Source organism: Streptomyces sp. NPDC051211 (assembly GCF_040689505.1).
Lineage (GTDB): Bacteria > Actinomycetota > Actinomycetes > Streptomycetales > Streptomycetaceae > Streptomyces.
Genome location: NZ_JBFBAV010000020.1, coordinates 1 through 56,200, shown reverse-complemented (window position 1 = coordinate 56,200; position 56,200 = coordinate 1). Strand labels below are relative to the sequence as shown.

General features: G+C 70.8%; 51 protein-coding genes, 1 tRNA gene and 3 pseudogenes (1 of these 55 cut by a window edge). 26 read left to right on the top strand and 29 right to left on the bottom strand.

Going from position 1 to position 56,200, the window contains the following annotated elements; all coding sequences use genetic code 11:
- The 4 genes from AB0447_RS20735 to AB0447_RS20720 all read right to left on the bottom strand — a co-directional run.
- Positions 1–106 carry the start of an acyl carrier protein gene (locus AB0447_RS20735; protein WP_366478150.1) on the bottom strand. The gene continues 143 nt to the left of window position 1, outside the view, so only the first 106 of its 249 coding nucleotides appear in the window; the start codon lies at positions 104–106; its stop codon lies beyond the left edge, outside the window.
- A 57-nt stretch (positions 107–163) separates the two neighbouring features.
- Complete coding sequence (locus tag AB0447_RS20730; protein WP_366478149.1) at positions 164–1,168, bottom strand: ketoacyl-ACP synthase III; 1,005 nt, start codon at positions 1,166–1,168, stop codon at positions 164–166.
- A gap of 19 nt (positions 1,169–1,187) precedes the next feature.
- The gene (locus AB0447_RS20725; RefSeq protein WP_366478148.1) at positions 1,188–2,117 is read right to left on the bottom strand and encodes an ACP S-malonyltransferase; all 930 of its coding nucleotides are present in this window, start codon (positions 2,115–2,117) and stop codon (positions 1,188–1,190) included.
- A gap of 89 nt (positions 2,118–2,206) precedes the next feature.
- The gene (locus AB0447_RS20720) at positions 2,207–3,382 is read right to left on the bottom strand and encodes a helix-turn-helix domain-containing protein (protein WP_366478208.1); all 1,176 of its coding nucleotides are present in this window, start codon (positions 3,380–3,382) and stop codon (positions 2,207–2,209) included.
- Between the two features lie 122 nt (positions 3,383–3,504).
- Here AB0447_RS20720 and AB0447_RS20715 point away from each other — a divergent pair, with 122 nt between their 5' ends.
- Entirely contained in the window at positions 3,505–4,197 is a 693-nt protein-coding gene (locus AB0447_RS20715) for a pirin family protein (RefSeq protein ID WP_366478147.1), read from the top strand.
- A 49-nt stretch (positions 4,198–4,246) separates the two neighbouring features.
- On the opposite strand, the gene AB0447_RS20710 is transcribed toward AB0447_RS20715, so the two are convergent.
- Together AB0447_RS20710 and AB0447_RS20705 are read right to left on the bottom strand one after the other, a co-directional pair.
- Positions 4,247–6,517: an N-acetylmuramoyl-L-alanine amidase gene (locus AB0447_RS20710; protein ID WP_366478146.1), complete on the bottom strand. Its 2,271-nt coding sequence runs from the start codon at positions 6,515–6,517 to the stop codon at positions 4,247–4,249.
- Between the two features lie 136 nt (positions 6,518–6,653).
- Positions 6,654–7,475: a serine hydrolase domain-containing protein gene (locus tag AB0447_RS20705; protein ID WP_366478207.1), complete on the bottom strand. Its 822-nt coding sequence runs from the start codon at positions 7,473–7,475 to the stop codon at positions 6,654–6,656.
- A 61-nt stretch (positions 7,476–7,536) separates the two neighbouring features.
- On the opposite strand from AB0447_RS20705, the gene AB0447_RS20700 reads away from it, so the two are divergent.
- Both AB0447_RS20700 and AB0447_RS20695 read left to right on the top strand, forming a co-directional pair.
- Complete coding sequence (locus AB0447_RS20700) at positions 7,537–7,920, top strand: MerR family transcriptional regulator (protein WP_366478145.1); 384 nt, start codon at positions 7,537–7,539, stop codon at positions 7,918–7,920.
- A gap of 52 nt (positions 7,921–7,972) precedes the next feature.
- On the top strand, positions 7,973–8,986 hold the full coding sequence (locus AB0447_RS20695) for an aldo/keto reductase (RefSeq protein WP_366478206.1): 1,014 nt from the start codon (positions 7,973–7,975) through the stop codon (positions 8,984–8,986).
- Between the two features lie 39 nt (positions 8,987–9,025).
- Here AB0447_RS20695 and AB0447_RS20690 read toward each other — a convergent pair whose 3' ends face one another.
- From AB0447_RS20690 to AB0447_RS20680, 3 genes are all read right to left on the bottom strand, one after another.
- Complete coding sequence (locus tag AB0447_RS20690; RefSeq protein ID WP_366478144.1) at positions 9,026–9,874, bottom strand: DUF4429 domain-containing protein; 849 nt, start codon at positions 9,872–9,874, stop codon at positions 9,026–9,028.
- 86 nt (positions 9,875–9,960) lie between these two features.
- Entirely contained in the window at positions 9,961–11,100 is a 1,140-nt protein-coding gene (locus AB0447_RS20685) for an alpha/beta hydrolase (protein ID WP_366478205.1), read from the bottom strand.
- Positions 11,101–11,263: 163 nt separating this feature from the next.
- A complete protein-coding gene (locus AB0447_RS20680; protein ID WP_366478204.1) occupies positions 11,264–12,034 on the bottom strand; it encodes a TetR family transcriptional regulator in 771 nt (256 codons plus the stop codon).
- Positions 12,035–12,493: 459 nt separating this feature from the next.
- Between AB0447_RS20680 and AB0447_RS20675 the strand changes: the two genes are divergently transcribed.
- Positions 12,494–12,904 (top strand): peptidase inhibitor family I36 protein, encoded by a 411-nt coding sequence (locus AB0447_RS20675; RefSeq protein ID WP_366478143.1) that lies wholly within the window; start codon positions 12,494–12,496, stop codon positions 12,902–12,904.
- Here the strand turns inward: AB0447_RS20675 and AB0447_RS20670 are convergent.
- Both AB0447_RS20670 and aceE read right to left on the bottom strand, forming a co-directional pair.
- Positions 12,901–13,749, bottom strand: a complete 849-nt coding sequence (locus AB0447_RS20670) for a potassium channel family protein (protein ID WP_366478141.1) — start codon at positions 13,747–13,749, stop codon at positions 12,901–12,903. The genes AB0447_RS20675 and AB0447_RS20670 overlap by 4 nt on opposite strands.
- A 77-nt stretch (positions 13,750–13,826) precedes the next feature.
- Positions 13,827–16,559 (bottom strand): pyruvate dehydrogenase (acetyl-transferring), homodimeric type, encoded by a 2,733-nt coding sequence (gene aceE / locus AB0447_RS20665; protein WP_366478140.1) that lies wholly within the window; start codon positions 16,557–16,559, stop codon positions 13,827–13,829.
- Positions 16,560–16,973: 414 nt separating this feature from the next.
- Here aceE and AB0447_RS20660 point away from each other — a divergent pair, with 414 nt between their 5' ends.
- The 6 genes from AB0447_RS20660 to AB0447_RS20635 all read left to right on the top strand — a co-directional run bounded on the left by AB0447_RS20660 (position 16,974) and on the right by AB0447_RS20635 (position 21,327).
- Positions 16,974–17,408, top strand: a complete 435-nt coding sequence (locus tag AB0447_RS20660; RefSeq protein WP_366478139.1) for a DUF3052 domain-containing protein — start codon at positions 16,974–16,976, stop codon at positions 17,406–17,408.
- Positions 17,409–17,539: 131 nt separating this feature from the next.
- A complete protein-coding gene (locus AB0447_RS20655) occupies positions 17,540–17,998 on the top strand; it encodes a peroxiredoxin (RefSeq protein ID WP_366478138.1) in 459 nt (152 codons plus the stop codon).
- 117 nt (positions 17,999–18,115) lie between these two features.
- Positions 18,116–18,691, top strand: a complete 576-nt coding sequence (locus AB0447_RS20650; protein WP_366478137.1) for a TerD family protein — start codon at positions 18,116–18,118, stop codon at positions 18,689–18,691.
- A gap of 95 nt (positions 18,692–18,786) precedes the next feature.
- Positions 18,787–19,362 carry a TerD family protein gene (locus AB0447_RS20645; protein ID WP_366478136.1) on the top strand — a complete coding sequence of 192 codons (576 nt, stop codon included), beginning with the start codon at positions 18,787–18,789 and terminating at the stop codon, positions 19,360–19,362.
- Between the two features lie 25 nt (positions 19,363–19,387).
- The gene (locus AB0447_RS20640) at positions 19,388–20,509 is read left to right on the top strand and encodes a DUF475 domain-containing protein (protein WP_366478135.1); all 1,122 of its coding nucleotides are present in this window, start codon (positions 19,388–19,390) and stop codon (positions 20,507–20,509) included.
- Between the two features lie 77 nt (positions 20,510–20,586).
- A complete protein-coding gene (locus AB0447_RS20635) occupies positions 20,587–21,327 on the top strand; it encodes a Tellurium resistance (RefSeq protein ID WP_366478134.1) in 741 nt (246 codons plus the stop codon).
- Between the two features lie 27 nt (positions 21,328–21,354).
- Here AB0447_RS20635 and AB0447_RS20630 read toward each other — a convergent pair whose 3' ends face one another.
- The gene (locus AB0447_RS20630) at positions 21,355–22,167 is read right to left on the bottom strand and encodes a TerD family protein (protein ID WP_366478133.1); all 813 of its coding nucleotides are present in this window, start codon (positions 22,165–22,167) and stop codon (positions 21,355–21,357) included.
- Positions 22,168–22,376: 209 nt separating this feature from the next.
- Here AB0447_RS20630 and AB0447_RS20625 point away from each other — a divergent pair, with 209 nt between their 5' ends.
- The 4 genes from AB0447_RS20625 to AB0447_RS20610 are packed head-to-tail and all read left to right on the top strand — an operon-like array spanning position 22,377 to position 27,728.
- Positions 22,377–23,552: an HpcH/HpaI aldolase/citrate lyase family protein gene (locus AB0447_RS20625; protein WP_366478132.1), complete on the top strand. Its 1,176-nt coding sequence runs from the start codon at positions 22,377–22,379 to the stop codon at positions 23,550–23,552.
- Positions 23,552–26,251, top strand: a complete 2,700-nt coding sequence (locus AB0447_RS20620) for a phosphoribosyltransferase (RefSeq protein ID WP_366478131.1) — start codon at positions 23,552–23,554, stop codon at positions 26,249–26,251. Before AB0447_RS20625 ends, AB0447_RS20620 begins: the two co-directional genes overlap by 1 nt.
- Positions 26,248–27,069, top strand: coding sequence for an HAD family hydrolase (locus AB0447_RS20615; RefSeq protein ID WP_366478130.1), 822 nt, complete (start codon positions 26,248–26,250; stop codon positions 27,067–27,069). The genes AB0447_RS20620 and AB0447_RS20615 overlap by 4 nt, the downstream gene beginning before the upstream one ends.
- Positions 27,066–27,728 (top strand): O-methyltransferase, encoded by a 663-nt coding sequence (locus AB0447_RS20610; protein WP_366478129.1) that lies wholly within the window; start codon positions 27,066–27,068, stop codon positions 27,726–27,728. Before AB0447_RS20615 ends, AB0447_RS20610 begins: the two co-directional genes overlap by 4 nt.
- A 122-nt stretch (positions 27,729–27,850) precedes the next feature.
- Here the strand turns inward: AB0447_RS20610 and AB0447_RS20605 are convergent, their stop codons facing one another.
- The 3 genes from AB0447_RS20605 to AB0447_RS20595 all read right to left on the bottom strand — a co-directional run bounded on the left by AB0447_RS20605 (position 27,851) and on the right by AB0447_RS20595 (position 30,248).
- Positions 27,851–28,078 carry a zinc ribbon domain-containing protein gene (locus AB0447_RS20605; protein WP_366478128.1) on the bottom strand — a complete coding sequence of 76 codons (228 nt, stop codon included), beginning with the start codon at positions 28,076–28,078 and terminating at the stop codon, positions 27,851–27,853.
- 70 nt (positions 28,079–28,148) lie between these two features.
- Positions 28,149–28,871, bottom strand: a complete 723-nt coding sequence (locus AB0447_RS20600) for a DUF4383 domain-containing protein (RefSeq protein WP_366478127.1) — start codon at positions 28,869–28,871, stop codon at positions 28,149–28,151.
- Between the two features lie 81 nt (positions 28,872–28,952).
- Positions 28,953–30,248: a hypothetical protein gene (locus AB0447_RS20595; protein ID WP_366478126.1), complete on the bottom strand. Its 1,296-nt coding sequence runs from the start codon at positions 30,246–30,248 to the stop codon at positions 28,953–28,955.
- A 65-nt stretch (positions 30,249–30,313) separates the two neighbouring features.
- Between AB0447_RS20595 and AB0447_RS20590 the strand changes: the two genes are divergently transcribed.
- Positions 30,314–30,388, top strand: a tRNA-Val gene (locus tag AB0447_RS20590).
- Between the two features lie 68 nt (positions 30,389–30,456).
- Here AB0447_RS20590 and AB0447_RS20585 read toward each other — a convergent pair.
- Positions 30,457–30,660: pseudogene (locus AB0447_RS20585) on the bottom strand (tyrosine-type recombinase/integrase); the annotation flags it as partial.
- An 11-nt stretch (positions 30,661–30,671) separates the two neighbouring features.
- Between AB0447_RS20585 and AB0447_RS20580 the strand changes: the two are divergent.
- A complete protein-coding gene (locus AB0447_RS20580) occupies positions 30,672–30,809 on the top strand; it encodes a hypothetical protein (RefSeq protein WP_366478125.1) in 138 nt (45 codons plus the stop codon).
- A 608-nt stretch (positions 30,810–31,417) separates the two neighbouring features.
- Here AB0447_RS20580 and AB0447_RS20575 read toward each other — a convergent pair.
- Positions 31,418–33,850, bottom strand: coding sequence for a restriction endonuclease (locus AB0447_RS20575; RefSeq protein WP_366478124.1), 2,433 nt, complete (start codon positions 33,848–33,850; stop codon positions 31,418–31,420).
- Between the two features lie 119 nt (positions 33,851–33,969).
- Between AB0447_RS20575 and AB0447_RS20570 the strand changes: the two genes are divergently transcribed.
- Positions 33,970–34,320, top strand: a complete 351-nt coding sequence (locus AB0447_RS20570) for an HGGxSTG domain-containing protein (protein WP_366478123.1) — start codon at positions 33,970–33,972, stop codon at positions 34,318–34,320.
- A 231-nt stretch (positions 34,321–34,551) separates the two neighbouring features.
- Here the strand turns inward: AB0447_RS20570 and AB0447_RS20565 are convergent.
- Positions 34,552–34,941, bottom strand: a pseudogene (locus tag AB0447_RS20565) (hypothetical protein); the annotation flags it as partial.
- Positions 34,942–35,213: 272 nt separating this feature from the next.
- Between AB0447_RS20565 and AB0447_RS20560 the strand changes: the two are divergent.
- The 3 genes from AB0447_RS20560 (at position 35,214) to AB0447_RS20550 (ending at position 37,335) form a co-directional block, all read left to right on the top strand.
- On the top strand, positions 35,214–35,675 hold the full coding sequence (locus AB0447_RS20560; RefSeq protein WP_366478122.1) for a hypothetical protein: 462 nt from the start codon (positions 35,214–35,216) through the stop codon (positions 35,673–35,675).
- A gap of 1,035 nt (positions 35,676–36,710) precedes the next feature.
- Positions 36,711–37,100, top strand: a complete 390-nt coding sequence (locus AB0447_RS20555) for a hypothetical protein (RefSeq protein WP_366478121.1) — start codon at positions 36,711–36,713, stop codon at positions 37,098–37,100.
- Between the two features lie 7 nt (positions 37,101–37,107).
- Positions 37,108–37,335 (top strand): DUF2277 domain-containing protein, encoded by a 228-nt coding sequence (locus AB0447_RS20550; protein ID WP_366478120.1) that lies wholly within the window; start codon positions 37,108–37,110, stop codon positions 37,333–37,335.
- Here the strand turns inward: AB0447_RS20550 and AB0447_RS20545 are convergent.
- The 4 genes from AB0447_RS20545 to AB0447_RS20530 form a co-directional block, all read right to left on the bottom strand.
- Positions 37,325–37,810 carry a hypothetical protein gene (locus tag AB0447_RS20545; protein ID WP_366478119.1) on the bottom strand — a complete coding sequence of 162 codons (486 nt, stop codon included), beginning with the start codon at positions 37,808–37,810 and terminating at the stop codon, positions 37,325–37,327. The two genes, AB0447_RS20550 and AB0447_RS20545, sit on opposite strands and share 11 nt — an antisense overlap.
- A gap of 128 nt (positions 37,811–37,938) precedes the next feature.
- Complete coding sequence (locus tag AB0447_RS20540; protein WP_366478118.1) at positions 37,939–38,568, bottom strand: VTT domain-containing protein; 630 nt, start codon at positions 38,566–38,568, stop codon at positions 37,939–37,941.
- Positions 38,569–38,752: 184 nt separating this feature from the next.
- Positions 38,753–40,408 carry an alkaline phosphatase D family protein gene (locus AB0447_RS20535; protein WP_366478117.1) on the bottom strand — a complete coding sequence of 552 codons (1,656 nt, stop codon included), beginning with the start codon at positions 40,406–40,408 and terminating at the stop codon, positions 38,753–38,755.
- A gap of 112 nt (positions 40,409–40,520) precedes the next feature.
- Positions 40,521–41,171, bottom strand: a complete 651-nt coding sequence (locus tag AB0447_RS20530) for an HNH endonuclease family protein (RefSeq protein ID WP_366478116.1) — start codon at positions 41,169–41,171, stop codon at positions 40,521–40,523.
- A 456-nt stretch (positions 41,172–41,627) separates the two neighbouring features.
- On the opposite strand from AB0447_RS20530, the gene AB0447_RS20525 reads away from it, so the two are divergent.
- Positions 41,628–42,209: a TMEM165/GDT1 family protein gene (locus AB0447_RS20525; protein WP_366478115.1), complete on the top strand. Its 582-nt coding sequence runs from the start codon at positions 41,628–41,630 to the stop codon at positions 42,207–42,209.
- A gap of 92 nt (positions 42,210–42,301) precedes the next feature.
- Here AB0447_RS20525 and AB0447_RS20520 read toward each other — a convergent pair whose 3' ends face one another.
- Positions 42,302–42,988 carry an HAD-IA family hydrolase gene (locus AB0447_RS20520; protein WP_366478114.1) on the bottom strand — a complete coding sequence of 229 codons (687 nt, stop codon included), beginning with the start codon at positions 42,986–42,988 and terminating at the stop codon, positions 42,302–42,304.
- 137 nt (positions 42,989–43,125) lie between these two features.
- The gene (locus AB0447_RS20515; protein ID WP_366478113.1) at positions 43,126–44,178 is read right to left on the bottom strand and encodes a peptidoglycan-binding domain-containing protein; all 1,053 of its coding nucleotides are present in this window, start codon (positions 44,176–44,178) and stop codon (positions 43,126–43,128) included.
- Between the two features lie 162 nt (positions 44,179–44,340).
- Between AB0447_RS20515 and AB0447_RS20510 the strand changes: the two genes are divergently transcribed.
- Positions 44,341–46,407, top strand: coding sequence for an MFS transporter (locus AB0447_RS20510; protein ID WP_366478112.1), 2,067 nt, complete (start codon positions 44,341–44,343; stop codon positions 46,405–46,407).
- A 124-nt stretch (positions 46,408–46,531) separates the two neighbouring features.
- On the opposite strand, the gene AB0447_RS20505 is transcribed toward AB0447_RS20510, so the two are convergent.
- Positions 46,532–47,026: a GNAT family N-acetyltransferase gene (locus AB0447_RS20505; RefSeq protein WP_366478111.1), complete on the bottom strand. Its 495-nt coding sequence runs from the start codon at positions 47,024–47,026 to the stop codon at positions 46,532–46,534.
- A gap of 107 nt (positions 47,027–47,133) precedes the next feature.
- Here AB0447_RS20505 and AB0447_RS20500 point away from each other — a divergent pair, with 107 nt between their 5' ends.
- Positions 47,134–47,529 carry a nuclear transport factor 2 family protein gene (locus AB0447_RS20500; protein WP_366478110.1) on the top strand — a complete coding sequence of 132 codons (396 nt, stop codon included), beginning with the start codon at positions 47,134–47,136 and terminating at the stop codon, positions 47,527–47,529.
- Positions 47,530–47,665: 136 nt separating this feature from the next.
- On the opposite strand, the gene AB0447_RS20495 is transcribed toward AB0447_RS20500, so the two are convergent.
- A complete protein-coding gene (locus AB0447_RS20495; RefSeq protein ID WP_366478109.1) occupies positions 47,666–47,998 on the bottom strand; it encodes an antibiotic biosynthesis monooxygenase in 333 nt (110 codons plus the stop codon).
- A gap of 185 nt (positions 47,999–48,183) precedes the next feature.
- On the opposite strand from AB0447_RS20495, the gene AB0447_RS20490 reads away from it, so the two are divergent.
- On the top strand, positions 48,184–50,151 hold the full coding sequence (locus tag AB0447_RS20490; RefSeq protein ID WP_366478203.1) for a bifunctional glycosyltransferase 87/phosphatase PAP2 family protein: 1,968 nt from the start codon (positions 48,184–48,186) through the stop codon (positions 50,149–50,151).
- A 36-nt stretch (positions 50,152–50,187) separates the two neighbouring features.
- On the opposite strand, the gene AB0447_RS20485 is transcribed toward AB0447_RS20490, so the two are convergent.
- Positions 50,188–51,567, bottom strand: coding sequence for an FAD-binding oxidoreductase (locus AB0447_RS20485; RefSeq protein ID WP_366478108.1), 1,380 nt, complete (start codon positions 51,565–51,567; stop codon positions 50,188–50,190).
- A 316-nt stretch (positions 51,568–51,883) separates the two neighbouring features.
- Between AB0447_RS20485 and AB0447_RS20480 the strand changes: the two genes are divergently transcribed.
- Positions 51,884–52,630, top strand: coding sequence for a hypothetical protein (locus tag AB0447_RS20480; RefSeq protein ID WP_366478107.1), 747 nt, complete (start codon positions 51,884–51,886; stop codon positions 52,628–52,630).
- A gap of 541 nt (positions 52,631–53,171) precedes the next feature.
- Here the strand turns inward: AB0447_RS20480 and AB0447_RS20475 are convergent.
- A complete protein-coding gene (locus tag AB0447_RS20475; RefSeq protein WP_366478106.1) occupies positions 53,172–54,416 on the bottom strand; it encodes a cytochrome P450 in 1,245 nt (414 codons plus the stop codon).
- Positions 54,417–54,715: 299 nt separating this feature from the next.
- Between AB0447_RS20475 and AB0447_RS20470 the strand changes: the two genes are divergently transcribed.
- Positions 54,716–55,885 carry a steroid 3-ketoacyl-CoA thiolase gene (locus tag AB0447_RS20470; RefSeq protein ID WP_366478105.1) on the top strand — a complete coding sequence of 390 codons (1,170 nt, stop codon included), beginning with the start codon at positions 54,716–54,718 and terminating at the stop codon, positions 55,883–55,885.
- Between the two features lie 220 nt (positions 55,886–56,105).
- On the opposite strand, the pseudogene AB0447_RS20465 reads toward AB0447_RS20470, so the two are convergent.
- A pseudogene (locus tag AB0447_RS20465) lies at positions 56,106–56,200 on the bottom strand (lytic transglycosylase domain-containing protein); the annotation flags it as partial.

Genomic DNA, 56,200 nt, shown 5'->3' with positions numbered 1-56,200 from the left:
CGTCGGTGAAGGACTTCTCGATCTCGACGTCCTCGACCGGGATGCCCGCGATCTCGTTGACGATGTCCGCGAGACCGGCGACGATCTCTTCCTGCGTGGCGGCCATGTGGCGCTCCTTCTATAGCTATCTGGGTGGAACCGGGCGGGGAACGATCCCCCTGCCCTAGGGGAGGGTAACGACCGTCGCGGCGTAGACGAGTCCCGCCCCGAAGCCGATGACGAGTGCGGTGTCGCCGCTCTTCGCCGCTCCGGTCGCCAGGAGCCGCTCCATCGCGAGCGGAATCGAGGCGGCCGAGGTGTTGCCGGTGGTTTCCACGTCGCGGGCGACCGTGACGTGCTCCGGCAGTTTCAAAGTCTTCACCATCGAGTCGATGATCCGCATGTTTGCCTGGTGCGGAATGAAGACATCCAGGTCGTCCGCGGTGATCCCGGCCGCGTCGAGCGCCTGCTGGGCCACCTTGGCCATCTCGAAGACGGCCCAGCGGAACACCGCCTGGCCCTCCTGCGTGATGGCCGGGAACTTCTCGCCGCCGTCGGCACCGCGGTACTCGTCCCACGGCACGGTCTGCTTGATGGTCTCGGACTTGTCGCCCTCCGAACCCCACACGGTGGGGCCGATGGCCGGCTCCTCCGAGGGGCCGACGACCACGGCGCCGGCGCCGTCGCCGAACAGGAAGGCCGTCGCGCGGTCCTCCAGGTCGGTCAGGTCCGAAAGCCGCTCCACGCCGATGACGAGTACGTACTCGGCGGAACCTTCCACCACCAGGCCCTTGGCCAGGGTGAGGCCGTAGCCGAAGCCGGCACAGCCCGCCGAGATGTCGAACGCGGCGGGCTTGCCCGCCCCGATCCGGTCGGCGATCTCGGTCGCCACGGCCGGGGTCTGCTTGAAGTGCGAGACCGTCGAGACGATCACGGCACCGATCTGCTCCGGGGAGATCCCGGCGTCGGCCAGGGCCTTGCCCGACGCCTCCACCGACATCGCGGCCACGGTCTCCTGCGGGGAGGCCCAGTGGCGGGTGGCGATGCCGGAACGGGAGCGGATCCACTCGTCGGACGAGTCGATCGTCTCCAGGATCACCTCGTTGGGCACCACCCGGGTCGGCCGGTAGCCGCCGACCCCGAGGATGCGGGCGTAAGGGGAGCCCTTGGCAGGCTTGATCTTCGACATGCTGTGTGGGCTCCTTCTTTCAGACCGAGAGCTCGGCGACGAGCGCCGCGGCCTTTTCAAGGTCGTCCGGGGTCTTGAGGGCCACGGAGGGAACGCCCTTGAGGGCTCGCTTGGCCAGACCCGTCAGGGTGCCACCGGGGCACAGCTCGATGATCCCGGTGACGCCGCGTCCGGCGAAGGTCTCCATGCACAGGTCCCAGCGGACCGGGTTGGCGACCTGGCCGACCAGTCGGGCGACGACCTCGGCGCCCGTGGAGACGGCCTGACCGTCCTTGTTCGAGATGTACGCCACGGTCGGGTCGGCGGTGGTGAGGGCCTGCGCGGCCTCCTCCAGCTTCGCCACCGCGGGGGCCATGTGGTGGGTGTGGAAGGCGCCCGCGACCTTGAGGGCGACGACCTTCATGCTGCCCTCGGGCTTGTCGGCCTCCAGGGCGGCCAACTGCTCCAGGGTGCCGGCGGCCACGATCTGCCCGGCGCCGTTGATGTTGGCGGGGGTGAGCCCCAGCTTCTCCAGGTGCGCCACGACGACGTCCTGGTCGCCGCCGAGGACCGCGGACATGCCGGTCGGGGTGGCCGCGGCGGCCTCCGCCATGCCCTGCCCGCGCTTGCGGACGAAGGACAGGGCGTCCGCTTCGCTCAGCACACCGGCGAACGCGGCGGCCGTGATCTCGCCGACGCTGTGGCCGGCGACCGCGCCGGGCGCGATCCCGCCGGGCACGGCGTCGCCGAGCGCGGCGGCCGACAGCAGACCGGCCGCCACCAGCAGGGGCTGTGCCACGGCCGTGTCGCGGATCTCGTCCGCGTCGGCCTTGGTGCCGAAGTACGCGAGGTCGAGGTCAATGGCCTTGGACCAGGCGGCGACACGCTCGGCGGCGCCGGGAAGGTCGAGCCAGGGAGTCAGGAAGCCGGGCGTCTGAGCGCCTTGGCCGGGAGCGACGAGTACGAGCACCCTCACACTCTCTCTTGTGTTCGGTCCGCCCCGCCCGTGGGGACAGGGACGAAGAACCGTCGGGGGAATTGTTGATGTCCGACAAAAGTCTAGGACTGCTGATCTCCGTCGGCCAGACGCCCGAGGATCAGCGCGATCCGCAGAGTGAACGCAGAGCGGACATCCGAGGGCGACCAGCCGGTGACGTCGGTCACACGTCGGAGCCGGTAGCGCACGGTGTTGGGGTGCACAAACAGCATCCGAGCTGCACCTTCGAGGCTGCTCGCCTGCTCCAGGTACACGCTGAGCGTCTCGAGCAAAGCTGAGCCCGCTTCTTCAAGCGGTCTGTAGATCTCCTCCACCAGCTGCTCGCGCGCCGAAGGGTCGGAGGCGATCGCGCGCTCCGGCAGCAGATCGTCCGCCAGGACCGGCCGGGGCGCGTCCTGCCAGGCCTGGCAGGCCTTCAGGCCGGCCGCCGCGGCCTGCGCGGACCGGGTCGCCGCCATCAGGTCCGGCACCACCGGCCCGGCCACCACCGGTCCGGCCGCAAACGGCCCGATCAGCGATTTCGCGACCTGGAGCGGATTGTCGCTGCCGCCCGCGATGACGACGAGGCGGTCCCCGAGCACCCCGGTGAGGACCTGGAGCTTGGCGTGCCGGGAGGCCCGGCGGATCGCCTCGACGGTCAGTTCGCTGTCCCCGTCCGGCGCGGTGCCCAGCACCACGCACACGTGCTCCGGCGAGTTCCAGCCCAGCGCCGCGGCCCGCGACAGGGCGCCCTCGTCGGCCTCCCCGGACAGCACCGCGTTGACCACCAGGGACTCCAGACGGGCGTCCCAGGCGCCGCGGGCCTCCGCCGCCTGCGCGTACACCTGGGCGGTGGCGAAGGCGATCTCCCGGGCGTAGACGAGCAGCGCCTCGCGCAGGATCGACTCGTCGCCCGGCGCGGCCACCTCCTCGATGGCCGTCTCCATCACCTCGATGGTCGTCCGGACCATCTCCACGGTCTGGCGCAGCGTGATCGCCCGGGTCAGCTCGCGCGGAGCCGTGCCGAACACGTCGGTCGAGATCGCCTGCGGGGTCTCGGGGTGCCGGAACCACTCCGTGAACGCGGCGATGCCGGCCTGGGCGACCAGACCGATCCAGGACCGGTTCTCCGGGGGCATCGCCCGGTACCACGGCAGCGTCTCGTCCATGCGGGCGATCGCGTTCGCGGCCAGCCGCCCGGCGGACTTCTCCAGCCGGCGCAGCGTCGCGGTGTGCGGATGGACGGGCTGCGCGGGCAGGTGCGCGGGCCCTGGCTGGGGCGCGTGCTCGGGGGAATGGTCACGTTCGGGTTGGGGCACGGGACAAGACTGCCTTATCCGGGCGGCCCGGCGGACTCCCGGGGCCCGCTACCGTGGCGGTCATGATGGAAGTACGCCGTGGCGCGGACCGGTACCGGGGCGGGGACGAGGCGGCCGGCATCGACACCCGGCACGCCTTCTCCTTCGGCAGTTTCTACGACCCGGACAACCTGCGCTTCGGACCGGTCCTCGCCGTGAACGAGGAGACGCTGGCCCCCGGCGCGGGCTTCGACGAGCACCCGCACAGCCACACCGAGATCGTCACCTGGGTGGTCGAGGGCGAGCTGACGCACAAGGACACGGCCGGCCACACCGGCACCGTCCGCGCCGGCGACCTGCAACACCTGAGCGCGGCCGGCGGGGTGCGGCACGTCGAGCGCAACGACGGCACCGAGCGCCTGCGGTTCGTGCAGATGTGGCTGGCGCCCACCGGTTCCGGCAACACCGCGGAGGCTGCCGACGCCGCTGACGGACCGGCGTTCGAGCCCTCGTACGCGATCGTCCGTGATGCCGCGGACGGCACTCCGTACGCCGTGCCGGCCGCCTCGGCGGTGCTGCACGTGCGGCGCCCGGGCGCCGGCGAGCGGATCGCCGTACCGGCCGCACCCCGGGTGTACGTGCACGTGGTGCGCGGGGACGTGCGGCTGGACGGGGTGGAGCTGGGGCCCGGGGACTCGGTGCGGATCACCGGCGTGGAAGGCCTGGAGATCCTGGCCGGGTCCCCGGGGGAACTGCTGGTCTGGGAACTGCCCTAGGGGTGTCCGGCCTGATCGGCAAGACACCCCTCGCGGTTCCGGGGCCGGGTCAGTCCCTGAGGTAGACGATGCCGTCGGTGGTGACGGCTGGACGGCCCGCCGTCCCCTCGACGACGATCTTGACGGTGTGCTGCCCCTGCGTCGGCCAGGACTTGGTCCAGATCGCGTCCCGGTACTTGGTGGTCGTCGACCTCAGGTCCACGGTGGTCGCCTTCACCCCGTCCACGTAGACGTGCGCCCGGCCGGACGTGCCGGCCCGGGACACCACCCAGGCCACCGAGCGGCCGGTGAAGGTCCAGCTCAGGCTCGCGTTGGCGGTGGAGCTGGTGTACGAGGTGCCGCCCAGGTAGCTGGTGGAGGACTTGGTGCTCCAGCTGCCCGACTTGGCGGCCGCGGTCTCCTGGACCACCACCGGCGTGCCCCAGGCGCCCATGTTCCGCGTGTTGCCCGCGAAGTCGGCGGCCGTCATGTCCCAGTACGTCGCCGTGTTGGCCTTGGCGGTGTGCTGGGCGCTGTACACGGTCGGCCCGTACGTGGCCGAGACCGGCTTGAACAGCTGCACCTGCTTCAGGGCCGCGTTGTCGGCCGCCTTCCAGGCCACGGTGAGCGGCACGCCGCCCAGGTTGACGGTGCCGGGGCGCAGCGCCAGGTTGACCGGCGTCGGCCAGGTCGGCGCGGTGGTCTCGGCGACCACGGTGGTCACCGGGGAGAGCGCGGTGCGCCCGGCCCGGTGGGTGGCCCTGACCTGCACGGCGTGACTGCCCGCGGCGAGGGTGGCGGTGGCCGAGGTGGCGGTGCCGGCCGTGGTGGCCACCACCTTGCCGTCGACCAGGAGTTCGTGCTTGGAGACGAACTCGGCGGGGGTGGCGGAGGCCCAGCCGACCGTCACCTGGCCCTTGGTGTAGTACGTCGCACCGGAAAGGCCCGCGCCCTGCACGGACTTGACGGTCAGGCCGGTGACCGGGCCCGCGGCCCAGGAGCGGATCAGCGGCAGCTGCCCGTAGAGGGCGGTGCCGGGGCACTCGGTGGCGAAGCCGTCGCGGTGGCCGGAGATCCGCTGGAAGGAGACGCTCTGGCCGGGCTTGAACTTGCCGTTGTCGACGGCCGCGGTCATGGTGACGCTGCTCGCCGGGTCGTACGCGTACTGGCCGAGCTTCCAGGCCGCGATCCGGGCCGCGGAGGCCTTGGCGACGGCCGGGGCGTCCACGTCCGTGTAGCCGCCGATGATCGCGATGCCGGTGGTGTCGGTGTTCCAGCCCAGGGTGTGGGCGCCGACGACGGGCAGGTCGGTGCCGCCCTTGCGGCCCTCGAAGATCGTGCCGCACTTGTCGACGATGAAGTTGTAGCCGAGGTCCTTCCAGCCGTTCGTCTTCACGTGCAGGGTGTGCAGGCCGCGCATGATGGCCGCCGAGTCGGCACAGTCGTAGGTGTTCGTCTGCGCGGTGTGGTGCACGAAGACGGCCTTGACCTCCTTGCCGTAGACGGGGGCCTCGTCGTTCATGGCCTCGTCGGCGCCCCACTGGGCGCGGGTGACGACCTGCGGGCGCGGCGCGGTGGACACGGGCCCGGTGGGCGTGCCGGTGGCGCTCGCGGTCGGGGTCGGGGTGGGGCTCGGTGCCGGGCCGGCCGGGGACGTGGAAGCCGACGGGGACGGCTCGGCCGCCGGCGAGGACGAGACCGGAGCGGAGACCGGCGCGGAGGCCGTGGGCGTCGCGGTCGCGGAAGGGCTCGCGGTCGTGGACGCGGACGCGGTGGGGGACGGGCTCGTGGTGGTGTCCACGCTGAAGGCGGCCGGCTCGGCGCGCAGCACCCGGGCGGTGCCCGGGTCGACCAGGTCGACCCGCAGGCCGGCCGGCAGGGCCGCGCCCTTCCCGGTGATCCGGACCTCGACGCCGTTGGACGGGCCGGCCCAGACGGGCTCGGAGGCCCCGCGCAGGCCGGGGCGGTCGGCGCCGTCGTTGGCGGCCTCGCCCTCGGAGTCCAGGGTGGTCCAGGCGGACCACTTGCCGGAGCCCTTCGCCTTGGTGCGGACCTGGATCTCGCCGTCGACCGTGCGGCCGGACTCGTCCCAGGAGACGGCCAGCATGCTGAAGGCGGAGGTGTCCTCGTCCTTGAAGGAGGCCTCGGCGCCGGTCACCGTCAGGGGTGCGGTGCGCACCTCGGAGTTGACCGGACCGGCGACCACCGGCGGCGGTGTCGCCTTGTCATCGCTTCCGGGGGTGCCGAAACCGGAGGTGCCCGTCACCCCCTGGAAGACGAGCACGCCGGCGATGCCTGTGGTGACGGTGGCAGCCGTCAGCCAGATCCTGCGGGTCCGCAACCGGATCCCCCCGATAGTTCAGCGGTGGATGAGAACCGGAATCTATCGAGCGATTTTCGGTCACAAACTCGGGTTATCCGGCTGGATCGTGACAGATCGATACGACGGGCGATGTGATCTGCATCTCAGTCCATGATCAGACGGAACGGGCCAGCTCCGCGAGCACTGCGTCGGTGAACGGCGGCCACGCCTCGACCGCCCACGGTCCGAACGCGCGGTCGGTCAGCGCCACGCACGCGGCGCCCGCCTGCGGGTCCACCCACAGGAAGGTCCCGGACTGGCCGAAGTGCCCGAAGGTGCGCGGGGAGGAGCCGGTGCCGGTCCAGTGCGGGGACTTGCCGTCGCGGATCTCCATCCCCAGGCCCCAGTCGTTGGGGGACTGGTGGCCGTAGCCGGGCAGGACGCCCTTGAGTCCCGGGTGGACCACCGAGGTGGCCTCGGCGAGCGTGGACGCGTCCAGCAGCCGGGGCGCCTGGAGTTCGGCGGCGAACCGCACCAGGTCGGCCACGGTGGAGACGCCGTCCTTGGCCGGAGACCCCTCCAGCGAGGTCGACGCCATGCCCAGCGGCTCGAACACCGCCTGCTCCAGGTACTCGGCGAAGGGGATGCCGGTGGCCTTGGCGATGTGGTCGCCGAGCACCTCGAAACCGGCGTTGGAGTAGAGCCGCCGCTGCCCGGCCGGGGCCATGGTCCGGTGCTCGTCGAAGGCCAGGCCGCTGGTGTGGGCCAGCAGGTGGCGGATCGTGGAGCCCTCCGGCCCGGCCGGCTCGTCGAGCTCGACCGCGCCCTCCTCGTACGCGACGAGGGCGGCGTACGCGGCGAGCGGCTTGGTGACGGAGGCCAGCGGGAAGCGGTGGTCCACCGGGCCGTGGCTGCCGGCGACGCTGCCGTCCGCGCGGACGACGGCCGCGGCGGCGGTCGGGACCGGCCAGTTCTCGATGATGCGCAGGCTCTCCAGGCTCTCCATGCCGCCGAGCCTACTTGCTTGGAGTGCGCTCCAAGGTTTTAGCGTGGGCGCCATGAGCCTGACGGAGACGCGGTACACGATCAGCGAGGTCGAGGCCCGGACCGGTCTGACCCAGCACACCCTGCGCTGGTACGAGCGGATCGGCCTGATGCCGCAGGTGGACCGCTCGCACTCCGGACAGCGCCGGTTCACCGACCGGGACCTGGACTGGCTGGCCTTCGTGGGCAAGCTGCGGGCCACCGGCATGTCGGTGGCGGACATGGTCCGGTACGCGGAACTCGTCCGCGCCGGCGAGCACACCTCCGAGGCCCGGCGGGAGCTGCTGGAGCGGACGCGGCGCGACGTCCGGGCGCGGATCGCGGAGCTGACGGACACGCTCGCCGTGCTGGACTTCAAGATCGAAATGTACTCGGGGAGGAACTGTGGTGAGCACTGACAGGGGCGGGAACCGGAGCGGGAACCGGCTCGAGAACCGGATCGGGAACCGGATCGGGAACCGGATCGAGCAGGCGGAACTGGGTACGGGCGGCCCGGTGGTCGGCGTCCAGGGCCTCGGCTGCATGGGCATGAGCGAGTTCTACGGGGACACCGACGAGGCGGGCGCCCGGGACACCCTGGAGGCGGCCCTGGAGGCCGGGGTGACCCTGATCGACACCGCGGACGTCTACGGCCGGGGCCGCAACGAGGAGTTCCTCGCGCCGTTCGTGGCCGCGCACCGGGACGAGATCGTCCTGGCCACGAAGTTCGCCCTGGTCCGGGGCGAGGACACGGCGTACCGGGGGATCCGCAACGACCGGCCCTACCTGCGGCAGGCGGTCGAGGACAGCCTCAAGCGGCTGGGCGTGGACACCATCGACCTCTACTACATGCACCGCCGGGACCCGGCCGTGCCGCTGGCCGAGTCGGTGGGTGCGATGGCCGAGCTGGTGGCCGAGGGCAAGGTGCGGCACCTGGGCCTGAGCGAGGTCACCGGCGCGGAGCTGCGCGAGGCGCACGCCGTGCACCCGATCGCCGCGCTCCAGTCGGAGTGGTCCCTGTTCAGCCGGGACGTGGAACGCAGCGCGGTGGGCGCGGCGGCGGAGCTGGGGGTGGCCCTGGTGCCGTACTCCCCGCTCGGGCGGGGCTTCCTGACCGGCGCGTTCACGGACGCGGGCGCGGAGCTGTCGGAGGCGGACTTCCGGCGGTCGCAGCCGCGGTTCACCGGCGACAACGCGAAGGCGAACGCGGCACTGCTGGCACCGGTCCGGGAGATCTCCGCCGAACACGGCGCGACCCCGGCGCAGATCGCCCTGGCCTGGGTCCAGCAGCGGGCCCGGGTGCACGGCCTGACCGTGGTTCCCATCCCGGGCACCCGCCGGCGCAGCCGCCTCGCCGAGAACGTGGCGGCCACCCGGATCACCCTGTCCGAGGCGGAACTCGCCCTGCTGGAGCCGATCGCGGCCCGCGTCGCGGGTGACCGCTACCCGGACATGAACTTCACCGCGGCCTCGCGGGAAGGGTGACCGGTCACCGGCCGGGGCCTTCAGGGGCCCCGGCCGGTGTCAGCCGGCCTCTGCGGCGAAACGATCCCGCAGAGCCGCGTACTCGGCGTCCGTGAGCAGCCCGGCACCGTGCAGCTCGCTCAAGTGCCGCATCCGGTCCGAGCCTTCGGCGGGCTCGGAGCTCTGCCGGGCGGGCGGGACGGAGGCCACCGGGGTGCGGGCACGCAGCGCCGACAGCACCGCCGCGGCGAACGGCAGCGACTCGTGCACCGCGCCGTAGCCCAGCGCGAACACCACCGCGGCCGGATCGTGGTCCGGCGCGGTGTCCGCTCCGCCGTCCCGCAGCCGCAGCCGCAGATGCCCGCCCGGGCCCTCCGGGGTGCACCATTCGACCCCGCCCAGCTCGGCCAGCTGGTACTCCCGGTCGCCTGCCTTCCACTTGGTGCTGCTGGCGCCCGTACGGGACCAGCGGAAGCCGACGGTGGAGCCGTCGAAGGCGGCCCGCGCGTCGTACGCCTTCAGCACCAGCGGCGGTTCCGGCACCTCGACCAGGAAGGACGGCGCCTCCCGGGCCGGGCCCAGCGCAGGGCGCAGCGCCTCGGTCAGCGCGGTGGCCTGCGCCGCCCGGTCGCCCGGCAGCACCAGTCGGTAGGGGTCGCAGACCTCCTTCAGCTGCCCGTCGGCGGCTTCCATCAGCGGATCCGCGCCCGGTCTCGGTACGGCTCGCAGTACGACGGTGTCCCGCTTGCCCGGGGTCAGGCTGAGCCCGGACAGCGCCTCGTACGGGATGCGCCGCTGCCCCAGCGCGTTCCACAGCCGCCGTGTCCTGATCCCCCGTGCGAAGCGGATGAGCACCGAGTCCGAGTCGAACTCCCAGACGGCATGATTTCCGGCCAGTACGTCACCCATGCGGGCCATGGTAAGGGGCGTCGGGCCCCAACGTCCCCCCGGCGGCGAAGACCGGTTTCCAGGGATTTCTCCGGTCTCTACGCGCGTCAGTCCCGTTCTGTCCCGGAAAATCCGCGACGGCACGAGTCGTCCTCCGGCAGACACGCCACGGAACCGTACGAGCCGGTTCCGATTTTGGCGAGGTTGTCCACCGCGCCGGTGCCTGGCTCGAAATAGCCCGTGTGGCTCTTCGCTCCGGCCGCCGACAGCCGTCGCGCGCCGAACTCCTCGGACATCGGATCCGCACCGTGGCCCAGTCCGCCGACCTCCAGGTGCGGCACGTCGGCGATCCAGTCGCCGGGGTCGCGCATGGCCCAGATCCGGGCCGTGGACTCCAGCTCGGCCACGTTCCCGGCGCGCATGCCGGGGCTGCCCGCCGCCACGATGTCGGTCACCCGGTCCGGCAGCCGGGCGGCGGCCACCCCGCAGACCACGGAGCCGTAGCTGTGGCAGAACAGGGCGGTGGTGGCGTCCGAGGGCAGTGCCGCCGTGAAGGCCGCCAGCCGTACGGCCCCGTCCACGGCCAGCTTGCCGGTGGCCGCGTCCACGCCCATGCCGGCCGGAGCGGTGTAGTCCGCCCAGGCGACCACCGCGCTCGGCAGGTCGGGAGCCTCTGCGCGCTGGGCGGCGTACAGCGACTGGGCCATGCCGACCGGGGCGGTCCAGCGGCGCGCGGTCCGCTCGAAGGTGAGGAGGTGGGTGTCGACTCCGGGGACCACCACGGAGATGCGGCGGGCCCGGTCGAGGTCGCCGAACACCTCGGCGGCGCGGCCGCCGCCGGTGGGGTCGAAGGCCAGGATCTGGCGCCCGTCCTGCATCAGCGAACCGAACCGGTGCACCCGCCGGCCCGCCTCGTCGCGGTCGGCCGGCGTCAGCCGGACGTCCCCGGCCCGGGTCCGTTCCACCTCGCGGGCCTCGGCGAGCGCGATCTTGTTGGCCCGGTAGCGCACCGGCGCGGGCACCCCGTCCAGATTGCCCACCACGAGCGGGTAGCCGGCCGCCAGCCGGTCCCGCTGTACCGCGTCCAGGCCCGCGAAGAACCGCGCGACCGTCCGTACGGGCGCGTCGGCGGGCGGCACGGGCAGGCTGCCGACCCGGGCTCCGGCCCAGGCGGCGAGGGCGACCGCGCGCGCGGAGACGCCGCGGTCGGGGTGGTGGACGGTGGTCCAGCCGGTGGTCGCCAGCATGACGAACACCACCGCGAGCGCAAGGAAGGCGCGCAGCGCGGTGGGGGAGGCGGGGAGGGAAGAGGCGGGGCCGGACACGTTCACTGGGAAATACCCTAGGAGACGTTTTCCGGCCCGAGTGCACGGGGTGGCGGGACTCACGCTCGAAGGTGGTCCGAAAAGGTCACACCGAGGGCCGCCGGGCCGGCGCGGCCTCCGCCGGATCGCCGGCGCGGCTGTCGGCGCAGGCGCAGGAGCAGGAGCAGCCCTCGGCGGCGGGCCGTCCGCCGGGCGGGCCGTGCCAGACGGCGGCGAGGGCCGGGCCGATCTGGTCGAGGCAGTCCTCGGTCATCCGCCGGATCGCCGCCACGCTGTTGTCCTGGCCCCGGCCCCAGAGCCGGCCCGTCATCCGGATCACCCCGGAGAAGGCGGCCACGGCGACCCGGGGCCGCGGGTCGGCGTCCGCTCCGTCGAGGTCCAGGCCTTCGCGGCGGGCGATCAGCCGGGCGGTCCGCTCCTCCAGCTCGGTGGAACGGCGCAGGTGCACGGCGAGCAGCGCGGGCGTGGACTCGATCAGCCGGTAGGCCCTCATGTGCAGATCGACCGGGACCACGTCGGAGATCGCCTCCTCGATGGTGTCCCAGGCGTCGAGCACGGCGTGCCGCATGGCCTCCATGGGCCCCTCGGCGGCCGGCCGGGCCGCCAGCGCGGCCAGGAAGTGGGCCTCGACGAGGTCCTGGACCGCGAAGGCGGCTTCCTCCTTGTTGGCGAAGTACCGGAAGAAGGTGCGCTGGGAGACCTCGACGGCCTCGGTGATCTCGTCGACGGTCGTCTGCTCGTAGCCCTTGGACGTGAACAGCACGAGGGCGGAGCGGAGCAGGGCGTCGCGGGTGCGCTGCTTCTTGCGTTCGCGCAGGCCGGCCGGCGCCCTGGGCGCGGGCCGCTGGTGGGTGATCACCGCATGGTCCTCTCCGCTGTCCTCTCCGACTCCGGGTGAGCGGTCAGGCTACCGGTGACCGGGCCGCGGCGGCCGTCGTGTTGAGCCGTTCGGGAAGAGCCGCCGGACACCCCGGCGGCGCCGGCCGTGACACGTTCGGGGCTGCCGGATCCGGGGCGGGTCCGGGCCGGGTCCGGGATGGATCCGGGGCGGATCCGGGGCGGATCCGGGGCGGATCCGGGGCGGATGCGGGGCGGGGCGGTCGGGAACCCGCCCCGGAGGCGTCAACTCAGCGCCTGCGCAGGGCCTCGCCGGCCCGGTCCGGCAGGGCCGTCCCCTATCCGGATGATCCGGTCCCGGCGCTCTTCCGCCCCGACGTCTTCGCAGGTCAGCGTGGGGTCACGGCGATCCGCACGGGCCACTCCGGCCGGCCTGGCCACCCGTGCGGGCGGTTCGCCGTACAAGGAGTTGACCGTGATGCGCAAGTATTCCGTCGCCCTGGCCGCAGCCGTCCTCGCCGCCACCGCCCTCCTGCCGTCGGCCGCAGCCCAGTCCGTCCCGGCGGGCCGGGACACCCCGGGCGCACGGGCGGGCGCCCCGCCCGTGCTGGGGCCCTGCGGGGCGGGCCAGCTGTGCCTGTGGGCCAAACCCGGCTTCCAGGGGGCCCGGCAGCTGTACGAACTGACCGGGCTCGCCGTGGACAGCTGCACCCCGCTGCCCGCGGGGAAGACCGTGCAGGCCCTGGCCAACCGGACCGGCCGGCCGGTGACCACCTACCAGTCGGCCGAGTGCGCCGAGACCGGCGAGTTCCAGACCTACCCCGGTGACGGCGTCTGGCTCCCGCAATCGCCCTACCAGGTCCGCGCGTTCAAGGTCTGGGAGAACTAGACCCGGTCCGGGGCCCTGCCCGGGATCCTGTCCGGGTCCCAGTCCGCGGCCGCGTCGGGGACCGCGTCCGGGCCGGCCACGGCCGGCCCGGGTGCAGGGGCCGGGACGGCCGCGGTCACCGGATCCGCGGTCAGGCCGCGCACCTCGGCGCGCAGGGCCCGTACCTCGCCCTGGAGTTCGCGGATCGCCGCCAGCTGGGCCCGTTCCACCTCGTCGTCCCGCTCGAAACGGGCGATGAACCAGGCCGCGATGTTCGCGGTGACCACACCCAGCAGGGCGATCCCGGACAGCATCAGCCCCACCGCCAGCACCCGGCCCAGCCCGGTGGTGGGGGAGTGGTCCCCGTACCCGACCGTGGTCATCGTGGTGAACGACCACCACACCGCATCGCCCAGGTTCTTGATGTTGCCGCCCGGCGCGTCCCGCTCCACGCTCAGCACCGCCAGCGAGCCGAACATCAGCAGCCCCACCACCGCGCCCGCCACATACGTGGTCAGCTGCACCTGCGGCGCCATCCGGGCCCGCCGGCCCACCAGCAGCAGGGTCGACACCAGCCGCAGCAGCCGCAGCGGCTGTATCAGCGGCAGCAGCACCGCGGCCAGGTCCACCCAGTGCGTCCGGACGAACAGCCGCCGGTCCTCCGCCAGGCCCAGCCGGACGCAGTAGTCGACCGCGAAGGCACCCCACACCGCCCACTCGGCGTACAGGCAGGCCCGCTGGACGGCGGGACTCGCGTCGGGAGCCACGATCGGCACGGCGTACGCCACCGCGAACGCCACGGCGAGCAGCAGCAGCACGTTCTGCGTACGCCGCTCCCAGCGCACCTGGCGGGAAAGTTCCTTCATGCCCGGCATCGTAAGGAACGGGTAAGGGGCGCGGAGACCTCAGGTCCCCGCGCCCCTCACCGGGACGGGAAGAACGGCTACGCGTCGCCGCCCGCCGCGCCCGGGTCGGCCGCCGAGACGTCCAGCAGCTGGTACCGGTCGACCGCCTGCTTCAGCACCGAGCGGTCGAGCCTGCCCGCCTTCGCCAGCTCGGTCAGCACCGCCAGCACCACGGACTGCGCGTCGATGTGGAAGAACCGGCGGGCCGCGCCCCGCGTGTCCGCGAAGCCGAAGCCGTCAGCACCCAGCGAGGTGTACGCGCCGGGCACCCAGCGGGAGATCTGGTCCGGGACGCTCCGCATCCAGTCCGAGACCGCCACGAACGGGCCCTCGGAGCCGGACAGCTTCTGCGTCACGTACGGGACCCGCTGCTCCTCCTCCGGGTGGAGCAGGTTGTGCTCCTCCACCGCGACGGCCTCACGGCGCAGCTCGTTCCAGGAGGTCGCCGACCAGACGTCCGCCTTGACGTTCCACTCCGCCGCCAGGATCCGCTGGGCCTCCAGGGCCCACGGCACGGCCACGCCCGAGGCCATGATCTGCGCCGGGATGGCGCCCTCCTGGCCCGCGGACACCCGGTGGATGCCCTTCAGGATGCCGTCCACGTCCACGTCGGACGGCTCGGCCGGGTGCTGGATCGGCTCGTTGTACACGGTCAGGTAGTAGAAGACGTCCTCCGGCTGCGGGCCGTACATCCGCCGCAGACCGTCCTTGACGATGTGCGCGATCTCGTAGCCGTACGCCGGGTCGTACGCCACACAGCCCGGGTTGGTCGACGCCAGCAGCTGCGAGTGGCCGTCGGCGTGCTGCAGGCCCTCACCCGTCAGGGTGGTCCTGCCGGCCGTCGCACCCAGCACGAAACCGCGCGCCAGCTGGTCCGCCATCTGCCAGAACTGGTCACCCGTACGCTGGAAACCGAACATCGAGTAGAAGACGTACACCGGGATCAGCGGCTCGCCGTGCGTCGCGTACGCCGAACCCGCCGCGATCAGCGAGGCCGTGCAGCCCGCCTCCGAGATGCCGTCGTGCAGCATCTGGCCGGTCGGCGACTCCTTGTACGCGAGCAGCAGATCGCGGTCCACCGCCTCGTACTGCTGGCCCAGCGGGTTGTAGATCTTGGCGCTCGGGAAGAAGGCGTCCATACCGAAGGTCCGGTACTCGTCCGGGGCGATCAGCACGAACCGCTTGCCGATCTCCTTGTCCCGCATCAGGTCCTTCAGGATGCGGACGAAGGCCATCGTGGTCGCGATCGACTGGTGCCCCGAACCCTTCTTCGCCGCCGCGTACGCCGCATCGCCCGGCAGCTGCAGCGGATTGGCGCGCACCACCCGGGTCGGCACGTAGCCGCCCAGCCCGCTGCGCCGGTCGTGCATGTACTGGATCTCCTCGGAGTTCCGGCCGGGGTGGTAGTACGGCGGCGCGCCGCTCTCCAGCTGTGCGTCCGTGATCGGGATGTGCAGCCGGTCGCGGAAGCGCTTGAGGTCGTCGACCGTCAGCTTCTTCATCTGGTGGGTCGCGTTGCGGCCCTCGAAGTTCGGGCCCAGCGTCCAGCCCTTGATCGTCTTCGCCAGGATCACGGTCGGCTGGCCCTTGTGCGCCTTGGCCGCCGCGTACGCCGCGTAGATCTTCTTGTGGTCGTGGCCGCCGCGCCCCAGGTGCAGGATCTGGTCGTCGGTCATGCCCTCGACCATGGCGCGCAGCCGGTGGTCGTCGCCGAAGAAGTGGTCCCGGATGTAGGCGCCGGTCTCCGTCGCGTACGTCTGGAACTGGCCGTCCGGCGTGGTGTTCATCTTGTTGACCAGGATGCCGTCCCGGTCCTGCGCCAGCAGCGGGTCCCAGGACCGGTCCCAGATCAGCTTGATGACGTTCCAGCCGGCCCCGCGGAACTGCGACTCCAGCTCCTGGATGATCTTGCCGTTGCCGCGGACCGGGCCGTCGAGCCGCTGAAGGTTGCAGTTCACCACGAAGGTCAGGTTGTCCAGGCCCTCGCGGGCGGCCAGCGAGAGCTGGCCGAGCGACTCCGGCTCGTCCATCTCGCCGTCGCCCAGGTACGCCCAGACGTGTGACTTGGAGGTGTCCGCGATGCCGCGCGCCTCCATGTACCGGTTCATCCGGGCCTGGTAGATCGCACCGATCGGGCCCAGGCCCATCGAGACGGTCGGGAACTCCCAGAAGTCCGGCATCAGCCGCGGGTGCGGGTAGCTCGACAGGCCGTACGGGGCCTTCGACTTCTCCTGGCGGAACGCGTCGAGCTGCTGCTCGGAAAGCCGGTCCAGCAGGTAGGCGCGGGCGTACACACCCGGGGAGGCGTGGCCCTGGAAGAAGATCTGGTCGCCGCCGTCGCCCTCGTCCTTGCCCCGGAAGAAGTGGTTGAACCCCACGTCGTAGAGGGAGGCGGAAGATGCGAAGGTGGCGATGTGACCGCCCACCCCGATGCCCGGCCGCTGCGCCCGCGAGACCATCACGGCCGCGTTCCAGCGCGTGGCGTTCAGGACCTTGCGCTCGATCTCCTCGTTGCCCGGGAAGAACGGCTCGTCCTTGGTGGCGATGGTGTTGACGTAGTCCGTGCTGCGCATCTCCGGCACGGACACGCGCTTCTCACGGGCACGCTCGATCAGCCGCAGCATCAGGTAGCGGGCCCGCTCACGGCCCCGCTCGTCGACCGCGGCGTCCAGGGAGTCGAGCCACTCCCGGGTCTCCTCGGGATCGAAGTCCGGGACCTGGCTCGGCAGGCCGCCAATGATGATCGGGTTGCGATCGGATGCGGAAGCCACGCTGTTCCTTCGCTGTCGGGGGAGTCGTGCCCTGTGTCACACCGCCTCCCATCGTGTACCGCCAGACCGCCATCGTCACCTTTACCGCTAAGTAACCCCTGGAACTTCCGGCGACTCCGCCTGGTGTCAGGGCCGGTCCGGCCAAATCGCAACCTTACGCCCAAGTCATTCGGCAGGTCCGTAAGGCCGTTCGCCCCTCAAACAGGTGGGAAAGTCCTCATCCGATGCCGAATACGCTGCAATGGTGTGGGATGAGTCACCAGAGTGCGCCGAGACGGCCGTAATCGTCACCGTTTCGACGGTCTCGGACGCCGGGTACTTGCGCGATCCGCCGAGCCCGTGTGGACTACGCCCAATGCTGCGCGTACGCGCGCGGCCCGAAGACATTCACCGAACATGAGCAGGAGGCACCCCGTGAGCGCGACCGCGGACCACGCGGAGACCAGCCTGGCCGCCCGGCTGGGTTTCCAGTCCGACCAGGTGGTCCAGGAGATCGGCTACGACGAGGACGTCGATCAGGATTTCCGCGAGGCCATTGAAGCCCACATCGCCAACGACCTCGTTGACGAGGACTACGACGACGTGGCTGACGCCGTGGTGCTGTGGTTCCGTGAGGAAGACGGCGATCTGACGGACGCCCTGGTCGACGCCACCGAGCTGGTCGAGGACAACGCCCTGATCCTGCTGCTGACGCCCAAGACCGGTCGCCCCGGCTACGTCGAGGCCAGTGACATCAGCGAGGCTGCCCAGACCGCCGGCCTGTCGCAGACCAAGAGCATCAGCGTGGGCAAGGAGTGGCTCGCCAGCCGGCTGATGACGCCCAAGGCCGCCAAGTCCGGCAAGCGCTGAACCGAGCCCCGCTACCCAGCGGACGGGCCCCCGCCGACTCCGGTCGGCGGGGGCCCGAGGCATTTCTCACCGCCCGTACGGCGGTGTCTAAGCTGGCCCCACCCCAACAGCCCAATGAAGGGACGCGAGAGATGGCGATCGAGGTCGGAAACAAGGCCCCGGACTTCGAGCTCAAGGACAACCACGGCGCCACGGTCCGGCTCTCGGACTTCCGCGGCGAGAAGGCCGTGGTCCTGCTCTTCTACCCCTTCGCCTTCACCGGCGTCTGCACCGGCGAGCTCTGCGAGCTGCGCGACCAGCTGCCGCGCTTCCAGAACGACGACGTGCAGCTGCTGGCCGTCTCCAACGACTCCGTGCCCACCCTGCGCGTCTTCGGCGAGCAGGAGGGCCTGGACTACCCGCTGCTGTCGGACTTCTGGCCGCACGGGGAGACCTCCCGCGCCTACGGCGTCTTCGACGAGGACAAGGGCTGCGCGGTGCGCGGCACCTTCGTCATCGACAAGGACGGCATCGTGCGCTGGAGCGTGGTCAACGGGCTGCCCGACGCCCGCGACCTGAACGAGTACATCAAGGCCCTCGACAGCCTCTGAAGCCCGCCCCGAGTAATGGGTGCCCACGGCGGGAACCCGTCACTAGGATCCAACCGTTGACCCGGTAGCAACCGCACGACGGGGCCCCGCCCCACACAAGAACCCAATGGAGGACCCGTGGGAGTCAGCCTCAGCAAGGGCGGCAACGTCTCGCTGACCAAAGCCGCCCCCAACCTGACGGCGGTCATCGTCGGTCTGGGCTGGGACGCTCGCACCACCACCGGCACCGAGTTCGACCTCGACGCCAGCGCGCTGCTCACCAACGACCAGGGCAAGGTCGCCGGTGACGGCAACTTCGTCTTCTTCAACAACCTCAAGAGCTCCGACGGCTCGGTGGAGCACACCGGTGACAACCTCACCGGTGAGGGCGAGGGCGACGACGAGCAGATCAAGGTGAACCTGGCCGGTGTCCCGGCCGACGTTCACCGCATCGTCTTCCCGGTGTCGATCTACGACGCCGAGACGCGCCAGCAGAGCTTCGGCCAGGTCCGCAACGCCTTCATCCGCGTCGTGAACCAGGCGGACAACACCGAGCTCGCCCGCTACGACCTGAGCGAGGACGCCTCGACCGAGACCGCCATGGTCTTCGGTGAGCTGTACCGCAACGGTGCGGAGTGGAAGTTCCGTGCCATCGGTCAGGGCTACGCCTCCGGCCTGCGCGGCATCGCGCAGGACTTCGGCGTCAACGTCTGAGCCAGCGAGCACATCACCCGTCCGGCGCCGCGCACTGACCGTGTGCGGCGCCGGACGGCTTTGCCACCACCACGTCGTCCGGGGAGGACCACAACATGGGCGTCACACTCGCCAAGGGGGGCAATGTCTCCCTCTCCAAGGCCGCACCGAACCTGACCCGGGTGCTGGTCGGCCTCGGCTGGGACGCGCGCTCCACCACGGGGGCCCCTTTCGACCTCGACGCCAGCGCACTGCTGTGCAACGGCGGCCGGGTGCTCGGAGACCAGTACTTCGTCTTCTACAACAACCTCAAGAGCCCCGAGGGCTCCGTCGAACACAAGGGTGACAACCTCACCGGTGAGGGCGACGGGGACGACGAGTCGATCATCGTCGACCTGAGCGCGGTGCCCGCCGAGGTGGACAGGATCGTCTTCCCGGTGTCGATCCACGACGCCGACGCCCGCCGGCAGGCCTTCGGCCAGGTCACCAATGCGTTCATCCGCGTGGTGAACCAGGCGGACGGCCAGGAACTGGCCCGCTACGACCTCTCCGAGGACGCCTCCAGCGAGACCGCAATGATCTTCGGTGAGGTCTACCGCTACGGAGGTGAATGGAAGTTCCGAGCCGTGGGGCAGGGGTACGCGTCGGGTCTGAGGGGCATCGCTCTAGACTTCGGGGTCAACGTTTCGTAAAGCCGTACAAGAGCATGGGGTGCCAGTGGTTCTGAAAACCTTCGGCTGGTCGTTCGCCATCACGGCGATCGGCCTTGCCTTCGCCGCCTGGCAGTGGGGGTGGGAGGCGTTCGGGATCGTACTGATCCTGTCGATCCTCGAGATCTCGCTGTCGTTCGACAACGCGGTCGTCAACGCCGGAATCCTGAAGAAGATGAATGCCTTCTGGCAGAAGATCTTCCTCACCATCGGCATCCTCGTCGCGGTCTTCGGAATGCGACTGGTCTTCCCCGTCGCCATCGTCGCGATCAGTGCCAAGGTCGGACCGATCGAGGCCATCCAGCTGGCCCTGGACGACCCGCCGCGTTACGAGGCCCTGGTCACCGACGCCCACCCGGCCATCGCCGCCTTCGGTGGCATGTTCCTGCTGATGATCTTCCTCGACTTCGTCTTCGAGGACCGCGATCACAAGTGGCTCGCCTGGCTGGAGCGGCCGCTGGCCAAGCTCGGCAAGGTCGACATGCTGTCGGTCTGCGTCGCGCTGATCGCCCTGATGGTCTCCGCTATGACCTTCGCCACCAACGCCCACACCAGCACCGGCCACGCGGACAAGTCCGCCACCGTGCTGCTCGCCGGCGTCGCCGGCCTGATCACCTACCTCATCGTCGGCGGTCTCTCCTCCTACTTCGAGGACAAGCTCGAAGAGGAAGAGGAGCGCGAGCACGAGGAGGAGGAGAAGGCCAAGGCGGAAGGCAAGCAGGTCTCCGCGGTCGGCCTGGCCGGCAAGGCCGCCTTCTTCCTCTTCCTCTACCTGGAGGTCCTGGACGCGTCCTTCTCCTTCGACGGAGTCATCGGCGCGTTCGCGATCACCAACCACATCTTCTGGATGGCCCTCGGCCTCGGCATCGGCGCCATGTACGTCCGGTCGCTCACGGTCTACCTGGTCCGCCAGGGCACCCTCGACGACTACGTCTACCTGGAGCACGGCGCGCACTACGCCATCGGCGCGCTCGCCGTCATCCTGCTCATCACCATCGAGCACGAGATCAGCGAGCTCATCACCGGCTCCATCGGTGTGGTGCTGATCGCCGCCTCCTTCTGGTCCTCCGTCCGCCGCAACAAGCGGCTGGAGCTGGAAGCAGCCACGGGGCCGGCCGCCAAGGCATGACCCCCGCGCACATGCGGAACCATTGACAGGGGCGGCCCTCCGGCCGCCCCTGTCGACGTTTCGAGGTGGGGGAAGACATGGGGTTCTTCGACGGGCTCATGGGCGGACGGGCGGCGCAGTTCCAGTCGGGCAGCGCCTCGTCGAACGCGATCGAGCTGACCCGGCGGCATCCGACGGTGTCGCTGACCAAACAGGGCGCGGTCACCGGAAACCTGCGGGTCAACCTGTCCTGGCGGATGCGGACCTCCGACATCGGAGGCAGGTCCGGGCAGAGCGGACAGCTGTTCCGCCATCCGTTCAAGCTCTTCAAACCGGAAGTGGTCCAGGCGCACACCCAGGGCATGGTCAACGTCGACCTCGACCTCGGCTGCCTGTACGAGCTGACGGACGGCACCCGGGGCGTCGTCCAGCCGCTCGGCAACCTCCTCGGCGACATCAACGATCCGCCGTACGTGAAGCTCAGCGGCGACGACCGGTTCGGGTCCGCCTCCGGCGAGACCCTCTACGTCAACCTCGACCACGCCGACGAGATCAAACGGCTGCTGGTCTTCGTCTACATCTACGACCAGACCCCGGCCTTCGACCGGACGCACGCCATGATCACCCTCTACCCGGGCAACGGCCCGCGGATCGAGGTGGCCCTGGACGAGCGGGCACCGGAAGCCCGGTCCTGCGCGGTGGTCTCCCTGTCGAACATCAAGGGCGAACTGATCGTGCGCCGCGAGGTGAGGTTCGTGTACGGATTCCAGGCCGAGCTGGACCGGCTGTACGGCTGGGGGCTGCAGTGGGGCCGCGGCTACAAGACCACCAAGGCCTGACCCGGCCCCGCCCTCGTTCGGGCCCGGCTACCGCCGGATGAACTGCGGGCCCTGCAGCGGCAGCCGGAACGAGGGGTCGCCGCCCGGCACCGGCACCGGGGCCGGGGACACCGGCTGCGGATACCCGTACGCCGGCTGGGCGGCCGGCGGGGCCTGGGTGGGCGGCGCGGACGGGACCGGCGGGGCCGTCACCGGCCGCGCCGGAACCGCCGGGGACGGCGGCCGCATCGCCGTGGTGGCCTCGGTCGCCCCCGGCTGCGCCTGCGCGGGCTCCGCCGCCTCCGCCGCCTCGGCGGTCTCGTCCACCGAGATCCCGTGGTCGGTGGCGAGCCCCACCAGCCCGTTGGAGTAGCCCTCGCCCAGCGCCCGGAACTTCCAGCTCTCGCCCCGCCGGTACAGCTCCCCGCAGATCAGCGCCGTCTCGGCGCCCGTCTCGGGCCGTACGTCGAAGTAGGCGAGCGGCTCCCCGCCGCCCGTGCCCGTGGCGTCGTACAGCAGGATCCGCAGGTCGTGGACCCGCTCGAACGGCACGTCCTCGGCCGAGGCGACCACCAGGATCCGGTCCACCGCCGGGGTGACCGAGCCGAGGTCGGCCTGCACGGCGTCGGTGACGCCCTCGCCGATCCGCTTCTTCCCCAGCCGCCACACCGCCCCCGAGGGGTGCCGGGGCTGGTTGTAGAACACGAAGTCCTCGTCCGAACGCACCCGCCCGTCCGCGCCCACGAGCAGCGCCGAAGCGTCCACGTCCGGCACCTCGGGGCCATGGGTCCAGCGCAACACCGCCCGGACCGCGGCGGCGGTCACCGGGATGTTGGAGCCCTTCTGCATCGCGTGCGTCATGCCCGTCATCCTGCCCTCCCGGGGCGGAGCGGGACAATGCGCCCCCCCGTACGCCGTATGCGCGCCCGACCTTGTCGGGAGAGCGGGCCCCGTGCATGGTGCAAAGGGGTTACCTGGATTTCATGTACTTGGGGAACTCTTGAATCTCATTCGTACGTACTATTACCGGCCACGCCAGTTGGGCCGCCGAAGCAGTACGGGGGAAGCACATGCGTCATTTCGGGCACATATCGCCCGCGGTCCGCAAGGACCTCTTTCACCGGGAGCCGGGCGAATTCACCGCCGACTCGCCGGTGCGCATCCTCGCGGCCGCTCTCGGTGCCACCCTTTACAGCCCGGCGACGCGTCCCCGGCTGGCCGCCGACATCCGTAAGCAGGCGGCCCGCGGAGTCGTGTCCATGGTGCTCTGCCTGGAGGATTCCATCGGCGACGCCGAGGTCGCGGGCGGCGAGGAGAACCTGGTCCGGCAGTTCGCCGAGCTCGACGCGGAGACCGCCGACGCGGCCGCGGAGCTCCCGCTGCTCTTCATCCGGGTCCGCACCCCGGAGCAGATCCCGGACCTGGTGACCAGGCTCGGCGGCACCGTCCGATGCTTGGCCGGATTCGTACTTCCCAAGTTCACCGAGGACCGCGGAACGGCCTTCCTGGACGCCGTGGCGGCCGCCGAGGCCACCAGTGGACAACGCCTTTACGCCATGCCGGTCCTCGAATCCCCCGAACTGCTGCACCTGGAGACCCGCGTCGAGGCCCTCGCGGGCATCTCGCGCACGGTCAACCGCTACCGCGACCGGGTCCTCGCCCTCCGCCTCGGCGTCACCGACTTCTGCTCGGCCTACGGGCTGCGCCGCACCCCCGACATGACCGCCTACGACGTCCAGATCGTCGCCGGTGTGATCGCCGACGTGGTCAACGTGCTGAGCCGCGCCGACGGCACCGGCTTCACCGTCACCGGCCCGGTCTGGGAGTACTTCCGGCACCAGGAGCGCATGTTCAAGCCCCAGCTGCGCCGCAGCCCCTTCCTGGACGGCCAGGCCGAGGAGCTGCGCACCACGCTCATAGAGCACGACCTCGACGGCCTGCTGCGCGAGATCGCACTCGACCGGGCGAACGGCCTCCTCGGCAAGACCTGCATCCATCCGGCGCACACCACCCCGGTGAACGCCCTGTCGGTGGTCTCCCACGAGGAATTCAGCGACGCCGAGGACATCCTGCGGCCGGAGCGGGGCGGCGGCGGGGTGCTGCGCTCCGCTTATACGAACAAGATGAACGAAGTGAAGCCGCACCGGGCCTGGGCCGAGCGCACCATGCTGCGCGCCGAGGTCTTCGGGGTGGCGAAGGAGGAGGTCGGCTTCGTCGACCTCCTGACGGCCGGACTCCAGGTCTGATGTCCGGCACACGTGCAGGAACGACGAAGGGCAAGACGATCGACACGGTGTGGTCGGGTACGTGGGTGGCGGAGCGGCTGGGCGTGAGGCTGGCCGGTTCCGGGCCGGGCGACGAGCTGTCCGGCCTGCTCGGGCTCGCGCTGCGGCGCAACCCCAAGCGGGCCCACCTGCTGGTCTCGCAGGTGCTCGGCAAGCACGTCCCGCAGTCCCCGGCCGTGGTCCGGGACGCCGGGTACGGGCTCGGGGAGCGGGTCCGGGAGCTGCTCGGCGCGGACGCGGAGTCGGCGGTGGTCCTCGGCTACGCGGAGACCGCGACCGGGCTCGGCCACTGCGTGGCCGACGGCCTGGGCGTCGCCCCCTACCTGCACTCCACCCGCCGCCCCGTGCCGGGCCTGACCCCGGCCGGCGGCTTCGAGGAGTCCCACTCGCACGCCACCTCCCACCTGCTGCTGCCCGAGGACCCGAAGCTGCTGGCCGGGACCGGCCCGCTGGTTCTGGTCGACGACGAGTTCTCCACCGGGAACACGGTCCTCAACACCATCCGTGACCTGCACGCCCGGTATCCGCGCGGGCACTACGTGGTGGTCGCCCTGGTCGACATGCGCTCCCCGGCCGACCGCGGCCGGCTCGCCGCCTTCGCCGCCGAGCTCGGCGCCCGCGTCGACCTGATCGCCCTGGCGAGCGGTACGGTCCAGCTGCCGGAGGGGGTGCTGGAGCGCGGCCAGGCCCTGGTCGCGGAGTACGAGGCGAAGGCGGCGCGGGCGGCGGAGGCGGCGCAGGCTGCGGCTGCCGCGAACGCCGGGCAGGCCGTTTCGGCCGGGGCCGCCGGGGCTGCCGGAGCCGCCGGGGCTGCCGGGGCTGCCGGGGCCGCCGCCGCGAACGCCGCGGACGCCGCGAACGCCGGGCAGGCCGTGGCGCCGGTTCCGGCCGAGCTCGCCGGGGCGGGCCCGGCGGAGGCCGCCGGGTCGGCCGCCGGGGTCGACGAGGCCACGGGGTCGGCCGGCGGGGTCGAGCGCGTCGTGCTCGACTGGCCCGCCGGGGTCCCCGACGGAGGCCGGCACGGGTTCACCCCCGCGCACCGGATCCGGCTGGACGAGGCGTTGCCCCGGCTCGGCGGGCAGCTCGCCGCGGCGCTCGGAGCGCGGCCCGGGCGGGTCCTCGTACTCGGCAACGAAGAGCTGATGTACGCCCCGCTGCGGCTCGCGACCGCCTTGGAGGAGACCGGGGCCGCCGCCGAGGTGCGGTTCTCCACGACCACCCGCTCGCCCGTGCTCGCCGTAGACGACCCCGGCTACGCCATCCGCACCCGGCTCGAGTTCCCCGCGCACGACGCCCCGGCCGACGGCCCCGGCCCGCGCTTCGCGTACAACGTCGCCGGAGCCGGCTTCGACACCGTCGTCGCGGTGGTGGACTCCGCGGGCGACACCCCCGAACTCCATGCGGGGCTCCTGGCGCAGCTGCGCCCGCACACCGGCCGGCTGCTGCTCGCGGTGATCCCCTCGTACGTACCCGACGCTTCCGACCGGCAGGAGCCGACCATGCTGCCCGAGCCCCTGCGCGGCCCGGCCTTCTCCTCGTACGCCCCCGAGGACGTCGGCTGGCTCCTCCAGGACCTCTCCGAGGTGCGGCTGGAGGCCCCCACCGAGGAACGCGAGGAGGCCATCCAGGCGGGCGGTGCGCACTACGCCGAGTCGCTGCCGGTCGAGTACCAGCCCAGCGCCCAGTACCAGCAGCTCTACCAGGCCGCCCTGGCCGCGTCCGCGAGCCGGATCGCCCGCGCCGTCGGCACGGTCACCGAGACCGTCCTCGCCGAACGCTCCCCGTCCCCGGTGCTGGTCTCGCTGGCCCGGGCCGGCACCCCGGTCGGGGTGCTGATGCGCCGCTGGGCCCAGTACCGGCACGGCCTGGACCTGCCGCACTACGCCGTCTCCATCGTGCGCGGCCGCGGCATCGACGCGAACGCGCTGCGCTGGCTGGCCGCCCACCACGACCCGGCCGATGTCGTGTTCGTCGACGGCTGGACCGGCAAGGGCGCCATCACCCGCGAACTGCGCGAGGCGCTGGCAGCCCATGAGGAAAGGGAGGGAGGCCCGGGCTTCGACCCGGAGATCGTCGTCCTCGCCGACCCGGGCGGCTGCGTCGCCACCTACGGCACCCGCGAGGACTTCCTCATCCCGTCCGCCTGCCTGAACTCCACCGTCTCCGGGCTGATATCCCGGACGGTGCTCCGCTCCGACCTGGTCGGCCCGGCCGATTTCCACGGCGCCAAGTTCTACCGGGAACTGGCCGGTGCCGATGTCTCCACGGCCTTCGTGGACACCGTCGCCGCCTGCTTCGGTGAGGTCTCCGACGCGGTCGACGCCGAGGTCAAGGACCTCCTGGCCGCCGACCGCACCCCCACCTGGGAGGGCTGGGCGGCGGTGGAGCGGATCAGCGAGGAGTACGGCATCCACGATGTGAACCTGGTCAAGCCGGGCGTCGGCGAGACCACCCGGGTGCTGCTCCGCCGGGTGCCGTGGAAGATCCTGGCCCAGCGCGGCGCCGGACCCGACCTGGACCACGTACGGCTGCTCGCCGAGCAGCGCGGGGTGCCGGTGGAGGAGGTCGACGGGCTGCCGTACACCTGCGTAGGACTCATCCACCCCCGCTTCACACGCGGCGCGACCGGCGCCGACGGAAAGGCTGTGGCCACCTCGTGACTGTCCTGGTAGCAAGCGATCTGGACCGTACGCTCATCTACTCGTCGGCGGCCCTCGGGCTGACCATGCCCGACCCGGAGGCTCCGCGGCTGCTGTGCGTGGAGGTGCACGAGGCCAAGCCGCTCTCCTTCATGACGGAGACGGCGGCCGCCCTGCTGGCCGAACTCTCGGCCCGGCCCGATGTGGTGTTCGTCCCGACCACCACGCGCACCCGCAAGCAGTACCAGCGGATCCGCTTCCCCGGCCGGCCGGCGCCGTACGCCATCTGCGCCAACGGCGGCCAGCTGCTGGTGGACGGGGTCCCGGACCGGGACTGGCGGCGGGCCGTCGCGGAGCGGCTCGCCCGGGAGTGCGCCCCGCTGGAGGAGGTGCACGGCCACCTGCTGGCCATTGCGGACCCGGCTTGGCTGCGCAAGGCCCGGGTGGCCGAGGACCTGTTCGCCTATCTGGTGGTGGAGCGGGCGCTGGTGCCCCCGGAGTGGCTGAAGGCCCTCACCGAGTGGGCCGATGCCAGGGGCTGGTCGGTCTCCCTTCAGGGCCGCAAGATCTACGCGGTGCCGCGGCCGCTGACGAAGAGCGCGGCGATGCGGGAGGTGGCCCGGCGCATCGGCGCGGAGCACACCCTGGCGGCGGGCGACTCGCTGCTGGACGCGGATCTGCTGCTGGCCGCCGACCAGGCCTGGCGGCCCGGACACGGCGAACTGGCGGAGTCGGAGTGGGCCGCTCCGGGGGTGCGGGCGCTGACCGAGGCCGGGGTGCTGGCGGGGGAGCGGATCATCCGGGAATTCGGCCGGGCGGTTGGCACACTGACCTCATGACCAAGGGCAACAGCACCAAAATCACCGACGAGTTGTACGCGTACATGCTGGCGCAGAACCCGCCGCTGGACGAGGTCCAGCGCGGGCTGATCGCGACCACCTGGGAGAAGTTCCCGGACTCGGCCGGCATGCAGTCGGCGGAGGAGCAGGGGCCGCTGCTGGCCTTCCTGGTCCGGCTGACCGGCGCCCGGCAGATCGTGGAGGTCGGCACCTTCACCGGCTTCTCCACCCTGTCCATGGCGCAGGCCCTCCCGGCGGACGGCCGGATCATCGCCTGCGACATCTCGGAGGAGTGGACGGAGTACGGCCGGCAGGCCTGGGAGGCGGCGGGCGTCGCCGACCGGATCGACCTGCGGATCGCGCCGGCGCTGGACACGCTGCGGGCGCTGCCGGCGGAGCCGCACGTCGACATGGCGTACATCGACGCCGACAAGGAGAGCCAGATCGCCTACTGGGAGGAGCTGGTTCCGCGGATGCGGCCGGGCGGCCTGATCGTCACGGACAACACGCTGTTCCACGGCTCGGTGCTCGACGAGTCGGCGACGGGCTCGGCGGCGGGCGTCCGCGCCTTCAACGACCACGTGCGGGCGGACCGGCGGATGGACAGCGTCCTGCTGGCCATCTCGGACGGCCTGACCCTCTCGCGCCGGGTCGCCTAGGCGGGCCGGCCGGTCTAGCCGGGCCGGCCGGTCTAGCCGCGCCGGCGGGTCTAGCCGGGCCGGCCGGTCTGGCGGGGCCGGCGGGTTCTGCCAGGCCGGCCGGTTCTGCCGGGCCGGCGGGTCTAGCCGCAGCCGCCTCCACCGCAGCAGCCGCCGCCTCCGCCTCCGCCGCCGCCTCCGGCGGAAGGGGCGGGGGCGCTGCCGGTCCCGCCGACGGCGACGGCGGAGAGCAGCTTGACGGTGTCGGCGTGCCCGACGGGGCAGTCGGCGGGCGCGGACGACTCGGCCATGGGCCGGCTCACCTCGAAGGTGTTGTCGCAGGTCCGGCAGCGGTATTCGTAACGAGGCATGCGCCCACTTTAGGCCCCGCCCGTCGCCCGTCCCAGCCCCTCGCGGGCGGTTCCCACCCGCCTGCCGCGCCTATCGGGGCAAGGGGTGGCCGGAGCCGACGGCCCGCCGCTCCCGGGCGGCCTGCTCGGGATGCCGGGCCTGCCAGTACGGGTTGTCGTGCGGCAACGCGCTGCCCACCCGTCCGTACATCCCGAACCACATCAGCATCACGCCCACCACGAAGCTGAACAGCACGTTCTGGATCCGGAAGGCCAGGAAGTTGAAATCGCCGTCCAGCAGGGCGAGGTTGACGAACCCGCTCAGGATGAACGCCACCCCGATCACGATGTTCAGGGTGGAGGCGAAGGTCCCGCCGATCACCATCCCGACGAACAACAGCGCCCCGATGCAGATCGACAGGACACTCAGCGCGCCGTTGGTGTTCAGGGCGAGCACGGTGTCTCCGCCGGTGTCGAAGAACCCGATCCGGTCGATGAGGCCCAGGATGCCGAAGGTGACCAGCAGCAGCCCGGTCAGACCGGCGCCGACCCGGTAGACCTTGCTGAGCTTGTGATCGGTGGGCAGGTGCTCGTCGAGCCGGGCATTGACCGGATGCAGGATGCGACGCAGCGTCCGGTGGAGATCACGTGGCGGGCGGGGCGCATAAGGCTCGTGGGGCACGTACGGCGCATAGTTCTCATGGGGCTCGTGGCACCCGTAAATCGCATGAGGCCCGTGAGTCTCATGCGGTACCGGTACCGGTACCGGGGGTACCCGGCGCGCACGAGGCCTGTGGAAAACGTGGCTGGCCATACCGCCCTCCTCCGCTCCGTTCCCGCACCTCCAGCATCCGCCGATGCCCAGCCCGCGACAACTCCGGCCTCACTCGACCGCTCACTCGACCGCGCGTCGGCCCCGCATGTCCGCCACCACCCGGCCCACCGCCACCCGGACCTCCTCCATCTCCTGGAGGAAATGCCAGTAGTCGGGGTGCCGCCCCTCCAGCCCCGCCAGCGCCCGGTCCATCCGGGCCACCGCATCGTCCAGCGGCCGCGCATGCCGCGGGTCGGGCACGCTGCGGCCCTCCATCGCCAGCCGCTGGGCGTCCCGGATCGCGAACCGGGTCCGCCGGACCTCGACCTCCGGGTCCCGGGCCACCGCCTCCAGCCGCTCCAGCCGGTCCTGCGCCGCGGACACCGCCCCGTCCACCGCATCCAGCAGCGCCCGCACCGTCCCGAACAGCGCGGTGGCATCCGCCCACCGCTGCTCCTCCCGGGCCTTCGCCGCCTCCCGCAGCCGCTCCTCGGCCTGCGCCACATCACGTGCGGCCTGCTCCGGCACCGGCTGAAGGTCCTGCCAGCACGCCGCGGAGAACCTGCGCCGCAGCTCGCTCAGGACCGGATCCACCCGCTCGGCCCGGTTCCGCAGCGCCTGCGCCCGGGTCCGCAGACTCACCAGCCGCCGGTCCATCTCCGCCGCCCGCTCCGGCAGCCGCTCCGCCTCGGCCCGGATCGCCTCCGAGTCCCGCAGGATCCGGTCCGCCCGCTGCAGGGTCTCCGGTACGCCGTGCTGCCCGGCCCCCTGTGTCAGCTTGGTCAGCTCCGGCCCGAGCGCCGCGAGCCGCACCGCCAGATCATCGGCCCGCATCCCGCCGGCCCGCACCGCGTCCAGCGCATTGCTCGCGGCCAGCAACGCGGCCCGGGCCCGCTCCCTGGCCGGCGCCACCTGCGCCAGCTGGCTCTCCGCCCGGTCCAGCAGCGGCTGTAGCCCCTGCGCGTACCGCTCCAGCTCCCCTTTGACCCGGACCAGATCCTCCCGCGCCCGCACCAACTGCTGCTTGGCCAGCGTCGCCGTCCCGCCGTCCAGGTCGTCCCGGTCCAGATCGTGCGCGTCGACGGCCTCGATGTACGCGTGGCTGACCTCGTCGATCCGCCGCCCCAGCGCCCCGAACCCCTCGACGGCCTGCCGCCCCGCCGGACTCCCGTCCACCGCGGCGATCGTCTCGACCGAGATCCGCAGATCCCGCTGGGCCGTGTCCAGCTCGTAGAAAGCGGCGGCGGCAGCATCCTTCGCGGCCTGCGCATCCGCCCGCCGGCTCTCGTCCCGCCCACCGAACCACCGCCGGGATGCCGTCGTCACAATCCCTCTCCCGTACCCCGTCCGCCCGTGCCCCGCCCTGCCTTGCTCCATTCTCTCCCACCCTTACGCGTTTGCGTCGGGGGTGCGCCCTCCATGTAGGCTGTCCACTCATCCACGGGTGCGTAGCTCAGGGGTAGAGCGCTGCTCTTACAAAGCAGATGTCGGCGGTTCGAAACCGTCCGCGCCCACCAGTACAAAGGCCCCCCGCCGATCACGGCGGGGGGCCTTTGACATCTACATCTGACATCAACGGGGACGGTCAGGAACGACCACGCCGTCCCCTCAACAGCCGGTCCATGTGCCCGATGGCCTCGCGCTGCGTGTCCTGCACGACGTGGGCGTAGACGTTCATGGTGACGGCGATCTGCGAGTGCCCGAGGATCTCCATCACCACCCGAGGCGGAACGCCGGCAGCGGTCAACAGCGTCGCGGTCCCGTGCCGTGCATCGTGCAGCCGGACGACGCCGAGTGGCTGTGGACGCAGATAGGCGCCAGTACCACTGTCTGACCTGGGGTCACGCCATCGAGCTCACGGCTGAGGACCGGGGCGTACCGGCCATGGACCTCTTCTTCGAGCTGCTCGACAAGTTCCGCGCTGAGGCCACGCGGTAAGAGTTTCCCTACTTCATCAAGGCACCCGCCGCGCACAGCGCGGCGAGCGCGCCCGTCGCCCGGGCCTGCGCTCCTGTCTCCGCCCCGCTCCAGCCCAGCCGCCGGCCGCGCGCCAGACGGCACGGGTTCGATGGTGGGACAACCGCGGTACGGCTGAGCACCCGAGCCCACAACGCTGGCCCACACCCACCAAGCACCTGTGCCCGAGCGAAACCATGACTCCGCCCAACACTGCCAGGCTCAGCCCCTGACACAGGCCCCAGCGGAGCGCGCGCCGAGCCATCGGAGGCCGAGCAGCGGGATCCTAAGGCGACATCACCAGCCGCTCAAAGACGTGCCTCCGGCGGGGGCGCTCAGGCTCCGGGATGACCGGGGCCGGCCGTGCGGGTGCGGGCCGGTTTGTGGTGGGGGTGGGGAGCTGTCATCCCGTCTGCCGTCGACCCAGGCAAGCCATAGCAGACCAGGCTTCTGGGACCCAGGTCGTTCGTCCAGCAGGGCGCTCCAACTGGGCCCCAGAAGCCTGCCCCGCTATCACTCCGTGTGGGTCAACGGCAGACGGGATGACAGCGGGGGTGAGATGTGGCTCACGCCGACGCTCTGCAATCCCCCTATTCTCCGAGACTCTCGAAAAGCTCGTCGACAGGATCGATTTGCACATCAAAGTTTCGCGTCACTGACGGCCGCGGAGGGTAAATTATAGTCTCGTCGCCGTCAGTAGTTTCCTCTTCTCGAAAATCCAAGTCCTGTGCGACTTCATCTTCCAAAAGTGCCAGACGGTCTTTCAGGATTGGCATATCTGTGTCAGTCAGCTCGAAATGCTCGATAATAGAACCGAGTCTATCGATTGCATCCTCGCAATCTGCGACGGTGTTTACCCTCCCCGATTCCTCAAGGTCCCATTCGGAAACAAAGTCCTGGAACCTACTCCTCAGCTCAGACTCGGCCGCCCTCGACCAGTCGGAGGGCTTTACGTCGACATCCGTGAACGGAGAAAGGGCTACCTCGAAATCCTCCGGAGACTCCAAGACATTCATGAGCCTCACAGCAAGCGAATCCCTCACCCTTACAACAGAGTCGCTAATCTCAGAATATTTCGCCAAGTAAGAGATCAGTCGGATCTCTTGCGTGACTAGGAGCGTCTGTGCGGCCCCGATACGTTGAGTCAATCCGTCAAGCATCAGGGTAAGCGTATGCCCGAATAGGAGAGTTCGCCGGTATTTCGCATCCAGCATCAGCATAACAAGATGGCGATTCAAGGCGGAGGTCGACTGTCTAATCTTGATGGAATACCCGCTTGCCTCCGTGGTCCAATAGCAAGACGGAGTAGTCTCCAAACGCCTCAGCGCATCCATGAGCACATGCTGCTGCCCGGGCGCCAAACGAGGAAGATTCTTTATCTTGGTGCGCCCGCCAAAAAAGGCATCCATCAGGGAGGGGATAAGTCGCTCATCGAGGTTACCGCCAATATCCCAGTTCACGAGCGTCTCGACCTGCTCAAAAAAAGCAGCACCCTGAGCTACTTGGGAAATCTCGCTAGGGTGAGATGAAAGGTACGAGGAGATGAAATCAATGAACGAAGGGTTGGCCAACTGGACAACTGTTGAGAGGTTTCCAGGGTGGATTCCATTGACCTGATCATCTAGACGCGCATCCGAGATGACGTGGACGAATGTTCCTTGCAGTTTCTTGAGAGCTAGACTCAAGCGATGGGGGCTATCGGGTGACATGCCCGCTGCCCTCTGATAGGCAGAAACACTCTTAAATAGATCAGATGCTTCCACGGGTCGTCGCACTGTGGCTAGGGCCACCAGAACACCGCGTTCAGCTTGTGAGAGCTGCTCCTGAAAGATGCTATCCCACAGCTCGCGAGGGTTGTTGAGCGCATCCATTGTGTACCGGTAGAAGTGCCGCCCCGGGACCCCAGAGTTCTTAAAATTTGAGGCAACGAGCTCGATCACTCGCGGGCTAAAGTTCGCGTGCTCGACAACCTCTACATACCTCTTTTCGGTGAGGATTGACCTGAGTGATTCCTCGCCAATTTCGGCAAAGTGAATGTGATTATAGAAGATTTGAGCTTTCTGTAACCTCGTGTAGTCGGCGAGGTTCAGGGTGACCCTGTCCTCATAGAGCAGCGGGGAAGACCTCAAGCGCGGATATACCTGTCTCGCTTCGCGTAAGATGTACTCGCGCGTCGTCATGATCAGACGCTTGCTGGCATCTTGGCCAATTTTCTCAGCAAGCTGTACTAGACGGCTATCCTCGTTTTTGTTCAAACTGTCAAGCAGTGAGTTCTGCCCCAGGAAGTCGTCATAGAGAAATACTTGCTTCCTCCCTGGTTGCCAAAGGCGCTCAATTTCAGAAATGTCTGCCGATGCAGTGTGAACTTCCCAACCGTCCGCCATGAGCCTCACGAGAAGCGTCTCAGCCAGTGTGGTTTTACCGATTCCCGGCTCACCGGAAATCACACACACGTGATGTTTTTTTAGTATCTCCAGAGACGCAGAGTGTGCTTCGCTGTGCACGTAAAGCCGGCGCCGTTTAATGATCCGCTCAACTAGGCCGGTACTCCTCAGGTGCAAGTCAGAATTCAATAGCCGTTGCAGTACGGCGCTCGAGGTAATCCAGAGCTTAAAGTTTTGGGTCTCAATTTGAGGGTGTCGAGTGAGGAGGTTGTCGATGTCATCGACGCCGAGAACGTCTCTTTCGCTCAGACGTGCACCGCAGAATATCTGTGCGATTTCCTTTTTGTTGGCACGGGTTAGCGAGGCTGACGTTACCAACATGTACCTACCCGCAAATCTGCTGCCGATCTTTCTGGCCTCTAGTTCGAGCTGGCTTCGAATCTGCGAGAAGGTTCGTCCGGGTGAGTGCTTGCATTGGATGACGATGGAATCCATTCCGCCATGATGCAATCGGATGTCAACACCGCCATCCCTGCCCTTTGGGAAAGTCTCCATCCGCACGCCAAATTCAGCCTGAAGTAGATCCCTGACGAGTACCTCAAAGTCATGGGGAGAGAGATCGGCGTAGTTACGGGTCATGAAACCACTATGCCATTCTTTTGTTTCCCTAACTGGCTTTCACCAGATCTGGCCCTTCGTCAGTCCGGGCAAGATCAAGCCCTCGGAGGGGACGGAGTACCTGGATGTGAGCTTTCTGAGTGACGGATGCCGCCTCGGGTCCACTGACCTCACGCAACGTGAGAGGCGCACGGCGCCTACGGTGCCGTGTGCCGGCCCGTGCTTCCAGCCGCGTTGGTTGCGCCTTCCTGACGCCTGGCCCGCGAGAGACCATCTCGGAGTCTGGTGACAACGAGGTTGGAAGCAGGTGGCAGGTGACTCAACCCAGGTGCGGAGCGCAGACGGCCAAGGGGCAGCCTTGCAGCAAGCCCGCGATCATGAACAGCTCTCGGTGTCAGTTACATCAGGGGAGCTGGTCCAGCTACGGAGTGGCGCAGCGGAAGAAGAAGGACGCCGAAGAGAAGATGCGGAAGCTGCGGAAGAAGAAGTGACCCGGGTAGCTCTCCGTGCCTGACATCCACAGGTGACATCAACGGGGCTGCACCGCGGCGGTTGCTGGCAGACGCCGGAGCGCAGGCTGGACTGCTGCTGAGGCGTAAGGAGCGGGCGCCGGGCGAGCTTACAAAGCAGATGTCGGCGGTTCGAAACCGTCCGCGCCCACCAGTGCAAAGGCCCCCAACCGATCACGGTTGGGGGCCTTTGACGGTAGTTCTTGACGGCAGTCAGCCCGTAGGACCCCTGCGCCGCAGCATCCGGTCCATGTGCCCGATCGCCTCCCGCCGCGTCTCCTCCGACACGTGCGTGCGGATGTTCATGGTGACGGCGATCTGCGAGTGCCCCAGGATCTCCATCGCGACCCGGGGCGGTACGCCGGCGGCGGCCAGTAAGGGTTGGCGTCGACGGTCTCCCGGATGGCGGTCTGTCGCATCCGCTGTTCAGATCCACGTTCTCCCACCTGAGCCCGACCAACTCACCCCGCCGGAGACCGAGGGCGATGGCGAGCACGAAGGCGGGATACAGCGGTCCTTGCGCGCGGCGGCGAGGGCCGTCCGCAGCACCCGGTGGGATTCCTTCGCCGTCGCCGCGCTGGTCTGCTTCTGGAGCTGCACGACGGTCATGAGGCTATTACCGCTCGCGTTGTCGACGGCGACCTGGCTGGTCTTCTTGTCGCGCATCTTGAGCTGCGGGGGCTGGGCGACCATCGCGGTGGTGCCGGCGGTGTGGGGAATCTGACGCACAGCAGACCACTCCTCTGCAGAGGTGCCGGCTCTGCAGCCCAAGGCCAATCCCCGTGAAGCTCCATCGACTTGCGAGGGACGCAACAGGTGTCCGCACCTTACGGAATTCGGGCGCAAGACGTACGTCGGCGTGTTCCCCTACGGGGGTGGAAGCCATCATCGCCAGCGCGATCGCCGTCCTGGGAACGCTACTCGGTTCAGGGATCACCCTGGCCGTCCAGCGACGCACGACCGAGAAGGGCCACGAGTTCACGCGAGGGGAGAAGCTGCGACAGGAACGGCTGGACGCCTACACGGCGTATGCGGCGGCGTTGGTCAACTACCGGCGCTGCTTGGTTCATCTGTGGTTCTGTTCACATGAACACCGGCTGGAGGACCCAGAAGTGGTGAAGGGCCGAGCGTATGACCTCCGCTTCAGCGCCGAGGAGGCCCTCTTCCGCGTGCAGATGCTTACGGACGATGACTCACTGAGCCAAGCCGGGGCAGTCCTGCTTGTCGAGATAGCCGACCTGCACAGGACGGACAGCAGAGCCGAGCTGGATGAGCGCAGGCGGCGCACGCGGGACGGCATCAGCCATTTGGTGAAGGCCGCCAAACAGCATCTCTGAAGTTCAACCTCCGAAGGTCTCCCTGGCCCAAGGCGTTACGCAAGTCACTCCGAGTAGCCCTTCTCCTGCGTTGTAAGAACGCGAGCTCATCCTGACTACCGTGTGGGCACTGGGCGGGACGTGCAAGAGGGCACGGGTGCACCGGCCGCGCATGATCCGGGTTTCGGGCGAGCGTATAAAGCAGATGTCGGCGGTTCGGAACCGTCTGCGCCCACCAGCACGAAGGCCCCTCGCCGATCACGGCGAGGGGCCTTGGCATCCCCTTCACGACCGGGGAAGCCTCATGAGCAGTCGGTCCATGGGCTGACGGCTTCGGGCTGGGTGTCCTGGGTGTGAGCCGCGTATGTCAGCTGACGCCGATCTCGCCGAGTTGCATGTGGTGATCGCCGAACTGATCGGTGCTCAGCCTGGTGCCGGTGATCTTCGCGTAGCGGGCTGGGGTCGGGGCGAACGAGATGGTTTGGGCTGTGGCGCCGGGGCGCGGATGGTCGCGTTTGTCGGCGACGGTGGTCCAGGTGGGGTTGTCGGCCGAGACCTGGACGGTGGAGTCGACGGGGAAGCCGAGCCCGGGTGTTGGCGCCGTCGGCGCGGCCGAAGAGGTCCAGGCGGCCGTTCCGGCGGCCGGCGCCGAGGTCCACCGTCACCGACTCGGTGTGGTCGACGGCGAGGTTGTCGCTGCTGCTCCAGCCGTTGGTGCCGGTCGGCAGGGAGCGACGGCCGTCGGGGGCCGGAATGCTGCCGTGCGTACACGCGGAGTTTCCGGGGGCGTTCCGTATTGGCCCGGGGGGCTGGGCGTGGGATGGTCGGGGGATGGCCAAGGGGATGGTGGAGTGGCTGGGGGCGTGGGGGCGGGGGTTCGAGCGGAGGAGGGAGCGGGAGCGGGAGCGGTTGCTCGCGCAGTTGGACGGCGGGGCCGGGTCGGGGGCCGGGCCTGGCGGCGGATCCGGGGGCGGATCCGGGGGCGGGTCCGGGGGTGGGAAGTATGCCGACTCGGGGAGGGCCGGGGGGCGGCGCGATGAGTTCACGCCGCTGCTCGTGGAGTACTACGCGTACGGGCTGACGCAGGCCCGCAGCAGCTTCGTCGCCAGCCAGCTGTTCGCCGCCTTCGGGGCCGGCATCCTGCTGCTCGGGGTGGCCCTGGCCATCTGGAAGGCCGAGAGCAGCGGGGACCTCTACCTGGGGATCGTCATCAGTTCCGTCGGGGTGGTGGTGGCGCTCATCGGGCAGCTGTTCCACCGGCGGGCCGATCTCGCGCTGCGGCACATGGCCGCGCAGACCGCCTCGCTCCGGGACGACCGGCGGGCCGCCGAGACCACCCGGCAGGCCGTGCAGCTGCTCGCCGATGTCGCCGATCCGGGGCTCCGGGCCCGCCTCCAGGCCGGGCTGATCATGAAGCTGTCCGGGGCGGGGCTGCCCGAGGCATAGTGGGGGTATGTGCCGGAGCATCAAGACCCTGCGCCCGCCCGCCCTCCCCGAGAAGGCCACCGAGGAGGAGATCCGGGCCGCCGCCCTGCAGTACGTGCGGAAGGTGTCCGGGTTCCACCATCCCGCCGAGCACAACCGGGAGGTGTTCGACGCCGCCGTGGACGCGGTGGCCGACGCGACCCGGGAGCTGCTCGACGGCCTGCAGGTCAGAGGACGCGCCGCGGTCAGCTCGTAGAGGCCGCGCGGCGGCGCAGCACCCAGATGCCCGCGACCAGTGCGCCGGCCGCCATGGAGCCGCCGAGCGCGATCTCGCCCGGGCTCATCCCGTCGATGCTGCCCCCGGTGCCGCCCCGGGCGGCACCGGGGGTGACCTGCAGGGTCAGGGTCACCCGCTGTCCGCCCGAGCCGCCGCACTCGAAGGTGACGCGGTGGGCACCGGGGCGGGCGTCGCGGTAGACCGTGGCCGTCCCGAACAGGTTGGTGGCTTCCAGATTGCCCGGGGTGAGCGACACGTTGCCGAAGGCGGGCGAGGAGGCCCTGCCGGTCTTGGTGCCGCAGCCTTGGAGGTTCAGGCCGACCCGGCCCCCGGGGGCCACCGTGCTCGGTGAGAGCGTGGCGGAGGGGTTGGCGTAGGCGGTGACGGGGGTGGCGGCGACGACCAGGGTCGCGGCCGCGACGGCCATCAGGTGGCGGCGGTGCGTGGCGGGCATGGCGGAACTCCTCTGCTCCTGAAGCACGTGCTCAGGACGCTAGGAGCCCGGTCCCCCCGCGGCGATCGGGGCCGGGTGAACGGGTGAGGCCGCTGCTCCGCCCGGGGGAGCAACCCCCCGTACGCGCGTCAGGACGCGGCCGCCGCCGGGACGGGCCGACGCACCAGGTACGCGGCCAGCCCGCCGGCCGCGAACAGTGCGACCAGCGACACCGCCGTGCCCAGCCAGGTCGCCCCCAGCCACTGGGTGCCGAAGTAGCCCAGGGCCACGCTGTAGCCTGCCCAGGCCATGCCCGCCAGGGCCGACCACGGCAGGAACTCCTTCACCTTGCGGTGCGTCTTGCCCGCGCCCAGCGACACCACCGACCGGCCCGCCGGAGCGAACCGGGCGATCACCACCAGGGCGCCGCCGCCCCGGGCCAGCGCCGTGCCCAGCCGCTCCTGCGCCCGGGTCAGCCGGCGGGACCGGGCGATCGCCTTGTCCAGCCGGGCACCGCCCCGCCAGGCCAGCCGGTAGGCGGCCAGGTCGCCCAGCACGGATGCGGTGGTCGCGATGACCAGCAGCGCCAGGATGTCCGGCACCTGCTGCGGGACCGGGTCCGGCGAACCGGCGGCCCCCGCCGCGGCGGCAGCGGCCGCGGCCGCGATCACCAGGACCCCGCTCGGCAGTACCGGCAGGAACACGTCCAGCACCACGGACAGGGCCACGAGGGCATAGATCAACGGGCTCGTGGTCAGCGACCCCACAGTCTCAAACAAAACGGAACTCCCCAGTCCGGTTGGCGTGTCTCGCCAGTGAAGCGCCGCGACGTCGCGGGGAGCGGCAGGGGCGGCTGACAGCCATACAGCGTACGCCGGGAGTACGGACCACATACGGGCGGGGGCGCCAGCGTGTCCACGGTTGGGCCCCGCCCCTGCCCGGAGGTTTCCGTTCCGCCCGGGATCAGCCTCCGGTCAGGTCCCGGTCCAGCACCGTCACCAGTCGCGCCCCCTTCCCCGAACGCCGCGCCTGATCCAGCTTCAGCCGCGCCGAACGGCCGGACAAACCCAGTGTCATCAGCTGATTTCCGAACCACGGACCGCCCGTACGCCGCCAGGCCACCGGCGGCCGGCCCGTCCGGCCGTGCTTCGCCAGCAGTCGACCGATCCAGCGGCCCGCCTTCGACCAGCCCAAGCGGAATCCAAGCTTCACCGCAGTGTGAATCGAGTTGTGGACCGGAGAACATGTCAACTGGAACACCCGGGCAGTGCTCGGTATCAGCGGCTCCGCCACATACGCGTGGTGTACGTCACCCGACAGCACGCACACCGTCGCCGGTGCCCGCGGGCCCGTCGCCACCTCCTCGACCAGGTCGCTCAGCGCTGCGAAGGAGGCAGGGAACGCTGCCCAGTGCTCCAGATCGCTGCGTCGCCGCAGGTCCTCCCCTATCCGCGCCCAGCGCTCCCCGCGCTCCCCGCGGCACAGCGCCGCGTTCCAGCCCTCCGCGTCATGGATCAGCGGGGGCATCAGCCACGGCAGCGAGGACCCCACCAGCAGGTGGTCGTAACCGCCGTGCCCCTCCAGCGCGTTGTCCCGCAGCCACTGCTGCTCCGCGGGGTCGAGCATGGCGCGCCGGTCCTCGGCCAGCACGCGGGCCGCCCGGGTGTCCACCATCAGCAGCCGGACCCGGCCGAAGTCCCGCCGGTAACTCCAGCGCACCGATGCCGGATCGGCATCCGCCTCCGCCGCGAACGCCCGCAGCGCGTCCGTCCCGTCCGGGCTCGCCCGCACCGCTTCGTACAGCTTGTCCGCGGCCAGTTCGGCCGGGGACAGATTGCCCAGGTGCTGGTACACCCAGTACGACATCAGGCCGCTGAGCACCCGCTCCTGCCACCACGGCGTGGCCCGCATCTCCGCCAGCCACGAGGCGCTGGTGTTCCAGTCGTCCACCACGTCGTGGTCGTCGAACATCTGCAGGCTGGGCACGGTGGACAGCAGCCAGCGGATCTCCGGGTCCAGCCAGGACTCGTAGTAGAGCCGGGTGTACTCCTCGTAGTCGGCGACCTGGGCTCCGGGCGGCTCCCGCAGGTCTCGGCGGGCCGCCAGCCACCGCCGGGTCGCCGCGGACAGCTGGTCCGCGTACACCTGGTCGCCGAGGAGCAGCAGGAGGTCGGGCCTGACCGCCTCCGGGTCGGCGGCCAGCTGCCCCGCGAGGGTGTCCAGGGCATCCGGGCCGTGCGGTCCCCGGGAGCCGGCCGACGGGGCGGCCTGCCGGCAGGAGCCGAAGCCGATCCGCAGCCCGGGCGCGGGCCGGCCGGGCCCGGCCACGGCCGGGGTGCTGATGGTGCTCGCCGGGAACCGGCTCTCGGGCAGCGGCCACACCCGGACGCCGTCGAGCAGCACCTCGTACGCCGTGGTGCTCCCGGGGGTCAGGCCGGTCACCGGGACCAGGGCGTAGTGGTGACCGGCGATCTGGAACGTGCGCACGCTCCCGCCGGCCCCGTCCGCGCAGCGCACCTGCACGTTGCTCGGACGGTCGGTCTCGACCCACACGGTCGCCGCGTCGCCGGTGTCCCAGTCGATGTGTCGCAGCAGTGGTCCCAAGCGCAGTCCGGCCATGCAACTCCCCCTTCTCCGTCGCCCCTTGAACCCATGATTCACGGTACGGGGCGGAGGGGGAGCGCGGCTCCCCCGGGCAGGGGAGGGATCCTCCCCCGCGCGGGGGAGATTCTCAGCAGCCGTTCAGGACGTTCACCAGGGCGTTCTTCTCGGCGGAGTCGATGCTCAGGCCCCAGTGCTGCTTCACCTGGACCCACATGCGGGCGTACGTGCAGCGGTAGGAGGTCCGGGACGGCAGCCATTCGGCCGGGTCGAGGTCGCCCTTGGCCTGGTTGACGTTGTCGGTGACGGCTATGAGCTGGGGGCGGGTGAGGTCGTTGGCGAACTGCTGGCGCTTGCTGGTGGTCCAGGAGGACGCGCCGGACCGCCAGGCCTCGGAGAGCGCGACGACGTGGTCGATGTCGAGGTCGGAGGCGGCGTACCAGGTGGCGCCGTCGTACTCGGAGTACCAGCTGCCGCTGACGGCGGCGCAGGAGGAGTCCTGGACCACGTTGACGCCGTCCCGCTTGAGGACGGTCTCGCGGGTGTTGCAGCTGCCGGAGACGGTGCTCCAGTGCGGGAACAGGTCGCGGCTGTAGCCGCTGGAGGAACCTTCCGCCCGGGGCGTGACCGTGGCCAGGTACGAGCGGGCGGCTTCGGCGCTGATCGGGGTGGGCGGGGCGGCCTGGGCGGCGGGCGCGGTGATCAGAGCGGTGACCGCGAGAGCGGCTGCTGACGCGAGCACGCCAAGACGACGCGCGTAGACCTTGGACGTGAGAGACATGAGGGCTCCCTGGATGCGGGGGGTGAACGGCCGGGTGCGGCCCCGACGGGGCCCGGCCATGGTGGCGGCGCCAGGTGTCACGGGGATGGGCGCCAGGTGACAGCGTGGCGACATGGGCACGTCACATCAAGTCGTGCAAAGGCCTCTACTCAAGCGGAAGTTGAGATTCCGGCCGCGGGGGGTGTCAGGTCGGGACCAAAGGCCCATACCGGACCCGCCCGGATCTCGCGTACCCTGGACCGAGCAGAAGGGGAGTAGCTCTTCGCCGGACCGTCGACATACTGCTGGGTCACCCCAGCCGGCGCCCGGAGGCAGGCCGCGTCAGCGGCGGGCCAGCGAGACCTTCGGCCGCAGTGTCCTTGTAAGCGCAGGGAGCTGTCGGGCCGAAGCGACCCCTGAAACAGCCAGGTCTCTCGGTGCGGCCGTCTCCTGCCCGACCGATTGAGGTTCCACCCCGTGCTCAGCTTCAGCATCACGGCGATCGCGTTCGGCGTCGTCTTCCTCGCTGAACTCCCCGACAAGACGGCCCTCGCCGGCCTCATGCTCGGCACCCGCTACCGCGCCTCCTACGTCTTCGCCGGAGTCGCCGCGGCCTTCGCCGTCCACGTCGCGCTCGCCATCGCCGCCGGAAGCGTCCTCACCCTGCTCCCGCACCGCCTCGTCCAGGCCGTCGTGGGCGTCCTCTTCCTCGCCGGCGCCGCGATGCTGCTCCTGAAGAAGAGCGACGAGGACGAGGAGATCAGGACGCCCGCCGACCAGTCCTTCTGGAAGGTGTCCGGTGCGGGCTTCATGCTGATCCTGGTCGCCGAGTTCGGCGATCTCACCCAGATCATGACCGCCAACCTCGCCGCCCGCTACGACAACCCCGTCTCCGTCGGCCTCGGCGCCGTCCTCGCCCTCTGGGCGGTCGCCGGCCTCGGCATCCTGGGCGGCCGCACCCTCATGAAGTACGTCCCGCTGCGGCTGATCACCAGGATCGCCGCAGCCGTCATGGCCGCGCTCGCCGCCTTCTCCCTGTACGAGGCCATCGCCGGCTGACGGCGCCGGCCCGGCGCCGCGAGGGCCGGGCGGCACGGGAAAGGGCCCGCCCGGGTCGTGCATCGCCCGGGCGGGCCCTTCCGCGTGGTCGCTCAGGCGGCCGCCGCGTGCAGTGTCAGCCGGATCGAGCCGTCCCCGGCCGTCTCCACCCGGACCGCCGTCAGGTCCGGCACGTGCACGGTCGGGCCGTGCTCGCCCGCTCGCGGACCCACCCCGACCACCCGCATGCCCGCCGCCCGCCCGGCCGCGATGCCGGCGCCCGAATCCTCGAACACGATGCAGTCGGCCGGATCCACGCCCAGCTCGGCGGCCCCCTTCAGGAAGCCCTCCGGGTGCGGCTTGCTCGCCGCCACGGACTCGGCCGTCACCCGGACCTCCGGCATCGGCAGCGCCGAGGCCGTCATCCGGGCCGTGGCCAGCGCTTCGTCGGCGGAGGTCACCAGGGCGTGCGGCAGCTCGCCGAGGGACGCCATGAACTGGGGTGCGCCTTCGACCGGGACCACTCCGTCGGTGTCGGCGGTCTCCCGGGCCAGCATCACCGCGTTGTCCGCGTGGTTGAGTTCCATGGGCCGCTCGGGCAGCAGGATGGCCATGGTCGCGTACCCCTGGCGGCCGTGGACCACCTTGAGCGCTTCCACCGGGTCCAGCCCGTGCGACACGGCCCAGTCCCGCCAGCAGCGCTCCACCACCGCGTCCGAATTGACGATGGTGCCGTCCATGTCCAGGAGCAGGGCCTTGGCGGTGAGGACGACGGGGGCGGGGGTGGTGAGGGCCGGCATCGGCGGGACTCCAGAGGGAGGAAGAAGAGAACAAGTGGCTCCGTCCACCGGTCAGGGAGTGTGGACGGAACCACTTTGTTTCTTCACGATACAAAATAGCGCATGCATGGCGCCAGCAGTGCAGCGTGTGACGTTGGTCAGGATTCGTAGCTCTTCGAATCCAGGACGCGGCGGGTCTCGGGGCCGTACACGCCGCGGGGGTCCTCGGTGATGTCGTGCGCCAGCTGGAACCGGCTGACCGCCTCCTCGGTGCGGGGGCTGAAGCGGCCGTCGATCCGCCCCCGGGGGTACAGGCCCAGCTCGGCGAGCTGCCGCTGCAGCTTCTCGACCTCGGCTCCTGAATCCCCGCGGCGCAGCACCGGCCCCTGTGGGGCCGTGGAGGGCCGCGAGGATCCGGAGACGCTCCCCGAGGGGACGGGCGAGAGGGGTTGCTCGGCCGAAGCAGCCGAAGCGGCGGCCGAGCCGGAGGCCGCGACCGCAGGGGAGGCAGCGGCCGATGCCGTGGGGGCGGCGGAGCGGGAGGCGGGCCGGTGCGCACCGGACGCGGATGCGGACGCGGATGCCGACGGCCCCAGCGGGGCCACGCTCACGGCAGGGGCGGACACCGTCGGCCCGGGCAGCGCCCGGTCCTCACCGTCGCCCTCCCCGTCACCGTCGCCCGGCCAAGCCAGCGCCATGGCCGCCACCCCGATCACCGCGACCGCGGCGGCCCCGGCGAGCAGGGGCAGCGCCCGGCGGGGAGCGGTCTCCGCCCGTCTGCCTCTGCCAGGCGGGCCGAGCCGCACCGGCGGCAGCTCCTCCGTGACCGGCCCGTACGGTGCCGGGCCGCCCAGCCCCGGGCCGCCCAGCCTCGGGCCGCCAAGTCCCGGGCCGCCCAGCCCCGGACCACCAAGCCCCGGACCACCAAGCCCCGGGCCGCCCGGCGCCCAGCCGCCCATGTCCGGGCCGCCCATTCCGGGGCTCCCAATTCCGGGGCCGCCCATGTCCGGGACGTCCAGGCCCGGGTACCGCAGCGGGTGCGCGTCCCGGTGGACCGTGCCCAGCACGGGCGGCGGGTCCGCCGGCGCGGTGAATCCGGGCTGCTGGGCGCCGGGCAGCGTGATGTACGGCCGTATGCGCAGCGGATCGAATGCCGCCTCCCGCCCACACCCCCCGCAGTATCCGCCCGCGCTGCTGCTCGCCTCTTGCACGGCACCACATTCAGGACAGCGCACAGCGCTCACTGGAACCCCTCCCCGGCAACTGCCTGCGATTATGCAGACCCTCCCGGGTGCACCCAACCCCGCCCGGCGGGCCATATCCGGACACACCACTCAGGATGGAGGAATGGACCGGCCCCGAGGAGGAAGTCCATGGCTCAGGAAGTGACCACGCCGGCCGTGGACCCCGGCCCCGGCCCGCATTCCGGCCCCGGTGCCGAACACGCCTCCCGAGGGGTTCTCGTCTCGATCGGTGCGTTGCTGCTCGGTCTGCTGATCGCGGCACTCGACCAGACCATCGTCTCCACCGCCCTGCCCACCATCGTCAGCGAGCTCGGCGGAATGGACCACCTGTCCTGGGTGGTCACCGCCTACATGCTCGCCTCCACCGCCGCCACCCCGCTGTGGGGCAAGCTGGGCGACCAGTACGGCCGCAAGAAGCTGTTCCAGGCGGCCATCGTCATCTTCCTGATCGGTTCCGCCCTCTGCGGCCTCGCCCAGGACATGCCGCAGCTCATCGGCTTCCGCGCCCTGCAGGGGCTGGGCGGCGGCGGACTGATCGTGCTGTCGATGGCGATCGTCGGAGACATCGTCCCGCCCCGGGAACGCGGCAAGTACCAGGGCCTGTTCGGCGCGGTGTTCGGCGCGACCAGTGTGCTGGGGCCGCTGCTCGGCGGCCTGTTCGTGGACCACCTGTCCTGGCGCTGGGTCTTCTACATCAACATCCCCATCGGCATCGTCGCCCTGGCCGTCATCGCGGCGGCCCTGCACATTCCGGCGCGCTCCTCCCGGCACACCATCGACTACCTCGGCACCTTCCTGATCGCCTCCGTCGCCACCTGCCTGGTGCTCGTCGCCTCCCTCGGCGGCACCTGGGGCTGGGGATCGGCCCGGATCATCGGCCTGGCCGTCCTCGGCACCGTGCTGCTGGTCGCCTTCGTCCTGGTGGAACGGCGGGCCATGGAACCCGTGCTGCCGCTCAAACTGTTCCGCATCCGCACTTTCACCCTCTGCTCCGTGATCAGCTTCATCGTGGGCTTCGCGATGTTCGGCGCGATGGTCTACCTGCCGACCTTCCTCCAGGTCGTCCAGGGCGTCTCACCCACCCTGTCCGGCGTCCACATGCTGCCGATGGTCCTGGGCATGCTGATCTCCTCGACCGCCTCGGGGCAGATCGTCAGCCGCACCGGCCGCTGGAAGGTCTTCCCGATCACCGGCACCGCCGTCACCGCCCTCGGCCTCCTCCTCCTGCACCAGCTCCACCGCACCAGCTCCACCTGGGAGATGAGCGTCTACTTCTTCGTCTTCGGCGCCGGCCTCGGCCTGGTCATGCAGGTGCTCGTGCTCGTGGTGCAGAACGCCGTCAGCTACGCCGACCTCGGTGTCGCCACCTCCGGTGCCACCTTCTTCCGCTCCATCGGCGCCTCCTTCGGCGTCGCCATCTTCGGCACCGTCTTCACCAACCGCCTCGACGACAAGCTCGCCGACGCCCTCGCCGGCATCCCACTGCCGCCCGGCGCGGGGGTCGCCCAGTTGGAGGCCGACCCCCGGGCCATCGCCGAACTCCCCGCCGCGCTGCGCCCCACCGTCCTCGACGCATACGCCACCTCCATCACCGATGTCTTCCTCTACGCCGTCCCCGTGGTCCTCCTCGCCTTCGTGGTGGCCTGGTTCCTCAAGGAGGACAAGCTGCGCGCCTCCGTCACCACCCCCGACGTGACCGAGACCCTGGCCTCCAACCCGGTCGAACGCTCCTCCAGGGACGAGGTCGCCCGCGCACTGTCGGTGCTGGGCACCCTCCAGGGACGGAAGCACGTCTACGAGAAGATCACCGCGAAGGCCGGCTACGACCTGCTGCCCGCGGCCAGCTGGCTGCTGCTGCGGACCAGCAAGTTCGGATGGGTCGAGCCCGCGCTGCTCGCCGAACGCACCGCCGTGCCCCTGCGGGCCATCACCGAAGCCGCCCGGCAGGTAGAGGAACGCGGTCTGGCCGTCCGCGACGGGCTCCGGCTGCTCCTCACCGACAAGGGGCGCGAGGTCGCCGGGAAGCTGGCGGCGGCACGGCAGGAATCGCTCGCGGAGCTGCTGGGCGACTGGTGGGGGCCGGACCGGCCGACCGACCTCGTCCAGCTCGTCGAGGAGATCAACCGGGAACTGTGCGGCTCGGACGCGGAGGAGCCCTACGACGCGCCACCGCGCCGCGACCACGCCGCCCACTGAGCACCCGCGCGGCTGCCACCGGGCCGGCACCGGCCTGAGTCGGTGCCGCCTGAGTCGGGGCCCGCTCACGCGCCGGTGCCCGCCCAAGCCGGTGCCCGTCTGGGCTCCGGGCGCCGGATGCGCCTCAGCCGAGGTGTTTCTCGAACCAGTGCTCCGCATACGGGCCCGAGTTGTACGCCGGTATTTCCGCGTACCCCTGTCTCGCGTAGAGGGCCCGGGCCTCCACCAGGTCGGAGCGGGTGTCCAGCCTGACCCGGACCGCGCCCAGCGCGCGGGCGGCCTCCTCCAGGGCGGCGAGGACCGCCGCGCCGCCGCCGGTGCCCCGGGCGCCCGGGCCGACGTACACCCGGGTGAGCTCAGCGGTGGCGGGGTCGAGCAGCCGTATTCCGCCACAGGCCGCGGGCTCGCCGTCGAGGCGCCCCACGACGAACTGCCCGGTCGGCGGCACCAGGCCGTCGGCCGGGTCGTCGAGCATGCCCTGGTCGATCTCCGCCTCGGTGACGGGACGCTTCCAGTACCGGCCGGCCACCTCGGCGTAGTAGGCGCGGCGCAGCGCGGTGGCGTCCGGGGTGGTGACGGCCTCCGGGGCCACGGACCATGTGCTCACATGCGTGTTCATGGCGTCATTCTGAGTGCCCCGCCGTCCCCGCCGCGTGGAATATCCACACCCTCGGGCCGATGATAGGAAAAAGGGTCAATTCGCTTCTACGGAGGGTGTGATCCGTCATGTCGGAGCATCCGGACTGTGCTGTCGTCCGCCGCGGCTACGAGGCCTTCGCCAAGGGCGACATGGAGACCCTGGGCACGCTGATGACGGCTGACGTCATCCATCACGTGCCCGGCAGCAACCCGATGTCCGGGCATCACAAGGGCCGGGAGGCCGTCCTCGACCACTACCGGCGCCTGGGTGAGGAGACCGCCGGCACGATGCGCGTCGACCTGGAGCGGCTGATGGCCGACGGCCGCGGGCACGTCATGTCCTTCCACCTGTTCCGGGCGGACCGCGGGGACCGGGGCCTCGAGATGCACGAGGGGCTGTTCTTCACCCTCGTCGGCGGCAAGATCACCGACATCGACGAGTGCGCGGAGGACATCGCGGAAGCCGACGCCTTCTGGAGCTGACCGCCCCGACGGCCGACCGAGCGCGGAGACGGCACGGAAGGGCACGGAAAGGGCGCGGAGAGGCGCGGAGAGGGCGCGGACCCTCCGCGCCTTTCCGCGCCCCTCCGTTGTGCCGGCTCGGCTTCCGCCGGCCGGCTCAGCCCTGCTTCGGCGCAGCCTGCTGCACGACCTCGAAGGACCACAGCGTGGAGCCGGAAGCCGCCGGAGCCGGCCGCTCGCCGCCACCCGCGCCGCCACCGCCCTGGTGGGCGGCCTTCATCGGCCCTTCCATCCACGCCTGGAACGCGGCCTCGTCCCGCCACCGCGTGTACACCAGGTACTGGTCCGTACCCTCCAGCGGCCGCAGCAGCTCGAACCACTCGAATCCGTCCGAGTTCTCGACCGAGCCCGCCCGCGACGCGAACCGCTGCTCCAGGACCTCCCGCTGCTCCGCCGGGACCGTCAGTGCGTTGATCTTCACGATGCTCATGCGGCCATCCTAGGGAAGCCGGTTCAAAGGACAGGCCGGGTGACGTTGCCGCCCGGGATATCGTCGTCCCGGATAAATGAACGCGGCAGCCAGGCGAAGTCGGGGTTGCGGGCAACAGGGCGGGAGGCCGGCGGGGCGTGGCGAATGCGGCGGAGCACAGTGGTGCGAACGGTCATGCCGGGGTCATAGGCCCTGATGGCGCGGGCGGGCGGCTGGGCGCCGCGCGGGTCCTGCTGTGGGGACTCGCCGCTGTGCTGGCCGTGCGGCAGGCGGCTTCCGTGCTGCGGTTGCCGCCGGGCGAGTGGCTCACCGGCATTCACCTGCCCATTCTCGCGGGCTCGCTCTACGACAGCGGCCAGTTCACCGGCACCCCCTTCGCGGGAATGGTCCTGAAGCCGCTCGCCGGCCTCGCCGACCAGTCCCTGGAAGTGGCGTGGACACTGGCGACGCTGCTGCTCGTCGCCGCCGTGGGACTGGTGGCGGCGCGCGGCCTGCCCGATCCGGTGCCGCGCCGCACCGCCCTGCTCGCCGCGCCCGTCCTGGTCGCCCTGATGATGGTGTCGCTGCCCGTCCGGGAGGCGGCGTTCCCCGGGCAGACCGCCGTGCTGCCCGTGCTGCTGGTGCTGCTGGCCGTGTTCCGGGTGCCGGGTGAACGCCCGGCCGGATTCCTCGTCGGTCTCGCCGCCGCCCTCCAGCCCGCGCTCCTGCTGTTCGCCCCGCTGCTGTGGACGACCGGCCGCCGCGCCGCCGCCCGGTCCACCGCAGTGACCTTCGCCGGCGCCTTCCTCCTCGCCTTCGCCGCGCTGCCCCGCGACTCCTGGACGTACTGGGTGGACCACCTGGCCGGCACCGGCCTGGGCGGCAGCCCGGAGGGGCTCGCGAACCAGTCCCTGCACGGGGCGCTGCTGCGGCTGGGCCTGACCGGTCCGGCCGAGATCGGCCTGTACGTGGTCCTGGCGGGCGCCGTGGCGTACGTGGGCCTGCGCCGCGCCGTCCGGTACGCCCGCGACGGGCAGCTGCTGCTCGCCGTCGCCGTCACCGGCTGTGTGGCCGTCGCCGTGTCCCCGACCGGCTGGCGGCACCAGCTGCTGTGGGTGCTGCTGGCGGTGGCCGGGAGGGTCGGCCGCCGGGCTGCCGACCGGCCGGTGTGGCCGGTCGCGGTGGTGCTGGTGATGACCCTGCCCAACCAGGTGCTGCTGCCGAACCTGGCCGCGCTGGCGCCCGTACGCGACAACGTGCTGCTGCTGACCGCGCTGTTGGCGGCCTGTGCCGTGCCGTTCCTGCCGCGCAGCTCGCCGTACTGGCGGGAGCCGGTCCCCACCTCGTACGGACGGCCGGCCACCGCCCGCTGGTCGCGGATCCCGCTGCTGCCCTTCTGGCGGCGGGTCCTCAGCCGCCCGAACCTGCTGCTGGAACTGCTGCTGATCCGGGTCGGGTACTCGCTCTACTCGCACATCCGGGCCGCCGCGCCGACCAGCCGCACGCTCGCCGAGGACAACGCGAGCGCGATCCTCTCCGCCGAGCAGGCGCTCGGCATGGACATCGAGTACGCCGTCAACCAGGTGGTGGCGCGGACCGGCTGGCTGGAGGGGTTCTTCAACTTCTACTACACCTCCTTCCACTTCGTGGTCCCGCTGAGCATCCTCGCGGTCCTGTACTGGCGGCGGCCCGCCGACTACCGCTGGGCCCGCGCCTCCCTGGGCCTGGCCACGGTGATCGCCCTGTTCGGCTTCTGGCTGTTCCCGCTGGCGCCGCCGCGCCTCATGCCCGGCCTCGGCTTCATCGACACCGTGCACGGCCCGCAGGACCTGGCGAATCCGCAGTACGGTGCGATGACCGCGATCTCGAACCAGTACGCGGCGATGCCCTCGCTGCACTTCGGCTGGTCCCTGTGGTGCGGCATTGTGATCGTCGTGCTGGCGCCGAAGGGCTGGCAGAAGCTGCTCGGGGCGCTGCACCCGCTGATCACCGTGTGCGCGATCGTGGCCACCGCCAACCACTGGGTGCTCGACGCGGTGGGCGGAGCGGTGGTGGTGGGTGCCGGGTTCGGGCTGGTGTACGTGCTGTCCGGGTCGCGCCGGGTGCACCTGAAACTGCCGGTGCAGCGGACGAGCGACGAACGGCCGCGCCGGGCCCCGGCCAGAACTCCCTAGGCAGTCCTAGGCAGCCCTGGGCAGCCCCGGGCAGTCCTACTCGGCCGGCGGGATGTTCTGGTTGAGGCGGAAGAGGTTGCCGGGGTCGTAGCGGCGTTTCAGCTCGCGCAGCCGACGGTACTTCTCGGGCCCGTACGCCTGCCGGATCCGCTCCTCGCCCTCCTCCATCAGGAAGTTCGAGTACACCCCGGTGTGGTGCGGTGCGAGCGCCGACCACAGCTCCCGCGCCCAGGCGCGCTCCTGCTCGAAGCCCTCGGCGTCCTCGGTGGCTCCGCTGATGTTGAAGATGTGGCCGGCGCCCCGCCCGCCGAACGCGGTCGCATCGTCCCCCACGTCGGCGACGGCCCCGCCCAGGTGGTAGATCGTGAACGAGGTGTGCGGGGAGGCGATCCGGGCTGCGTACTCGGCCGTGCGCTCGGTGATCCCGTCGGTGAGGCGGTCCACGTCGCAGGCCTTGAAGTAGTACCAGCGGCCGTGCGGGAACGACGGGTCGAACATCGCCTGCTGCGCGAGGAACGGCTTGGGCTCGCACAGGTCCAGCACCGGCGTAGGCCCGCCCTCCCGCAGCGGCCGCAGCACCTTCTGCCCGTCCTCCACCGGCCCCGCGTAGCAGCACACCACGATCACGACCGGCTTCCCGTGCAGCTCCACCGGGACGTACGGCACCGGCGGCGCCTTGCGGTGGACGACCGCCGTGGTCAGCTCGTCCGGTACGTCGGTGATCCAGTCGCGGTACAGGCGCTGCACGCGGGGCGAGTCGGCCATCGGCCAGATGACGGGCCCGGCCAGCACCACCGGCCCCAGCGGGTTCAGCCGGAACTCGAACGCCGTGGCGATGCCGAAGTTCCCGCCTCCGCCACGAATCCCCCAGAAGAGGTCCGGGTTCTCGTCCTCGCTCGCCTTCAGGTACGACCCGTCGGCGGTGACCAGGTCCACGGACAGGAGCTGGTCGATGGTGAGCCCGTACTTGCGCATCAGCCAGCCGATGCCGCCTCCGAGTGTGAGCCCGGCCAGCCCGGTGTGCGTCACGATCCCGCAGGGCACCGCCAGCCCGAACGCCTGGGTCTCGCGGTCCAGCTCGCCGAGGAGCACCCCGGCCTGAGCCCTGGCCGTACGGCCCTGTGGGTCCACGCGGATGCCCCGCATCGGCGAGAGGTCGATGACGATGCCGTCGTCGCAGACCGACTGCCCGGGGAAGCTGTGGCCGCCGGAGCGGACCGCGACCGGGCGTCCGTCCTCGGCTGCGAACCGGACCGCGTCGATGACGTCCGCGACGCCCGTGCAGTAGGCGATGAGCGCGGGGGAGCGGTCGACGGAGCCGTTCCAGACCTTCCGGTCCTCGTCGTAGGTGGGGTCGCCGGGCTGCACCAATCGCCCGCGGAAGGACGGGCCGAGCGCAGCCGGAGCTGCAGTCATGGTCCCAGTCTGTCACCGGGCGCCGGGGCACGCAGGCCGTGCGGGGGGCCGGCCCCGGCTCGCAGCCTTCGGCGTTCCGCGGCCCATGCTCCGCCGTCCCCGCGCGCTCCGGCATTCCCGCCCGCGCTGCGGGCTCCCTGTGCTGCGGGCTCCCTGTGCTGCGGGGTGTCCGGAGCGGTGCAAGCATCGGGGCATGAGCGCACAGCGGACGGGGGACTCACCGAGCGGCGCGATCACCGCGGAAGTGGTCCTCGGCGGGTTCCGCGCGACCCGGAAGCGGCGCGGCCGGGCGGCCGCCGGGCGCGTGGCCTGACCGATGGGCGACTGGTACCAGCGCCAGGTCGTGGACCCGGGCAAGCAGCCGCTGTTCTTCCTGCTGCTGGGCTTCCTCGGGGCGTTCCTCTTCATCCGCGTCAGCGTCCGGATGATCCGGGCGGGGGTCTCCTGGTGGCCGAAGAACGTCACCCCCGGCGGGCTGCACATCCATCATTCCGTCTTCGGCGTGATCTTCATGATCATCGGCGGGCTGGGGCTCGCCTCCCCGATCGGCAGCCGGCACCCGGGGGCCGAGATCGAGGCGGCGGTCTTCGGCGTCGGCACGGCGCTGGTGCTGGACGAGTTCGCGCTGATCCTGCACCTGCGGGACGTGTACTGGTCCGAGGAGGGCCGGGTCTCGGTGGACGCGGTGGTGGTCGGCGCGGGGTTCTGCGGGCTGCTGCTGCTGGGAGCGGCGCCGTTCGGCGCGAACGATGCGTCGGTGGACGGCGCGCCCGTCTCCGGCTGGACGTACGCGGCGCTGATCGCGGTCAACGCGGCCTTCGCTCTGACGGCGCTCGCCAAGGGCAAGGCCTTCACCGGGCTGCTGGGGATCCTCGTACCGCTGCTGGCCGTGGTCGGTGCGGTGCGGCTGGCCCGGCCCGGATCCCCGTGGGCGCGGGCCCGCTATCGGGCCGGGAGCCGGAAGGCGGAGCGGGCGCGGGCGCGGGAGGAGGCGGAGGGGTGGCAGCGGCGGTTGCGGGTGCGGGTGTACGACGCGATTGCCGGGCGGCCGTCGGAGCCGTAGGCGGTGCCTCGCCGTGGCCGGTGCTCGCCGTAGCCGGTGCTTGCCGAAGGGGCGCCGGGGCTTCATTGCCCCGGCGCCCCTTCGGCTGGATCGCCGCTGTCTGTAAGGATCACCCCGTTCCGGCCGGTCCGCCACTCGAACGGGTGCGGGTCCGCTGCCGGGGCTCCGCCCCGGACCCCGCGCCTCAAACGCCGGCGGGGTTGGAAGGGCCGGGGCTCCGCGCCTCAAACGCCGGCGGGGCTGGAAGGGCCGGGGCTCCGCGCCGCGCCCCGCGCTTCAAACGCCGGCGGGGCTGGAAGGGCCGGGGCTCCGCGCCGCGCCCCGCGCCTCAAACGCCGGCGGGGTTGGAAGGGCCGGGGCTCCGCGCCGCGCCCCGCGCCTCAAACGCCGGCGGGGCTGGATGCGGGGCTCTGCCCTGCGCCTGAGCCTTGAACGCCGGCGGGGCTGGATGCGGGGCTCTGCCCTGCGCAGGCCGGTCGGGCCGGGGGACGGCAGGGGCGGGGCGTGGGAGGAAGTGCCCCTGCCGTTCCGGACTGCCAGGTCAGCCGTGGGTGACCTGGAGTTCCTTGATGCCGTTGAGCCAGGCCGCGCGCAGTCGCCGCGGTGCGTCGCCGGTCAGCCGGAGGTCGGGCAGGGCGTCCGCCAGCGCATTGAAGATCAGGTCGATCTCCATGATGGCCAGGGACTTGCCCAGGCAGAAGTGCGGGCCGCCGCCGCCGAAGCCCAGGTGCGGGTTGGGGTCGCGGGTGATGTCGAAGACGTCCGGGTTCTCGAAGACCTCCGGGTCGTGGTTGGCGGAGGAGTAGAAGAGCCCGATGCGGTCGCCCGCGCGGATCTTCTGGCCGCCCAGTTCGGTGTCCTGGGTGGCGGTGCGCTGGAAGGAGACCACCGGGGTGGCCCAGCGCACGATCTCCTCGGCCGCCGTGGCCGGCCGGGTCGCCTTGTACAGCTCCCACTGCTCGGGATGCGTCAGGAAGGCGTGCATGCCGTGGCTGATCGCATTGCGGGTGGTCTCGTTGCCCGCGACCGCCAGCAGGAGGACGAAGAAGCCGAACTCGTCCGAGCCCAGGTTCCCCTGCCCCTCGGCCGCAACGAGCTGCGTGACGATGTCCTTGGCCGGGCACTCCTTGCGCTCGGCGGACAGGTTCATCGCGTAGCCGATGAGTTCCATGGCCGCCTCGGCGCCGACCTCCTCCGTGATGGCGTACTCCGGGTCGTCGTACGCGATCATCTTGTTCGACCATTCGAAGATCTTCGCGCGGTCCTTCTGCGGTACGCCGATCAGCTCGGCGATGGCCTGCAGCGGCAGTTCGCAGGCGATCTGGGTGACGAAGTCGAAGCTGCCGTCCTCGGCCGCCGACTTCGCCTCCGCGACGATCTGCCGGGCCCGGTTGCGCAGGGCCTCCTCCAGGCTGCGGATGGCCCGCGGGGTGAAGCCGCGCTGCACGATCTGGCGGACCCGGGTGTGTTCGGGCGGGTCCATGTTCAGCATGATCAGACGCTGGGCATCTATCTGTTCACGCTGGATGTGCTCGTTGAAGCGGATGATCGCGGTGTTGGTGGTGGAGGAGAAGAGCTCCGGGTGCGTGGAGACGTATTTGACGTCCGCGTGCCGGGTGACGGCCCAGTACCCCTCGTCGTCGAAGCCGGTGATGCCGCGCGGCTGGGGGCACCACCACACCGGGGCGGTCTGCCTCAGCTGAGCGAACTCCGGGAAGGGGACGCGGGCCTGGAGGAGATCGGGGTCCGTGGCGTCGAAGCCGTCGGGCAGCGCGGGGCAGGTCATCGGGCGACTCCAAGTCTGACGGCCCATCAGAAGTTGTCCTGAAAGGTAGTAACGAGTTCTAGAAGTGACAAGGGCCGGTGCGTCACCTGTTGCGCAACGGTGCGCCACGGTCCCGCGACGGCCCGTGTGGAAACCGTGCAAGTCGCGTGCAAGACCCTTGCGTGCGGGGGCTCCGGGCCACTAAGACTGCGGAGAGAACTAGAACGCGTACTAGTTGGGCGTGCTGGTTCGTTCGGGGCGGGGCGCCGGGACGGCCCGCCGCTGAGGCGCTGTACAGATGTGCAGGAGAGGACGAGCTCATGGCCGCGGAACCCGTCATCGTCGAAGCCGTACGCACCCCCATCGGCAAGCGCGGCGGCGCGCTCGCCAACCTCCATCCCGCCTACCTGCTGGGCGAGACCTACCGCGAGCTGCTCGCCCGTACGGGCATCCAGCCCGACTGCGTCGAACAGATCGTCGGCGGTACGGTCACCCACGCCGGCGAGCAGTCCATGAACCCGGCCCGCAACGCCTGGCTGGCCATGGGCCTTCCGTACGAGACCGCCGCCACCACCGTGGACTGCCAGTGCGGCTCCAGCCAGCAGGCCAACCACATGGTCGCCAACATGATCTCCGGCGGGGTCATGGACATCGGCATCGCCTGCGGGGTCGAGGCCATGAGCCGGGTTCCGCTCGGTTCCGGCTCCAAGCACGGCCCGGGGAAGCCCTTCCCGGACGAGTGGAACGTCGACCTCCCCAACCAGTTCGAGGCCGCCGAGCGGATCGCCCGCAACCGCGGCCTGACCCGCGAGGACGTCGACCGGCTCGGGGTGCTCTCGCAGGAGCGGGCGGCCGTCGCCTGGGCGGAGGAACGTTTCAAGCGGGAGACCTTCGCCGTGCAGGTGCCGACCACCGAGGAGGAGCAGCGTGCCGGTCAGGGCATGTGGCGGCTCGTCGACCGGGACGAGGGGCTGCGCGACACCAACATGGAGGCCCTGGCCCGGCTCAAGCCGGTCATGCCGACCGCCGTCCACACCGCCGGGAACTCCTCCCAGATATCCGACGGCGCCGCCGCCGTGATGTGGGCCTCACGCAAGATGGCCCGCGCGCTCAAGCTCAAGCCGCGCGCCCGGATCGTCGCGCAGACCCTGGTCGGCGCCGACCCGCATTACCACCTGGACGGGCCGATCGACGCGACCCGGGCCGTGCTCGGCAAGGCCGGGATGTCCCTGAAGGACATCGACCTGGTCGAGATCAACGAGGCCTTCGCCTCCGTCGTGCTCAGCTGGGCCAAGGTCTTCGACCAGGACCTGGAGAAGGTCAACGTCAACGGCGGGGCCATCGCGCTGGGGCACCCGGTCGGCGCCACCGGCGCCCGGCTGATCACCACCGCCCTGCACGAGCTGGAACGCCGTGACAAGGAGTTCGCGCTGATCACGATGTGCGCCGGCGGCGCGCTCGCGACCGGCACGATCATTCAGCGCCTGTAGCGACAGCGCCTGTAGCGCAGCGCCTGTGGCGACAGCGCCTGTGGCGCCGGGCGCGCACCGACCCTGTGGGATGGGATGCGGAAGGCCCCGATGGCCGGACCTGGGGAGGTCGGCCATCGGGGCCTTCGCGTGCCTGCTGCCTGGTGCCGGCTGCGGCGCCTGGCGCCTGCTGCCCGGCACCTGGTGCCTGCTGTCTGCTTGTCTGCAGTCCGCTGGTGGTTTAGTACCAGTGGTTGGCCTGCCAGAAGTTCCAGGCCTCGACCGGGCTGCCGTAGCGCTCGTTCATGTAGTCCAGGCCCCACTTGATCTGGGTGG

Excerpts from the sequence above, each read along its gene's own strand:
- AB0447_RS20730 (WP_366478149.1), bottom strand. The coding sequence starts at position 1,168 with ATGTCGAAGATCAAGCCTGCCAAGGGCTCCCCTTACGCCCGCATCCTC.
- AB0447_RS20715 (WP_366478147.1), top strand. The coding sequence starts at position 3,505 with ATGATGGAAGTACGCCGTGGCGCGGACCGGTACCGGGGCGGGGACGAG.
- AB0447_RS20700 (WP_366478145.1), top strand. The coding sequence starts at position 7,537 with ATGAGCCTGACGGAGACGCGGTACACGATCAGCGAGGTCGAGGCCCGG.
- AB0447_RS20690 (WP_366478144.1), bottom strand. The coding sequence starts at position 9,874 with ATGGGTGACGTACTGGCCGGAAATCATGCCGTCTGGGAGTTCGACTCG.
- AB0447_RS20685 (WP_366478205.1), bottom strand. The coding sequence starts at position 11,100 with ATGCTGGCGACCACCGGCTGGACCACCGTCCACCACCCCGACCGCGGC.
- AB0447_RS20675 (WP_366478143.1), top strand. The coding sequence starts at position 12,494 with ATGCGCAAGTATTCCGTCGCCCTGGCCGCAGCCGTCCTCGCCGCCACC.
- AB0447_RS20670 (WP_366478141.1), bottom strand. The coding sequence starts at position 13,749 with ATGAAGGAACTTTCCCGCCAGGTGCGCTGGGAGCGGCGTACGCAGAAC.
- AB0447_RS20655 (WP_366478138.1), top strand. The coding sequence starts at position 17,540 with ATGGCGATCGAGGTCGGAAACAAGGCCCCGGACTTCGAGCTCAAGGAC.
- AB0447_RS20645 (WP_366478136.1), top strand. The coding sequence starts at position 18,787 with ATGGGCGTCACACTCGCCAAGGGGGGCAATGTCTCCCTCTCCAAGGCC.
- AB0447_RS20635 (WP_366478134.1), top strand. The coding sequence starts at position 20,587 with ATGGGGTTCTTCGACGGGCTCATGGGCGGACGGGCGGCGCAGTTCCAG.
- AB0447_RS20630 (WP_366478133.1), bottom strand. The coding sequence starts at position 22,167 with ATGACGCACGCGATGCAGAAGGGCTCCAACATCCCGGTGACCGCCGCC.
- AB0447_RS20625 (WP_366478132.1), top strand. The coding sequence starts at position 22,377 with ATGCGTCATTTCGGGCACATATCGCCCGCGGTCCGCAAGGACCTCTTT.
- AB0447_RS20620 (WP_366478131.1), top strand. The coding sequence starts at position 23,552 with ATGTCCGGCACACGTGCAGGAACGACGAAGGGCAAGACGATCGACACG.
- AB0447_RS20610 (WP_366478129.1), top strand. The coding sequence starts at position 27,066 with ATGACCAAGGGCAACAGCACCAAAATCACCGACGAGTTGTACGCGTAC.
- AB0447_RS20605 (WP_366478128.1), bottom strand. The coding sequence starts at position 28,078 with ATGCCTCGTTACGAATACCGCTGCCGGACCTGCGACAACACCTTCGAG.
- AB0447_RS20600 (WP_366478127.1), bottom strand. The coding sequence starts at position 28,871 with ATGGCCAGCCACGTTTTCCACAGGCCTCGTGCGCGCCGGGTACCCCCG.
- AB0447_RS20595 (WP_366478126.1), bottom strand. The coding sequence starts at position 30,248 with ATGGAGCAAGGCAGGGCGGGGCACGGGCGGACGGGGTACGGGAGAGGG.
- AB0447_RS20575 (WP_366478124.1), bottom strand. The coding sequence starts at position 33,850 with ATGACCCGTAACTACGCCGATCTCTCTCCCCATGACTTTGAGGTACTC.
- AB0447_RS20550 (WP_366478120.1), top strand. The coding sequence starts at position 37,108 with ATGTGCCGGAGCATCAAGACCCTGCGCCCGCCCGCCCTCCCCGAGAAG.
- AB0447_RS20545 (WP_366478119.1), bottom strand. The coding sequence starts at position 37,810 with ATGCCCGCCACGCACCGCCGCCACCTGATGGCCGTCGCGGCCGCGACC.
- AB0447_RS20535 (WP_366478117.1), bottom strand. The coding sequence starts at position 40,408 with ATGGCCGGACTGCGCTTGGGACCACTGCTGCGACACATCGACTGGGAC.
- AB0447_RS20530 (WP_366478116.1), bottom strand. The coding sequence starts at position 41,171 with ATGTCTCTCACGTCCAAGGTCTACGCGCGTCGTCTTGGCGTGCTCGCG.
- AB0447_RS20520 (WP_366478114.1), bottom strand. The coding sequence starts at position 42,988 with ATGCCGGCCCTCACCACCCCCGCCCCCGTCGTCCTCACCGCCAAGGCC.
- AB0447_RS20510 (WP_366478112.1), top strand. The coding sequence starts at position 44,341 with ATGGCTCAGGAAGTGACCACGCCGGCCGTGGACCCCGGCCCCGGCCCG.
- AB0447_RS20505 (WP_366478111.1), bottom strand. The coding sequence starts at position 47,026 with ATGAACACGCATGTGAGCACATGGTCCGTGGCCCCGGAGGCCGTCACC.
- AB0447_RS20500 (WP_366478110.1), top strand. The coding sequence starts at position 47,134 with ATGTCGGAGCATCCGGACTGTGCTGTCGTCCGCCGCGGCTACGAGGCC.
- AB0447_RS20495 (WP_366478109.1), bottom strand. The coding sequence starts at position 47,998 with ATGAGCATCGTGAAGATCAACGCACTGACGGTCCCGGCGGAGCAGCGG.
- AB0447_RS20485 (WP_366478108.1), bottom strand. The coding sequence starts at position 51,567 with ATGACTGCAGCTCCGGCTGCGCTCGGCCCGTCCTTCCGCGGGCGATTG.
- AB0447_RS20480 (WP_366478107.1), top strand. The coding sequence starts at position 51,884 with ATGGGCGACTGGTACCAGCGCCAGGTCGTGGACCCGGGCAAGCAGCCG.
- AB0447_RS20475 (WP_366478106.1), bottom strand. The coding sequence starts at position 54,416 with ATGACCTGCCCCGCGCTGCCCGACGGCTTCGACGCCACGGACCCCGAT.
- AB0447_RS20470 (WP_366478105.1), top strand. The coding sequence starts at position 54,716 with ATGGCCGCGGAACCCGTCATCGTCGAAGCCGTACGCACCCCCATCGGC.